The sequence below is a fragment of the Micromonospora sp. NPDC047740 genome (assembly GCF_043204735.1).
GTDB lineage: Bacteria > Actinomycetota > Actinomycetes > Mycobacteriales > Micromonosporaceae > Micromonospora.
The window spans coordinates 112,648-169,763 of record NZ_JBIDCT010000012.1; the positions used below are offsets into that span (position 1 = coordinate 112,648).

At 72.2% G+C, this 57,116-nt stretch carries 49 protein-coding genes (2 of these 49 only partly in view); 18 read left to right on the forward strand and 31 right to left on the reverse strand.

The window, feature by feature from the left end:
• Positions 1-376: the start of a D-alanine--D-alanine ligase gene (locus ACGF4F_RS22750; protein ID WP_357434420.1), read on the reverse strand. 623 nt of this gene lie to the left of the window's left edge; 376 of the gene's 999 nt are visible here — the first part of the coding sequence; it begins with the start codon at positions 374-376; its stop codon lies beyond the left edge, outside the window.
• Between the two features lie 7 nt (positions 377-383).
• Positions 384-1,697 carry a PLP-dependent aminotransferase family protein gene (locus tag ACGF4F_RS22755; RefSeq protein ID WP_357434419.1) on the reverse strand — a complete coding sequence of 438 codons (1,314 nt, stop codon included), beginning with the start codon at positions 1,695-1,697 and terminating at the stop codon, positions 384-386.
• Positions 1,698-2,104: 407 nt separating this feature from the next.
• On the opposite strand from ACGF4F_RS22755, the gene ACGF4F_RS22760 reads away from it, so the two are divergent.
• Positions 2,105-2,770 carry a GNAT family N-acetyltransferase gene (locus tag ACGF4F_RS22760; protein ID WP_073837123.1) on the forward strand — a complete coding sequence of 222 codons (666 nt, stop codon included), beginning with the start codon at positions 2,105-2,107 and terminating at the stop codon, positions 2,768-2,770.
• Positions 2,771-2,805: 35 nt separating this feature from the next.
• Here ACGF4F_RS22760 and ACGF4F_RS22765 read toward each other — a convergent pair whose 3' ends face one another.
• The 7 genes from ACGF4F_RS22765 to murJ form a co-directional block, all read right to left on the reverse strand.
• Entirely contained in the window at positions 2,806-3,966 is a 1,161-nt protein-coding gene (locus ACGF4F_RS22765; protein WP_393080021.1) for an N-acetylmuramoyl-L-alanine amidase, read from the reverse strand.
• A gap of 195 nt (positions 3,967-4,161) precedes the next feature.
• Positions 4,162-4,485, reverse strand: a complete 324-nt coding sequence (gene trxA / locus ACGF4F_RS22770; protein WP_073836974.1) for a thioredoxin — start codon at positions 4,483-4,485, stop codon at positions 4,162-4,164.
• Between the two features lie 38 nt (positions 4,486-4,523).
• Entirely contained in the window at positions 4,524-5,477 is a 954-nt protein-coding gene (trxB, locus tag ACGF4F_RS22775) for a thioredoxin-disulfide reductase (RefSeq protein WP_073836975.1), read from the reverse strand.
• Positions 5,478-5,655: 178 nt separating this feature from the next.
• Entirely contained in the window at positions 5,656-6,702 is a 1,047-nt protein-coding gene (locus ACGF4F_RS22780) for a hypothetical protein (RefSeq protein WP_393080025.1), read from the reverse strand.
• The gene (gene sigM / locus ACGF4F_RS22785) at positions 6,699-7,430 is read right to left on the reverse strand and encodes an RNA polymerase sigma factor SigM (protein WP_393080028.1); all 732 of its coding nucleotides are present in this window, start codon (positions 7,428-7,430) and stop codon (positions 6,699-6,701) included. The genes ACGF4F_RS22780 and sigM overlap by 4 nt, the downstream gene beginning before the upstream one ends.
• Before the next feature lie 43 nt (positions 7,431-7,473).
• Positions 7,474-9,084 (reverse strand): protein kinase family protein, encoded by a 1,611-nt coding sequence (locus tag ACGF4F_RS22790; protein WP_393080031.1) that lies wholly within the window; start codon positions 9,082-9,084, stop codon positions 7,474-7,476.
• A 530-nt stretch (positions 9,085-9,614) separates the two neighbouring features.
• Positions 9,615-11,354 carry a murein biosynthesis integral membrane protein MurJ gene (murJ, locus tag ACGF4F_RS22795; RefSeq protein WP_357434413.1) on the reverse strand — a complete coding sequence of 580 codons (1,740 nt, stop codon included), beginning with the start codon at positions 11,352-11,354 and terminating at the stop codon, positions 9,615-9,617.
• A gap of 132 nt (positions 11,355-11,486) precedes the next feature.
• Between murJ and ACGF4F_RS22800 the strand changes: the two genes are divergently transcribed.
• Complete coding sequence (locus ACGF4F_RS22800) at positions 11,487-12,947, forward strand: CCA tRNA nucleotidyltransferase (protein WP_393080035.1); 1,461 nt, start codon at positions 11,487-11,489, stop codon at positions 12,945-12,947.
• Positions 12,948-13,055: 108 nt separating this feature from the next.
• Here ACGF4F_RS22800 and ACGF4F_RS22805 read toward each other — a convergent pair whose 3' ends face one another.
• Genes ACGF4F_RS22805 through ACGF4F_RS22820 form a run of 4 tightly spaced genes read right to left on the reverse strand, consistent with a single transcriptional unit; the run spans position 13,056 to position 16,777 of the window.
• Positions 13,056-14,561 carry an SPFH domain-containing protein gene (locus ACGF4F_RS22805; RefSeq protein ID WP_357434411.1) on the reverse strand — a complete coding sequence of 502 codons (1,506 nt, stop codon included), beginning with the start codon at positions 14,559-14,561 and terminating at the stop codon, positions 13,056-13,058.
• A 27-nt stretch (positions 14,562-14,588) separates the two neighbouring features.
• A complete protein-coding gene (locus tag ACGF4F_RS22810) occupies positions 14,589-15,110 on the reverse strand; it encodes a hypothetical protein (RefSeq protein WP_393080244.1) in 522 nt (173 codons plus the stop codon).
• Positions 15,111-15,149: 39 nt separating this feature from the next.
• The gene (locus tag ACGF4F_RS22815; RefSeq protein WP_393080039.1) at positions 15,150-16,259 is read right to left on the reverse strand and encodes a TolB family protein; all 1,110 of its coding nucleotides are present in this window, start codon (positions 16,257-16,259) and stop codon (positions 15,150-15,152) included.
• Positions 16,256-16,777 (reverse strand): SigE family RNA polymerase sigma factor, encoded by a 522-nt coding sequence (locus ACGF4F_RS22820; RefSeq protein WP_073836983.1) that lies wholly within the window; start codon positions 16,775-16,777, stop codon positions 16,256-16,258. The genes ACGF4F_RS22815 and ACGF4F_RS22820 overlap by 4 nt, the downstream gene beginning before the upstream one ends.
• 161 nt (positions 16,778-16,938) lie before the next feature.
• Here ACGF4F_RS22820 and ACGF4F_RS22825 point away from each other — a divergent pair, with 161 nt between their 5' ends.
• Positions 16,939-17,418: a methylated-DNA--[protein]-cysteine S-methyltransferase gene (locus ACGF4F_RS22825; RefSeq protein ID WP_393080042.1), complete on the forward strand. Its 480-nt coding sequence runs from the start codon at positions 16,939-16,941 to the stop codon at positions 17,416-17,418.
• A gap of 81 nt (positions 17,419-17,499) precedes the next feature.
• On the opposite strand, the gene ACGF4F_RS22830 is transcribed toward ACGF4F_RS22825, so the two are convergent.
• The gene (locus ACGF4F_RS22830; protein ID WP_357434408.1) at positions 17,500-18,579 is read right to left on the reverse strand and encodes an inositol-3-phosphate synthase; all 1,080 of its coding nucleotides are present in this window, start codon (positions 18,577-18,579) and stop codon (positions 17,500-17,502) included.
• 24 nt (positions 18,580-18,603) lie between these two features.
• A complete protein-coding gene (locus ACGF4F_RS22835; RefSeq protein WP_393080045.1) occupies positions 18,604-19,242 on the reverse strand; it encodes a PadR family transcriptional regulator in 639 nt (212 codons plus the stop codon).
• A gap of 174 nt (positions 19,243-19,416) precedes the next feature.
• Between ACGF4F_RS22835 and ACGF4F_RS22840 the strand changes: the two genes are divergently transcribed.
• The 3 genes from ACGF4F_RS22840 (at position 19,417) to ACGF4F_RS22850 (ending at position 24,577) form a co-directional block, all read left to right on the forward strand.
• Positions 19,417-19,881, forward strand: coding sequence for a DUF5318 domain-containing protein (locus ACGF4F_RS22840; RefSeq protein ID WP_393080048.1), 465 nt, complete (start codon positions 19,417-19,419; stop codon positions 19,879-19,881).
• 194 nt (positions 19,882-20,075) lie between these two features.
• Positions 20,076-22,925 (forward strand): transglycosylase domain-containing protein, encoded by a 2,850-nt coding sequence (locus ACGF4F_RS22845; protein WP_393080051.1) that lies wholly within the window; start codon positions 20,076-20,078, stop codon positions 22,923-22,925.
• A 119-nt stretch (positions 22,926-23,044) separates the two neighbouring features.
• Positions 23,045-24,577 carry a glycosyltransferase family 87 protein gene (locus tag ACGF4F_RS22850; RefSeq protein ID WP_393080054.1) on the forward strand — a complete coding sequence of 511 codons (1,533 nt, stop codon included), beginning with the start codon at positions 23,045-23,047 and terminating at the stop codon, positions 24,575-24,577.
• A gap of 166 nt (positions 24,578-24,743) precedes the next feature.
• Here ACGF4F_RS22850 and ACGF4F_RS22855 read toward each other — a convergent pair whose 3' ends face one another.
• Together ACGF4F_RS22855 and ACGF4F_RS22860 are read right to left on the reverse strand one after the other, a co-directional pair.
• Positions 24,744-26,927 (reverse strand): hypothetical protein, encoded by a 2,184-nt coding sequence (locus tag ACGF4F_RS22855; protein WP_393080057.1) that lies wholly within the window; start codon positions 26,925-26,927, stop codon positions 24,744-24,746.
• Complete coding sequence (locus ACGF4F_RS22860) at positions 26,924-27,706, reverse strand: deoxyribonuclease IV (protein ID WP_393080060.1); 783 nt, start codon at positions 27,704-27,706, stop codon at positions 26,924-26,926. Before ACGF4F_RS22860 ends, ACGF4F_RS22855 begins: the two co-directional genes overlap by 4 nt.
• Before the next feature lie 671 nt (positions 27,707-28,377).
• On the opposite strand from ACGF4F_RS22860, the gene rpsF reads away from it, so the two are divergent.
• The 4 genes from rpsF to rplI all read left to right on the forward strand — a co-directional run bounded on the left by rpsF (position 28,378) and on the right by rplI (position 30,016).
• Positions 28,378-28,668: a 30S ribosomal protein S6 gene (gene rpsF, locus ACGF4F_RS22865; RefSeq protein ID WP_073836992.1), complete on the forward strand. Its 291-nt coding sequence runs from the start codon at positions 28,378-28,380 to the stop codon at positions 28,666-28,668.
• A gap of 78 nt (positions 28,669-28,746) precedes the next feature.
• Positions 28,747-29,274, forward strand: a complete 528-nt coding sequence (locus ACGF4F_RS22870) for a single-stranded DNA-binding protein (protein ID WP_198940427.1) — start codon at positions 28,747-28,749, stop codon at positions 29,272-29,274.
• A 41-nt stretch (positions 29,275-29,315) separates the two neighbouring features.
• The gene (rpsR, locus tag ACGF4F_RS22875; protein ID WP_013289355.1) at positions 29,316-29,555 is read left to right on the forward strand and encodes a 30S ribosomal protein S18; all 240 of its coding nucleotides are present in this window, start codon (positions 29,316-29,318) and stop codon (positions 29,553-29,555) included.
• 14 nt (positions 29,556-29,569) lie between these two features.
• Entirely contained in the window at positions 29,570-30,016 is a 447-nt protein-coding gene (gene rplI, locus ACGF4F_RS22880; RefSeq protein ID WP_357434401.1) for a 50S ribosomal protein L9, read from the forward strand.
• A gap of 141 nt (positions 30,017-30,157) precedes the next feature.
• On the opposite strand, the gene ACGF4F_RS22885 is transcribed toward rplI, so the two are convergent.
• A complete protein-coding gene (locus tag ACGF4F_RS22885) occupies positions 30,158-31,453 on the reverse strand; it encodes a hypothetical protein (RefSeq protein ID WP_393080067.1) in 1,296 nt (431 codons plus the stop codon).
• A gap of 393 nt (positions 31,454-31,846) precedes the next feature.
• On the opposite strand from ACGF4F_RS22885, the gene dnaB reads away from it, so the two are divergent.
• Positions 31,847-33,250 carry a replicative DNA helicase gene (dnaB, locus tag ACGF4F_RS22890; protein ID WP_073836995.1) on the forward strand — a complete coding sequence of 468 codons (1,404 nt, stop codon included), beginning with the start codon at positions 31,847-31,849 and terminating at the stop codon, positions 33,248-33,250.
• A gap of 15 nt (positions 33,251-33,265) precedes the next feature.
• On the opposite strand, the gene ACGF4F_RS22895 is transcribed toward dnaB, so the two are convergent.
• The 5 genes from ACGF4F_RS22895 to ACGF4F_RS22915 form a co-directional block, all read right to left on the reverse strand.
• Positions 33,266-33,961: a maleylpyruvate isomerase N-terminal domain-containing protein gene (locus ACGF4F_RS22895; RefSeq protein WP_393080071.1), complete on the reverse strand. Its 696-nt coding sequence runs from the start codon at positions 33,959-33,961 to the stop codon at positions 33,266-33,268.
• 93 nt (positions 33,962-34,054) lie between these two features.
• Complete coding sequence (locus ACGF4F_RS22900; protein ID WP_357434398.1) at positions 34,055-34,435, reverse strand: zf-TFIIB domain-containing protein; 381 nt, start codon at positions 34,433-34,435, stop codon at positions 34,055-34,057.
• A 23-nt stretch (positions 34,436-34,458) separates the two neighbouring features.
• Complete coding sequence (locus tag ACGF4F_RS22905; protein WP_357434397.1) at positions 34,459-35,091, reverse strand: phosphoribosyltransferase family protein; 633 nt, start codon at positions 35,089-35,091, stop codon at positions 34,459-34,461.
• Between the two features lie 10 nt (positions 35,092-35,101).
• Complete coding sequence (locus ACGF4F_RS22910; protein WP_393080075.1) at positions 35,102-36,439, reverse strand: glycosyltransferase 87 family protein; 1,338 nt, start codon at positions 36,437-36,439, stop codon at positions 35,102-35,104.
• Between the two features lie 116 nt (positions 36,440-36,555).
• Entirely contained in the window at positions 36,556-39,108 is a 2,553-nt protein-coding gene (locus tag ACGF4F_RS22915; RefSeq protein ID WP_393080078.1) for a putative bifunctional diguanylate cyclase/phosphodiesterase, read from the reverse strand.
• Between the two features lie 681 nt (positions 39,109-39,789).
• On the opposite strand from ACGF4F_RS22915, the gene ACGF4F_RS22920 reads away from it, so the two are divergent.
• The 5 genes from ACGF4F_RS22920 to ACGF4F_RS22940 all read left to right on the forward strand — a co-directional run bounded on the left by ACGF4F_RS22920 (position 39,790) and on the right by ACGF4F_RS22940 (position 45,731).
• On the forward strand, positions 39,790-42,690 hold the full coding sequence (locus tag ACGF4F_RS22920; protein ID WP_393080247.1) for a BTAD domain-containing putative transcriptional regulator: 2,901 nt from the start codon (positions 39,790-39,792) through the stop codon (positions 42,688-42,690).
• Between the two features lie 253 nt (positions 42,691-42,943).
• Positions 42,944-43,435: a cyclic pyranopterin monophosphate synthase MoaC gene (gene moaC / locus ACGF4F_RS22925; protein ID WP_393080081.1), complete on the forward strand. Its 492-nt coding sequence runs from the start codon at positions 42,944-42,946 to the stop codon at positions 43,433-43,435.
• Positions 43,432-43,902 carry a molybdenum cofactor biosynthesis protein B gene (locus ACGF4F_RS22930; RefSeq protein WP_393080084.1) on the forward strand — a complete coding sequence of 157 codons (471 nt, stop codon included), beginning with the start codon at positions 43,432-43,434 and terminating at the stop codon, positions 43,900-43,902. Before moaC ends, ACGF4F_RS22930 begins: the two co-directional genes overlap by 4 nt.
• Before the next feature lie 31 nt (positions 43,903-43,933).
• Entirely contained in the window at positions 43,934-45,193 is a 1,260-nt protein-coding gene (locus ACGF4F_RS22935) for a molybdopterin molybdotransferase MoeA (RefSeq protein ID WP_393080088.1), read from the forward strand.
• Between the two features lie 106 nt (positions 45,194-45,299).
• On the forward strand, positions 45,300-45,731 hold the full coding sequence (locus ACGF4F_RS22940; RefSeq protein WP_393080091.1) for a molybdenum cofactor biosynthesis protein MoaE: 432 nt from the start codon (positions 45,300-45,302) through the stop codon (positions 45,729-45,731).
• Between the two features lie 39 nt (positions 45,732-45,770).
• Here ACGF4F_RS22940 and ACGF4F_RS22945 read toward each other — a convergent pair whose 3' ends face one another.
• Positions 45,771-47,207: a glycosyltransferase 87 family protein gene (locus tag ACGF4F_RS22945; protein WP_357434390.1), complete on the reverse strand. Its 1,437-nt coding sequence runs from the start codon at positions 47,205-47,207 to the stop codon at positions 45,771-45,773.
• A gap of 204 nt (positions 47,208-47,411) precedes the next feature.
• Positions 47,412-47,957, reverse strand: a complete 546-nt coding sequence (locus ACGF4F_RS22950; protein ID WP_357434389.1) for a DoxX family protein — start codon at positions 47,955-47,957, stop codon at positions 47,412-47,414.
• Positions 47,958-48,102: 145 nt separating this feature from the next.
• On the opposite strand from ACGF4F_RS22950, the gene ACGF4F_RS22955 reads away from it, so the two are divergent.
• Positions 48,103-48,648, forward strand: a complete 546-nt coding sequence (locus tag ACGF4F_RS22955) for an N-acetyltransferase (RefSeq protein ID WP_357434388.1) — start codon at positions 48,103-48,105, stop codon at positions 48,646-48,648.
• A gap of 9 nt (positions 48,649-48,657) precedes the next feature.
• Here ACGF4F_RS22955 and ACGF4F_RS22960 read toward each other — a convergent pair whose 3' ends face one another.
• Together ACGF4F_RS22960 and ACGF4F_RS22965 are read right to left on the reverse strand one after the other, a co-directional pair.
• Positions 48,658-49,893 (reverse strand): ATP-binding protein, encoded by a 1,236-nt coding sequence (locus tag ACGF4F_RS22960; protein WP_357434387.1) that lies wholly within the window; start codon positions 49,891-49,893, stop codon positions 48,658-48,660.
• A gap of 183 nt (positions 49,894-50,076) precedes the next feature.
• Entirely contained in the window at positions 50,077-50,859 is a 783-nt protein-coding gene (locus ACGF4F_RS22965) for a flagellar basal body protein FliL (RefSeq protein WP_393080097.1), read from the reverse strand.
• Positions 50,860-50,946: 87 nt separating this feature from the next.
• Between ACGF4F_RS22965 and ACGF4F_RS22970 the strand changes: the two genes are divergently transcribed.
• Positions 50,947-51,942 carry an EamA family transporter gene (locus tag ACGF4F_RS22970; protein WP_393080100.1) on the forward strand — a complete coding sequence of 332 codons (996 nt, stop codon included), beginning with the start codon at positions 50,947-50,949 and terminating at the stop codon, positions 51,940-51,942.
• Positions 51,943-51,959: 17 nt separating this feature from the next.
• Here ACGF4F_RS22970 and ACGF4F_RS22975 read toward each other — a convergent pair whose 3' ends face one another.
• From ACGF4F_RS22975 to moaA, 4 genes are all read right to left on the reverse strand, one after another.
• Positions 51,960-55,151: a UvrD-helicase domain-containing protein gene (locus ACGF4F_RS22975; RefSeq protein WP_393080103.1), complete on the reverse strand. Its 3,192-nt coding sequence runs from the start codon at positions 55,149-55,151 to the stop codon at positions 51,960-51,962.
• Between the two features lie 94 nt (positions 55,152-55,245).
• The gene (locus ACGF4F_RS22980; protein ID WP_357434761.1) at positions 55,246-56,634 is read right to left on the reverse strand and encodes a metallophosphoesterase; all 1,389 of its coding nucleotides are present in this window, start codon (positions 56,632-56,634) and stop codon (positions 55,246-55,248) included.
• Positions 56,635-56,653: 19 nt separating this feature from the next.
• Positions 56,654-56,899: a MoaD/ThiS family protein gene (locus ACGF4F_RS22985; RefSeq protein WP_357434383.1), complete on the reverse strand. Its 246-nt coding sequence runs from the start codon at positions 56,897-56,899 to the stop codon at positions 56,654-56,656.
• 3 nt (positions 56,900-56,902) lie between these two features.
• Positions 56,903-57,116, reverse strand: the end of a protein-coding gene (moaA, locus tag ACGF4F_RS22990) for a GTP 3',8-cyclase MoaA (RefSeq protein WP_357434382.1). The gene runs 800 nt beyond the window's last position; 214 of the gene's 1,014 nt are visible here — the last part of the coding sequence; the start codon falls outside the window, past its right edge — the gene reads right to left on this strand; it ends in the stop codon at positions 56,903-56,905.

Below are 57,116 nucleotides of genomic sequence, written 5' to 3' on the forward strand. Positions count from 1 at the left end.
TGCCGGCCTCGCGCAGCACGGCCTTGGCCGACGGCTTGTCCCAGGCGAGCCGGGAGGCCCGGGCGTCGCAGCCGACGTAGGGCACGCCGCACAGGTCGAGCACCCCGCGCAGCGAGCCGTCCTCGCCGGTGGCGCCGTGCAGTGCGATCACCACGGCATCCGGTGGGTCGGCGGCCAGGGCGGGCAACAGGGCCACGTCCGCGTCCCGCAGTTCGGCCTCCACACCGACCGCCCGCAGCGCGTCGAGCACGCGCCGGCCGGATCGCAGGGAGACGTCCCGCTCGTACGAGAGTCCACCGGCGAGCACCAGCACGTGCAGCTCGTCGGTGACGGCGGATTCGGTCACGGAAGTGTGCTCGGCAGGGCTGAGGGCCATGCGGGAATCATGCCAAGTCGGGACCGGGCGCGTCCGAGCCGCCCTGCCGACGCCGCGGCCCCGAGCCGCCGACCGCGCCGAAGACCCGGCGCATCGCGATCTCCTGCTCCATCACGCCGGCCAGCCGGCGGACGCCCTCCCGGATCCGCTCCGGCGACGGGAAGGAGAAGTTGAGCCGCATGTTGCCGCTGCCGGCGCCGTCGGCGTAGAAGCCGGTGCCCGGCACGTACGCGACCCGGGCCGAGATCGCCCGCGGCATCATCGCCTTCGAGTCGAGCCCGTCGGGCAGGGTCGCCCACACGAACAGGCCGCCGCCCGGGTTGGTCCAGGTAGTGTCGGCCGGCATCAGATCCTCCAGCGCGGCGAGCATGGCGTCCCGGCGCTCGCGGTAGACCTCCCGGTAGACCTTGAGCTGTTCCCGCCAGGGCATGGTGCCGAGGTACGTCGAGACGGCGGCCTGTGCGTAACCGCTGGGGCAGAGGATCTGCGCCTCGCTGGCGATGACCAGTTTGTCGCGGACCGCGTGCGGCGCGAGGATCCAACCCACCCGCAGGCCGGGGGCGAAGGTCTTGGAGAAGGTGCTCAGGTAGAAGACCCCGTCCCGCCGGCGGGCCCGCAGCGGCGCGGGCGCGTCCCCCTCGAAACCGAGTTGGCCGTACGGGTCGTCCTCGACCACCAGCAGGCCGGCCCGCTCGCAGATGTCGAGCACCCGCTCGCGCCGCTCCTCGCTCAGCGTCACGCCGGTCGGGTTCTGGTAGGTCGGGATGGTGTAGAGGAACTTCACCCGCCGGCCGGCGCGGGCCAGGTCGGCGATGGCGCTCTCCAGCGCCTCCGGAATCAGCCCCTGCTCGTCCATCGGCACGTGGGCCACCTGGGCCTGGGCAGCCTGGAACACCCCGAGCGCGCCGACGTACGTCGGTCCCTCGGCGAGCACCACGTCGCCCGGGTCCAGAAAGAGCCGGGCCACCAGGTCGAGCGCCTGCTGGCCGCCGACGGTGACCACCACGTCCTCGGGCGAGGCACCGCACGAGGCGTCGATCCCGGAGAGGGACATCACCTCGCAGATGCGCTCGCGCAGCTCCAGGGTGCCCTGACCGATGCCGTACTGCAGGGTGGTGACGCCGTGCTCGGAGCCGAGCCGGCCGAGCATCTCGCCGACCGCGTCCAGCGGCAGCGCCGCGATGTACGGGGCCCCACCGGCGAGTGAGACCACCTCCGGCCGGCTGGCCACCGCGAAGAGTGCCCGGATCTCGGAGGCCGTCATCCCCCGGACCCGGCGGGCGTACCGGTCGGTGTAGTCGTCGAGCGTCGTGCCGGTCATGACATCACCTCGATCGGGTGTCGGCGGGGCTGCCGCCCGGATGTGGTACCCGCGATACCGGCAACCATGGCGGCCCGGGACACCGGTTGGTCGATCGTAGTCCGTGACCCCCACCACCTGCGCCGCCATGTGAAGAAAGTCCACATCCCGGACCGGCCCTCCCCGTCCCGGGTGGGCCTACGCGCGTCCTCTCCCGTACCGGCGGACAACGGCGTACGATCGCTCGTCGGGGGCAGGGACGCGGCGGAGTGGTCAGCTCCGGCAACTCCAGCTCGGCTGGTGGCCATAGTTCGGCCTCCGCGCCGCCGGGCAGCGGTCCGGACCGAATGACGGCCGGTCTGACGCCGCGCCGCGACCTGGAGCCGTCGCTGGTTCCCGCTCCGAGCCTACTGGTGGGGATGGCGCTCATGTCGCGACGTCTGGTCAGTCTGACCCTCGACACTCTCGAGGACCTGCCCCGCCCGTGCCGGCAGTGCGTCTACTGGGAGCTGGACCCCGTCTCCGCCGATCGGGCGTGCGCCGCCGGCGACCCCGGGCTGGAGAAGGAGGCCTGGATCTCCCAGACGCTGCTGGAATGGGGCTCCTGCGGCAAACTCGCGTACGTCGACGGCATGCCGGCCGGTTTCGTCATGTACGCCCCGCCGGCCTACGTTCCACGCTCGATGGCCTTCCCCACCTCGCCGGTCTCGGCGGACGCCGCGCTGCTGATGACCGCCAACGTGGTGCCCGCCTTCGCCGGCGGCGGCCTGGGCCGGATGCTGGTTCAGGGCGTGGCCCGGGACCTCACCAAACGCGGCATCAAGGCGATCGAGGCGTTCGGCGACGCGAAGTTCGGGGACGACGGGGACGACCCCACCCGGGCCTGCCTCGCGCCGGCCGACTTCTTCCTCTCGGTGGGGTTCAAGACGGTCCGCCCGCACCCCCGTTACCCTCGCCTGCGGCTGGAGTTGCGCACCGCGCTCAGCTGGAAGTCCGACGTCGAGTACGCGCTGGAGAAGCTGCTCGGCTCGATGAGCCCGGAGACGTTGCTCCGGCCGGTGCGTCCCGCCCCGGCCACCCGGTCGATGCGCTGACCCGGCCCAGCCCGCACTGTGGCGGCTCCGCGCCGTCAGTCCACCACCGTGCCGGCGGCGACGATCGCCCGCAGCTCACTCACGTCGATGGAGCCGGTGGGCACGTCCCGCTCGATCGGGAAGTACATCCGCTGCACGGCGGCGACGATGGCCTCGACGACCTTGTCCCGGAACCGCGGGTCGACCAGCCGGCCCCGATCCTCCGGTGAGGTCAGGTAGCCCACCTCGACCCGGACCGCCGGCATCCGCGTCAGCCGCAGCAGATCCCACGCCTTGGCGTGGGTACGGCAGTTCTGCAGCCCGGTCCGGGCCACGATCTCCCGCTGCACCAGCCCGGCCAGCCGCTCCCCGGTCGCCGAGGTGACGCCGTTGTCGGTGCCGTAGTGGTAGGTGGCCACCCCGTTGGCCGCCGGGTTGGCGTGCCCGTCGGTGTGCAGCGAGATGAAGACGTCCGCGCCGAGCGAGTTGGCGAGCTGGGCACGATCGGCGTCCGGCAGGCAGGTCTCCGGCGACGGGCCGCGGGTGAGCTGCACCCGTACGCCGGCTGCGGCGAGCCGCCCCTCCAGCCGGCTGGCCAGGTCGTGCACGATGTCCGCCTCGGTCCAGCGGAGCAGGCCGTCCGGCACCACCACCCCCGGGTCGGTGCCGCCGTGTCCCGGGTCGATCACCACGGTTCGCCCGACCAGCGTCGGCCCGGCCTGGCGGATGGCGTCGGACTCGCGCAGCCACTGCGGCCGCCCGCCCACCACCTTCCGGCCGAGGCGGCGCAGCGCGTTCATGGTGTGCGGGCCGCACGCGCCGTCCGGCTTCAGCCCCATTTCCCGTTGGAACTGGGCGACCGCCCGGGAGGTGCGGATGCCGTAGATGGCGTCGGCCCGGCCGACGTCGTACCCCATCTCCAGGAGGCGTTCCTGGAGCGACCGGACGTCCTCGCCGATCAGCGGCTCGGGCACCGCGTGGTACAGGGTCCGGGCGCCGAACCGCCAGCGGGCCGCGTCCAGCGCCCGCCAGGTCTCCGCCCCGACCCGGCCGTCCACGCTCAGCCCGCGGGACTGCTGGAACGCCCGGACGGCGCGCTCGGTCTCGGCGTCGAAGTCGTCGCCCTTGCCATCGGCCGAAAGCAGGTCGAGGCCGGTGAGGACGGTACGGATCTCGGTCACCGCGGGTCCCCGGTCACCGGGTCGGATGGGACGCACGACGACCCCCTCTGCACGGACACTGGCTGGCCGGAGACTCCGACGGAGGTGGCCCCCATGGCTGGGGACGCTTACGGAGCGTACCGTGGCCGGTCACTATCGGCTTCCCGTTCGGGCAGGTCGGGATACTCGAGCAGGGAAGCAGGAACCCCCGCCGCCGGGTGGCGACGGGGGTTCCGGTGGTCGTCGATCGGCTCAGAGCGCCGACTCGATGAGCTTGACCAGCTCGCCCTTGGGCTTGGCGCCGGCGATGGACTGCACCGGCTCGCCGTTCTTGAAGATGGTAAGGGTCGGCACGGACATCACCCGGTACGTCCGCGCGGTCTCGGGGTTCTCGTCGATGTTGAGCTTGACGATGGTGACCTGGTCACCCATCTCGCCCGCGATCTCCTCGAGCAGCGGCGAGACCTTGCGGCACGGGCCGCACCACTCCGCCCAGAAGTCGACCAGGACCGGCTTGTCGGACTTCAGCACGTCGCTCGCGAAGCTCGCGTCGGTGACCGCCTTGGTTGCTCCCACTATGAACCCCTCCTCCGGGACTTTTCTGAAGATGTTTCTCAGCCTTGCAGGGTGGCGATGAAGCGCTCGGCGTCCAGGGCGGCGGCGCAACCCGTACCGGCCGCCGTGATCGCCTGCCGGTAGGTGTGGTCGACCACGTCACCGGCGGCGAAGACGCCCGGCACGTTCGTCCGCGTGCTCGGCGCCTGCACCTTCACGTACCCCTCGTCGTCGAGTTCGATCTGCCCGCGGAAGAGCTCACTGCGCGGGTCGTGGCCGATCGCCACGAAGACCCCGGTGACGTCGAGCACCTTGGCCTCGCCGGTGTGCACGTTCCGCACCCGGACGCCGCTGACCTTGCCGTCGTCGCCGAGGATCTCCTCGACCACGGTGTTCCACTCGACCTTGATCTTGTCGTTGGCGAGCGCGCGGTCGGCCATGATCTTGCTGGCGCGGAACGAGTCCCGGCGGTGGATGATCGTCACCGACTCGGCGAACCGGGTGAGGAAGCTGGCCTCCTCCATCGCCGAGTCGCCGCCGCCGACCACCACGATGTGCTGGTTGCGGAAGAAGAAGCCATCGCAGGTGGCGCAGGACGACACGCCGTGGCCGAGGTACTCCTGCTCACCCGGCACGCCCAGCGGGCGCCAGGCGGAGCCGGTGGAGAGGATGACGGCCTTCGCCCGGTAGGCCGTCCCGCCCACCCAGACGGTGCTCACCGCGTCCGAGCCGGTCTCGCCGGTGTCCTTGAGCTCGACCCGGGTCACGTCGTCGGTCAGGAACTCGGCACCGAACCGCTCGGCCTGCTTACGCATGTTGTCCATCAGCTCGGGGCCGAGGATGCCGTCCGCGAAACCGGGGAAATTCTCCACCTCGGTGGTCGTCATCAGCGCGCCACCGGACTGCACGCCCTCGATGACGAGCGGCTTGAGGTTGGCGCGCGCGGCATAGACCGCCGCCGTGTAACCGGCCGGCCCGGAGCCGATGATGATCAGGTTGCGGACCTCGTCCACTGCCGTCTCCCGATGTGTGTGTTCGTCACCGGCGCGCACCGATGTCGATCCCGAGTGCCGACGGCTCAGCGGCGTCGGCGCCTGACTTGCAGAACGTCATCGTACGAAGTGGGGATTCCCGAGCCGGTCATCCGGTGGGTCACGTCACGTGGCGGGACACGCCCGGGTGACCGTGGCCTCACCCTACCCGGGTGCGGAAGCGGGTGTCCGCGCCGGACCCGGGCACCCCGCACTCGGCTCCGCTCACCCACGCCCAGCGCTCGCCACTCCCGTCGACGAAGGTGACGACGAGTGCCGGCCGGCCCTGGAACGACGCGTAGTCGACCAGATCGAGGGTGATCAACCCGGCTCGGTGCTCGGCGCTGATCGCCCCGAGGCAGGACTCCAGCGCCTCCGGGCGGGTGAGCCGCTCCAGCCCGGCCGCGTCGGACTGGCGCCGGTCGTCGGGCGCCAACCCCGGCCCGTGAACCGCCGAGGGCGAGGCGAGCGTCATGATGCTCCCGAGCAACTGGTCCGGGCTGTAGTCGGTGCCGCTGTGCTGGGGCGGTGCGGCGGTCCGGAAGGGCGCGCCGGCCGCCGTGGCCAGCTCCGGCTGCGCCCGGCCGGCGGCCGGCCCGGCGTTGTCCGCCATCGACGTCACGCCGCGGTTGGCGCCGACCAGGTGGCTGATCCCGAACCCGACCGCGGTGACCGAGGCGGCCGCCAGGGCGACCGGCCCGGCGATCCGGGCCCAGCGCCGGGAGCGCCGGCCCGGTCCCGTGTTGCGGGCCGGGCGTTCGGCCGGCCGCGTCGCCCCGTCCGCCCGCCGGGGCTGCGTCGGCACGACGGCCGGCGGCGACGTCCGAGCGGCGCGGACCTCGGCCGGACGGGAGGAGTCCGGATCCGAACCGACGATCTCGTGGTCGCCCGGCGCGGGCGCGCCGGCCGGTTCCTCGGCGTCGGACCCGGCGGCGTCGGTCGGGGCCGGCCCGGCGCCGGAGAGCGCCGCCGTGATCCGCTCCGCCACGGCCAGCGGCAGCTCCGGCGCGGGGGCGGCGGCCCAGTCGGCCAGGTCGGCGTGGACCAGGTCGACCGCCCGCGCCAGCGAGGCGTACGCGTCGCCCCAGGCCGGGTCCGACTCGATCAGCCGGGCCACCGTGGCCTGCTCCGGGGTGCCGTCCAGCGCGCCGCCGACGTAGTCGGCGAGCAGGTCGGGGTCGACCCCGCTGAACTCCCGGGAAGTCACGTCTCCTCCTGGCTGGCGTCCCGCCGGGACCACCCCGACGTCGATCCGACGCCCTCGGGCGGTCGGGGGTTCCCCCCGGTGACGCGCGGCACGTCCCTCTTCTCGTCGGAACCGGTACGCAGGTGCCCGAGGAGCACGGCCAGCCGGGCCCGCCCGCGGGCGCAGCGGCTCTTCACCGTCCCCTCGGCGACACCGAGGATCCGGGCCACCTCGGCCACCGGATAGCCCTGCACGTCCACCAGGACCAGCGCGGCCCGCTGCTCGACCGGCAGTTCGGCCAGGGCCTGGCGAACCACCAGGGCGGTGTCGTGGTCGGGGGCCGGGGCGGCCGGCTCCACCCCGCCGGTGTGCCGGCCGGGCTCCCCGTCGGTGTGCACGCCGTCCGGCAGCGGGATGGTGGCGTGCGTCTGGCGTCGCCGCATCCGGTCCAGGCAGGCGTTCACCACGATCCGGTGCAGCCAGGTGGTCACCGCCGAGTCGCCGCGGAACCGGGCCGCCGCGCGGTGCGCCGACAGCAGGGCGTCCTGGAGCGCGTCGGCGGCCTCCTCGCGGTCGCCGAGGGTACGCAGGGCCACCGCCCAGAGCCGGTCCCGGTGCCGGTGGAACAGCTCGGTGAAGGCGTCCCGGTCGCCGGCGACGTGCGCGCGCAGCAGATCGAGGTCGGAAGCCCCGGCCAGCGGTCCGTCCCCGGTCGACGGCTCGGGCGTCCGCCCCCCGCGACCCGCCATCACCACGTCCACGCGAGGCGGCGCGGAAGCCGCGGCCGACGGTTCACGACCCCTGGACCGTGATCTCCTGGACCCCCAGCTTCCAGCCGTCCCCGCTGTCCTTCTCCGGCAGCTCGGTGATCCAGAAGAGCAGGTAGCGGTACTTCTGCTCCGGGTCGAATCCGGTGAACGTCATTGTGGTGCCGTACTTCTCGAACGGCTGGCCGATCTGGGTCGTGTAGCTGGCGACGAGTTGCGTGTCGCCGAGCTTGCTGGACGGGAAGTCTTTGGTCCCCGCGAGCAGTTGGGCCGAGGCGCCGGGGGACGACAGCACGGCCTCCAGCGACTTGACCGTGTGCGGGGCACCCAGGTCGATCCAGACCCCCATGCCCTTCTTCAGCCCGCCGAACTTGCCGTTGTTCCGGTAGCTGGCGGTCGCCCAGCCCTCGTTCTCGTCGCCGTCGATCACCTTTTCGGCGTTTTTCACCTCGGCGCGGTCCCGGCTCTCCGGGTCGATGATCCGGACGTCCTGGATGGTGAGCTTGCGGACCTGGGCGGCCGGCGTGCTCCCGGCCCCGGCGGGCGCGCTGCTGGACGGACGGGCCACCGGCTCGGTCGGCTGCTTCTTGTCGTCGCCGCCGAGCATGCTGATCCCGATGAGCAGCCCGACCAGGGCCACCGCCAGCAGCCCGGCGACGCCCACGGCCACCTTGCGGCCACCGGCGACGGCCAGCGGCGACGGCTCCTCGCCCGGTTCGGCGGTGAAGCGCAGCGGGCCGGTCGGCTCCAGGAAGTGGTCGTCGGTGGGGACGTCCAGCCGGCTCAGCTCGGCGGCCAGCACGTCCGACGACGGCGGGGCGATCTCCGGGTCGAGCAGGTCCATGGTGAGGTCGTCGAGGTACGCCGGCACGCCGGCGCGTACCTGCCGGGGTGCGGCGATGGCGCCGCTGGCGTCGCGGACCGCGTCCGGGATCGCGGCGCGGCCGTGCCCGGCGGTGGCGCCGTGCAGCGGGGCCTCGCCGTGCGGCCAGTGCCCGGTCAGGGCGAAGTAGAGCACCCCGCCGACCGCCCGGAGGTCGTTCTCCTGGCTGTCCGCGCCGTCGGTACGCGCGTCCGCGAGCACCACCCGGCCGTCGTCGCTGATCATGACCGTGCCGGGATGCAGGTTGCCGTGCACCATGCCGGTGGCGTGCACCGCGGCGAGGGCGCTGGCCACGGCGTTGCCGATGGCGGTCGCCCGGGCCGGGTCCAGCGGACCGTCGGCGGCGACCATCTCGCGCAGGGACTGGCCGTCCACCCACTCGCGCACGACGTACGCCCGGTCGGCCTCGTCGATGGCGTCGTAGACGCCGACCAGATTGGGGTGGATCACCCGGCTGGCCGCGACGGCGGCCTGGAGCATCTCGGTGGCGGAGTCGCCACCCGGGTAGCGGAGGACCACCGCGACGGGACGGCGCAGCACGACGTCGACACCGCGCCACACCAGCCGACCCGCACTGTCGTTGTTGATGTGCTCGACCAGCTCATACCGCTCGGCAAGCAGCTCACCGACCGTGGGAGCACCGAAGGTCATGACCGGAGGGGCAGTCTCCTCCGCCTCCTGACCCTCGCCGACCTGGGTCACCCGTCCTCCCTCGGTGATCGTGTCGATCGATGGACCCGTGCTGCTGGGCATGTGGCTTCCTGCTCTGCCATCGAAGGAACCGGCACACCGGCGTCGACGTCCCCGTCGGCACCTGCCGTACCCGTCGAGACCGACCTTACCCGGGATGCCCGGTTCCTCGACATGTCATCTTCCCGCCGTAGCCGGTGGGACGCCAGTGACCGGGGCGGTCGACCGGGTCACGGTCGCGTCCCATTTCGGCCTTGGCACACGCACCAGCCAATCTAGAGGTTGGCGACAACTGGTCGGCGCAGGGGCTTCGACGACTCCGGCTCGGCTGCCGGCCACAACTCGGCCGCCGCGGTGCTCTGGACCGAATGAAGGCCGGTCTGGCGCCGCACCGCGACCTGGCGCCGTCGCCCGGTGGGGCAGGCCCCCGCGACGCCTTGGCGGATTCCCCCGGTCAGGAGGGTCATCCTCATCCTTACGGTTGGTTGTCCACAGGCCGAGTGGCCCACTGGGCCGGGAAACTTCGAGTTATCCACAGCCGTATCCCCAGGCTGGTGATCCTCGTTCACTGTCCGTCGCCGAGGTTGGTCGGGTCAGCGGCCGAGGCGGCGGCGGACCATCCCGACCACCTCGGTGATCTCACCGATCCGCAGCGCCATGGCCAGCCCGAGGTACGTCCCGCCGATCACCACGCCGCCGATCACCAACTGAACCGCGGCGGCGAGCCAGCTCAGGTTCGCCGGGTCGCCGGGGAGCAGCCGGACCACCAGCAGCCCGACCAGGGCCGCGCCCAGCGCGGCGACGACTACCCGGCCCAGCGTCCGCATGATCGCACCCAGCCCGATCCGGCCCACCCGGGGGCGCAGCAGCATCGCCGAGACCACCGCCGCCGCCAGGTAGGAGATGGCGTTGCCGAGCATCATGCCGGCGGCCGCGAAGGTGGCCGAGAAGGCGAGGAAGAGGCCGATCTGGAGGAGCACCCGCAGCGCCACCACCGGGATGTTGATCATGGCGGGGGTCTTGGTGTCCGGCAGCGCGTAGAAGGCGAAGGTGAAGAGCTGGCTGATCGCGAACGGCACCAGGCCGACCGCCGCCACCAGCAGCACGGTCGAGGTGGCCACCGCGTTCTCGCCGGTGAAGGCGCCATACCGGAAGATCACGACCGAGATCGGGCCGGCCAGCACCGCGTAGCAGACCGCGACCGGGGCGAGGACCGCGCTGACCATCCGGGTGCCCCGGGACAGGTCGGCGGTGACGTCGCGGAACCGGCCCTCGGCGGCGGCGGCGCTCATCCGGGGCATCAGCGCGGTGATGATCGAGACGGCGATGATGCCGTGCGCCATCATCAGCAGCAGGAAGACGTTGTTGTAGATCAGCAGGCCGGCGTTCTCCTTGCCGGCGGCCCGGGTGAGCAGGTTGACCACCACGAAGAGGCCGAGCTGGTTGATCGCGACGTAGCAGAACATCCACGCCCCGAGCCGGCCCAGCTCGCGCAGGCCCAGCTCGCGGAAGTCGAACCGCCACTTCCACCGGAAACCGACCTTGCGCAGCGCCGGCAGCAGGCCGGCGGCCTGCACCGCCACGCCGAGCAGGGTGCCGCCGCCGACCAGCAGGATCCGACCAGGGGTCATCTGCCCCGGCTGCAGCGCCTTGGCGCCGTAGACGCCGATGTACAGGCCGAAGACGCCGATCACCACGAGGTTGTTCAGAATCGGCGCCCACATGGGTGCGGCGAAGTGCCCCCGGGTGTTCAGCACGGCGGCGATCAGCGCGCTCACCCCGGTGAAGAACAGCATCGGCAGCATCAGGTAGGACAGGTCGTTGACCAATCCCTTGTATGTGGCGTCCTTGCCGCTGGCGTAGATCGCGGTGAGCACCGGTGCGGAGACCACCGCCAGCAGCGCGGCGCCGGCCAGCGCGAGCACCGCGAGGGTGAGCAGCCGCTGCGCGTACGCCTCGCCCCGGTCCGGATCGATCTTGCGGCGCCGGACCAGCACCGGGATCAGCACGCTGGTGAGCACGCCGCCGAGCAGGAACTCGTACACCTGGTTCGGCAGGAACTGGGCGGTGGTGTAGACGTTGCCGACCGCGTTGCCGAGGGCGGCGCCGATCATCAGGTTGCGGACGAAGCCCGTACCCCGGCTGACCAGGCTGCCGATCGCCATCACCGCGCTGTTCGCCGCGGCGCTGGTCTCCGCGACCACCTCCTGCGGGGGCGCGGTGGCCGCCACGCCCGGCTGGTTCAGTGGCTCCGCGGAGATGAAGGTGGCCCCGTCGTCCGGCGGCTGGCCGCCACCGTGCGCGTTCGCGCTGCGGTACAGCCCGCCGCTCATCTCCAGCCTCCAAGGGGTACTACGTCGGAGCCGGACCACCGGGCCCGCACGCCCATGACCTTAGTCAACCTCGACCGCTTACCCACGCCCGGCGCAGTACCCTCCGGCCCGGACCGATAGGCTGGCGATCCCATGTCCGAAGCCTCCGCCTCCCACGCCGCCGACCGCCGCGAGCTGACCGCCGCGCAGCGTAACGCCGTCGCCGAACTGCTCCGCGTCTCGCCGGTCGCCGACGAACTCGGCCGGCGGTTCGCCAGGGCCGGTCACGAACTGCACCTGGTGGGCGGATCGGTCCGGGACGCGCTGCTCGGTCGCCTCGGCGAGGATCTCGACTTCTGCACCGACGCCCACCCGGATCAGACGCTCGACATCGTCCGGGGCTGGGCGGAGTCGATCTGGGAGACCGGGCGGGAGTTCGGCACCATCGGCTGCCAGCGCGCCGGGCTCCGTCTGGAGATCACCACCTTCCGGGCGGAGGCGTACGACCAGGTCAGCCGCAACCCCATCGTCGAGTACGGCACCAGCCTGGTCGACGACCTCAAGCGCCGGGACTTCACCATCAACGCGATGGCGGTCAGCGTCCCCGACCACCGGTTCACCGACCCGTACGGCGGCCTGGCCGACCTGGCCGCCAAGATCATCCGTACCCCGGGCACGCCCCGGGAGTCGTTCGGCGACGATCCGCTGCGGATGCTGCGCGCGGCCCGGTTCGCCGCCCAGCTCCGCTTCGCGGTCCACCCAGACGTCCGCGAGGCGATGACCCGGATGGCCGCCGACCTGGACCGGATCACCGCCGAGCGGATCCGGGACGAGTTCACCAAGCTGCTCTGCGGCGCGGACCCGATCACCGGGCTGCGGCTGCTGGTCGACACCGGGCTGGCCGACCGGTTCATCCCCGAGCTCTCCAGCCTGAAGCTGGAGATCGACGAGCACGCCCAGCACAAGGACGTCTACGAGCACACCCTCACCGTGGTCAGCAACGCGATGGCGCTGGAGTCGGACGGCTGCGACTTCGTGCTCCGGATGGCCGCGTTGATGCACGACGCCGGTAAGCCGGCCACCAAGGCGGTCGGCCCGGACGGCCGGGTCAGCTTCCACCACCACGAGGTGGTCGGCGCCCGGCTGACCAAGGCCCGGATGAAGGCCCTGCGCTACCCCAAGGACGTCACCGCCCAGGTGGTCAAGCTGGTCGCACTGCACCTGCGGTTCTACGGGTACGGCCGGGGCGAGTGGACCGACTCGGCGGTGCGCCGGTACGTCACCGACGCCGGCGACCTGCTGCCCCGGTTGCACAAGCTGACCCGCTCGGACGTCACCACCCGCAACCGGCGCAAGGCGGCCCAGCTCGCGGCCGACTACGACGCGCTGGAGGAGCGGATCGCCCGGATCGCCGCCGAGGAGGACCTGGCCCGGGTCCGGCCCGACCTGGACGGCAACGCGATCATGGAACTGCTCGGCGTGCCGCCGGGACCGCTGGTCGGCAAGGCGTGGCAACACCTCAAGGAGCTGCGCCTGGAGCACGGCCCGCTGGACCGCGAGGAGGCCGAGGCGGCGCTGCTGCTGTGGGCCCGGGAGCAGGGCGTTCTCGACTGACGATCACGACGGCGCCCGCCGGAGTCCCCTGAGCAGGGGTGGTTCCGGCGGGCGCCGTCGTTGCTCCGGTGCGACGGCCGGGCCCGCCGCGGGCCCGGCCGCCACCGGTCAGTGCTCGACCGCGCTGCTGTCCACCGCGGTCCGGCCGTTGGCCTGCGTACCGCCCAGCTTGGCGAGCAGCCCGGCGAGGTCGATGCCGGTGAGGTCGCTGCCGAGCTGGAGGCCCTGGGCCACGTTGCCGGCGACCGACTTGGTCAGCGAGGAGGCGCCGTCGGTGGAGATCACGGTCATCTTGTCGATCGCGCCGATCGGCGCGCTGGCCGCCTCGACCACCTGCGGCAGCACCTTGACCAGCAGGTCGAGCACGGCGGCCTCGCCGTACGCGGCGAACGCCTCGGCCTTGCGGCCCATTGCCTCCGCCTCCGCCTGCCCCTTCGCCAGGATGGCCGCGGCCTCGGCCTGGCCCTCGCGCTCGATCGCCTCGGCGATCGCGGTACGCCGCCGCTGCTCGGCCTCACCCTCCTTGGCGCCCTCGATCGCGTTCGCCTCGGCCAGCGCGGCCCGGCGGGCCCGCTCGCCCTCACCGGTGAGCCGGGCCTGCTCGGCGGCGGCCTGTGCGGCGGCGATGGTGGCCTGCCGTTCGGCGTCCGCCCGCAGCACCGCCGCGTTGCGGGCCGCCTCGGCCTCCTGCTCGACCTTGTAACGGGCCGCGTCGGCCGGCTTGCGCACCTCGGTGTCGAGCTGGCGCTGCTTCAGCTCGGCGTTCCGCTCGGCGACCTTCTGCTGCTCGGAGAGGATCGCCTGGTCCCGCTCGGCCTGGGCGAGCGGCCCGGCCGCCGCCGACTTCGCCTTGGCGGCATCGATCTCGGCCTGGATGGCGGCCTGCTTGAGCGACAGGTTCCGGTTCGCCTCGGCGATCGCCTCCTCGGCGAGCAGCCGCTCCTGCTCGGCCTGCTGCCGCGCCCGGGCCTCGGCGATGGCGGCGTCCTTGAGCACCCGGGCCGCCTCCGGCCGACCCAGATCCTGCAGGTACGACCCCTCGGCCAGGATGTCCTGGAGCTGGAAGGTGTCCAGCACCAGGCCCTGGTTGGTCATCGAGTGCTCCGCCTCCTCGGCCACCGCGCTGGCGAACGCCGCCCGGTCCCGGATGACCTCCTCGACGGTGAGCCGGCCGACGATCGAGCGCAGCGCACCGGCCAGCACCTCGCGGGTGAAGTTGTCGATCTCGTCCTGCTGGTGCAGGAACCGCTGGGCGGCGGCCCGGATCGCGTCCTCGGTGCCGCCGACCTTGACGATGGCGACGCCATGCAGGTCGGCCCGGATGCCCTGCTTGCTCACCGCGCCCCGGATGCCGACGTCGATCCGGCGGCTGGACAGATCGAGGGACTGGAGCTTCTGCACCACGGGCAGGACGAAGACCGACGCGCCGAGCACGACCTTCTGCCCGGACATGTCGGTGGAGCGTCCGCCGTCGGCGGTCTGGGTGGTCCGGCCCTTGCGGCCGGTGACGATGAACGCCTCGTTCGGTCCGGCCACTTTGATCCGGGAGAGCACGAAGAGGATGAGGAGGACGGCGAGGAGGACCGCGCCGCCGATGGCGACGAGCAGGAGCATGGGACTTCCCGTCTCTGGATGGGGGAATCAGTAGGTCTCGACGTGCACGCTGGTCTCGCTCAGCGCCTCGACCACGAAGATCCGGGCGCCGACCGGTATCGGCTGGTCGGCGCGGGCGTTGAGCTTGACCGGTTGGCCGGCGAGGCGTACCCGGACCTCGCCGTAGCCCCCGGCGGGGACCGGGGTCACCACCAGGCCGATCGCGCCGACCAGATGGTCCCGGGTTGGCGTGGGATCCGTGCGCATGTTGCGGGCCGCTCGGCTGAGCCGGGTCGCCAGCCATCCGGTGGGCACCGCGGCGAACACGCCGCCGGCCACCGCCGCCGCGATCATCCCGGGGGTACGTCCGCCGAGCAGTTCGTTGACGATGGCGGCGCCGAAGCCGAACGCGCCGGTGAACCCGGCGACCGCCTCCAGCGACACCGGACCGTCGACGTCCGGATGGCCGAAGGTGAACAGCTCGGTACCGAGCAGGGCGAGCGCCAGCACGCCGACCCCGACCCCACCGATGATCAGGAAGATGAGCGTCCCCGTGGCCACGACCTGCACGGTATCGATGTCGCGCAAGGTCGACGGCTGTCCGAACGCTCAGCGCGGAGCAACGGTCAGCTCAAGATCGACCAGCTGTTTCGGCAGTGGCTGACGGACCAGCTCCCGACCGGTGGGGTCGGCGAGCACGAAATCCCCCGACCCGTTCGGCCTGCGATAGAGCAGCCGGTCGGCGGAGACCCAGCCCACGTTGGCAGCGGGCAGCGGGTTCACCACCCGCCCGGTCGCCGTCTCGACCAGCAGCGGCTCCTGCTGCCCCTGCACCACGACGAACCTCCCGTCCGGCGACCAGGCCCACGGGCCGGCAGGGTCCCCAGGCATCGGCTCGAACCGGGTCGGCCGGCCGTCGTCGGCGGAGAAGAGCTGCACGCCCCGGCGGGGGTGGCGGGCCGCTTCGGACCGGGACTTGTTCGGGTCGGTCTGTTGCAGCGCCACCTCCCGGCCGTCGCGCGTCCAGATGAAGAAGCAGTAGTCGGTGCAGAGGAAGCGCAACTCACTCTTGTTCACCGGGTATGTGTGCCTGGTGCCGTCCGTGCCGAGCACGATGAAGCCGAAGCGGTCGACCTGCTGGGTGGTAAAGAGCAGCCGACGGCCGTCTGGCGACCACTGCGGGTTGGAGAGCGCCCGGCCCACCTCGTACCAGCGGGTGTTTCCGTCGGTGAGGTCGATCAGGCCGACGTCGCGGGGGCGGGTTTCGTCGGTGACCGCGACGAGCGAGCCGGTGGGCGCCGGGAAGATGCCGTCGTAGCGGTCGGTCGGGTAGTAGCGGCCCCGCCCCCGGTCCAGCAGGAAGCCCGTGCCGGAACCGCCCCTGGCCTGCGCCCTGGTCACCACCCAGTCGCCGGGCAGCAGCAACGGCTTCTTCGTCCAGTCCGGCCCCGACATGGGCAGCATGGTCGGTGAGGGGGTGGCGGTGGCCGTCACGGGCGGCGTGGCAGGGTGCGCGGCCGGCCTCGGCCGGAGCAGCACGAAGGGCAGTGTCACGGCGACGACCGCCAGCAGGGCGGCACCGGCTGCGGTGACCCGCCGGCGGCGACGCAGCCGGCGACCCCGGCCGAGCGCGCCGGCGGCCAGGTCGGGGGCTGGCCGGACCCCGTCGGCGAGGTCGTGCACGGCCGCCCGCAGGGTCGCGTCGAGGGCCCGGCTCATCGCGTCACCTCCGCGCGGCTCGTCAGTTCGTCCAGCCCCGGCACCAACTTGCGCAGCCGGGCCAGCGCCTTGGCGGACTGGCTGGCCACCGTGCCGGCCCTGCAGCCGAGGAGCGCCGCGGTCTGCTCGACGCTGAGGTCCTCCAGGTAGCGCAGGGTCAGCACGGCCCGCTGCCGGGGCGGCAGCGACCGAAGCGCCGCCCGCAGCAGCAGCCGCAGGTCGCTGTCGTCGCCGCTGTCCCCCACCGCGGCCCGCTCCGGCAGCTCCGCGACCGGGACCTCCAGGCGCCGCGAGCGGCGCCGCCAGCCGGAGATCTGGTCGTGGTAGAGGATCCGTTTCACGTACGGCTCGGCGTCGCCCCGGATCCGCGGCCAGCGTGCGTACGCCTTGGCCAGGGCGTTCTGCAGCAGGTCCTCCGCCGCGTGCTGGTTCCCGGCGAGCGCGTACGCGACGCGCAGCAGGGCGGGCCCCCGTTCGTTGACGAACGCGGTGAACTCCCCGTCGGTCACCTCTGCCACCGCCCACCTCCGTATGGAAGACGCGCGTCGCCCGCGGAATATTGCCCCATCGATCGGAGAAGTGGTGAAACCTCAGCGTCAGCGGGGCGCTGCTCGGTGTCGCGCTGCTCGGACGGTGAGGCTGGTGGTGGCGGCCGGGCTCCGGGCGGGACAATCGGGTCATGCATTGGACCGTGCTCGACTCGCCGATCGGGGAGTTCTCCGTCGCCACCGACGACGAGGCTGTCCGCGGGGCGCACTTCGGCCGGGTGGAGTCGGCGACCGACCGTCCTGGCGACGAGGTGGCCGCCCGCGCGCTGGCCGAGCTGCGCGCGTACTTCGCCGGTGAGCTGACCGAGTTCACCGTGCCGGTGGTGGCGCCCCGGGGGTCGGAGTTCGAGCGCGCGGTGTGGCGGGAGATGACCCTCATCCCCTACGGGGAGACGCGGACCTACGGCGAGGTGGCGAAGGCGGTCGGGGACCCGGGCGGGGCCCGGGCGGTCGGGGTGGCCTGCAACCGGAACCCGGTGCCGGTGATCGTGCCCTGCCACCGGATCGTCGGTGCCGGCGGCAAGCTGGTCGGCTTCGGCGGCGGCCTGCCGCGCAAGGTGACGCTGCTGGAGTTGGAAGCGGGCGTGGCCCTGCAACGCGCCTGGTCCTGACGTACCCGGCAGACCGGCCGGGACGCGCGAAGGGCCGGGTCCGCGGCGGACCCGGCCCTCGACGGTGCGACGGTCAGCGCGTCAGCGCTCGACCTCGCCCTTGATGAACGCCTCGACGGCGGCGTGCGCGTCGTGGTCGGCGTACTGCTTCGGCGGGGACTTCATGAAGTACGAGGAGGCGGAGAGGATCGGGCCACCGATCTTCCGGTCCAGCGCGATCTTCGCGGCCCGGACGGCGTCGATGATGACGCCGGCCGAGTTCGGCGAGTCCCACACCTCGAGCTTGAGCTCCGCGTTGAGCGGGGTGTCGCCGAAGGAGCGGCCCTCCAGGCGGATGTACGCCCACTTGCGGTCGTCGAGCCACGGCACGTGGTCCGACGGGCCGATGTGCACGTCGCTCTTGGCCATCTCGTGCGGGATCTGGGAGGTCACCGACTGGGTCTTCGAGATCTTCTTCGAGACCAGGCGGTTGCGCTCCAGCATGTTCATGAAGTCCATGTTGCCGCCGAAGTTGAGCTGGTACGTGCGCAGCAACTCGACCCCGCGGTCCTCGAAGAGCTTCGCCAGGGCGCGGTGCACGATGGTGGCGCCCACCTGGCTCTTGATGTCGTCACCGACGATCGGCAGGCCGGCGTCGGAGAACTTCTTCGCCCACTCCGGGTCGGAGGCGATGAAGACCGGCAGGGCGTTCACGAACGCGCAGCCCGCGTCGATCGCCGCCTGGGCGTAGAACTTGTCGGCCTGCTCGGAGCCCACCGGCAGGTAGGAGACGACCACGTCGACCTGCGCGTCGCGCAGCGCCTGGGCCACGTCGACCGGCTCGGCGTCCGACTCCTCGATGATCTCCCGGTAGTACTGGCCGAGACCGTCGAAGGTCGGGCCGCGCTGCACGGTCACCCCGGTCGGCGGCACGTCGCACAGCTTGATGGTGTTGTTCTCGCTGGCGACGATCGCCTCGGCGAGGTCCATGCCCACCTTCTTGGCGTCCACGTCGAACGCCGCGACGAACTTCACGTCGGAGACGTGGTAGTCGCCGAAGGTGACGTGCATGAGACCCGGGACGCGGTCGGTCGGGTCGGCGTTGCGGTAGTACTCCACGCCCTGCACGAGGGACGAGGCGCAGTTACCTACGCCGACGATGGCGACGCGGACGGAGCCCATAGCGTCTGCCTCCTTCTTCTTTCATCACGGCCGCTCTTTCCTGGACTCGCCAGGCGGGGGCGGGCTGTCGTTTTCTCGTCGGCCGCCGGCCGTCCCGGCTTTCGGGACCGTCGGGGCTCGGCCGGAGCGCTCGTTGGCGATGAGCTCCTCCAGCCAGCGGACCTCGCGCTCACAGGCCTCCAGGCCGTGACGCTGCAGCTCCAGGGTGTACGCGTCGAGCCGCTCGGCTGCCCGGCCGAGCACGTCACGAAGGCCTTCGCGACGCTCCTCGATCTTGCGACGGCGACCTTCCAGGATCCGGAGCCGGGTGGCCTGGTCGGTCCGGGCGAAGAACGCGAAGTGCACGCCGAAGCCCGTGTCGTCATACGTCTCGGGTCCAGCCTGCGCTATGAGCTGGGCGAACCGTTCCTTGCCCTCCGCGGTAATGGTGTAGACCACCCGACCACGTCGGCTGGTCAGCGCGGGAACCTCCTCGGCGGTCGCGGGTGTCTCGGCGGCCTCGGTGATCCAGCCCGCCGCCTGCAACCGGCGCAGGGTCGGGTAGAGCGAGCCGTAGCTGATCGCCGCCCGGATGGCGCCGAGCTTGGCGGCCAACTCCTTGCGCAGCTCATAGCCGTGCATCGGAGCCTCCTGCAGGAGGCCGAGGATGGCGAACTCGAGCATGGGCCACCCCTTCTTACCCCCGGCGCGGAGTCGTAACCGCCGCGATGTATCGGACCGATACATCGCACGTTAGCGGAGACGAATGATCAGGGCAAACCCTCGTTTACGCGGTCCTGTCGTCACGGATCGTGACGGCGGTCGCCTCGCCCGGCGGGGTCGCGTACCCTTTGCCGCATGCGTACGCAGCGCCAGGTCGTCGACTACTCGCTCCGGAAGCGAGCGGTGCTGCGTGACCTCCTCGCCAACCGGATCGGCACGTACGACGTCTGCGACGCCTCGCCGTACCTGAAAAACGCTGCCCGGTTCCACGGCGAGCCCACCGAGGAGCGCTGCCCGATCTGTCGCAGCGAGAACCTCATCCACGTCCACTACATTTACGGCGACGAACTCAAGCAGTCCGCCGGCCAGGCGCGCAGCCGAGCCGAGTTGTCGCTGCTGGCGATGACGCTGCGTGAGTTCCAGGTTTTTGTGGTGGAGGTGTGCCCCGGCTGCGACTGGAACCATCTCGTCGAGCAGTTCCTGCTCGGCCGGGACGGGCTGGCCGGCGGCGCGGAGGACGGGTCGGAGCAGGGAGCGGTGAGCGGCTCGGCCGCGCCGACCGGCTCCACCCCTCGTCGAAGGCGAGAGGCGCAACGGTGAACTTGGCTGGTCCGGTCGTATCCGGCCCGATCCCCGGGCGGGACGACCGACAGCTTTTAGGTCTGATTGGTCCGATTAGGTCGGATTCGACGGCTGCGCCCCGGCAAGCCCGGGGTGTAGCGTCTCGTGTTCCAGCTCACGGCAACCGGGTGGCGGCGCCTTCGCGCCCCACCGCGAGCGGCAGGGTGTGAGGAATGAACTACGGCGATTCCAGTTCTTCGCGTGGGCGGGCCCAGATCCCGGGCCCGGGCGGTGACCCCGACTACGGCGGTGGCCCACACGGGAACGGCTGGTCATCCGGGTCCGAAGGCAATGCCTCGGCCCGTGCCTCGGTGACGCCCCGGGGCGCTGCGTCCGGCGGGCGCGCCTCCGTCGGCGGCGTCGCCCCGGCGCCGCGCGGCGCCTCGGCCTCGATGGGCCAGGCCGGCGCGGGCCGCGCCTCGGTGCCCGTCTCGCCGGCTCCCGGCGGCGCCTCCGGGCGGGCCGGCTCCGGCCGCGCCTCGGTGCCGGTGTCCCCCGCCGGTCCGGCGGGGCGCGCCTCGGTCGGTGCGGCCAGCGTGGGTACGGCCGGCCGGGCGAGCGTCGGCTCGGCATCCGTCGGTGGCCGGGCCACCGTGGCCCGGGCCGGTGTGCCCGGCATGGCGGGCGGCGGTCCGGGTGGGCCGGGCGGCCCGACCGGCCCTGGCCGGGGCGGTCGCGGGGGTCGCGGTGACGACCCGGGCGCGGTGGCCCGGGCGAAGAAGCGCCGGCGGATCAACCTGCTGATCGCCAGCTTCGCCGTCTTCATCATGCTCGCCGGCATCGGCGTCGTCGGCTTCACCTACTACTCGCAGAACGTGATCCTGCCCCAGGACACGCCCCCGCCGTTGTCCACCACGATCCTTTACAGCAACGGGTCGCAGATGGCCCGAGTGGGGGCGGAGAACCGCACCTTCGTCAACATCAAGGACGTCCCGGAATACGTGCAGAACGCGGTGGCCGCGGCGGAGGACCGGAACTTCTACCGGCACTCCGGGGTGGACTACAAGGGCATCGCGCGGGCCGCCTGGAACAACCTCACCGGCGGTGACAAGCAGGGTGCCTCGACCATCACCCAGCAGTACGCCCGCAACGCGTTCGACAACCTCAACCAGGACACGTACGCGCGCAAGGTGAAGGAGGCGATCCTCGCCTCGAAGCTGAACGACCGGTACTCCAAGCCGGAGATCATGCAGCACTACCTGAACGTGATCTACTTCGGCCGGGGCGCGTACGGTATCCAGGCGGCGGCGCAGACCTACTTCGGCAAGGACGTGTCGAAGCTGACCGTGGCGGAGGGCGCGGTGCTCGCCGCGCTGATCAAGCAGCCCGAGCCGACTGCCACCCACCGGGGCTATGACCCGGCAGACAACCTGCAGGCCGCGAAGGACCGGTGGGACTACGTCATCCAGGGCATGATCGCCGAGAAGTGGCTCGACGCGCCCACCAAGCAGCCGCACCCCACCGAGTACCCGCTCAAGGCGATAAAGCCGAAGCCGAAGAACGCCAGCGGGCTGACCAACGTGGGCAAGACCCCGAACGGCAACATCGTCAACTACGTCAAGAGCGAGCTGCGTGACCTCAAGCTCTGCACCGACGACGAGGCCGCCGCCACTCTGGACAAGCCGCTCTGCAGCCAGGCGTTGTCGAAGGGCGGCTTCCGGATCACGACGACCATCGACCCGAAGATGCAGGAGGCCGCCCTCGATGCGGCCCAGCGGGCCAAGAAGGGGTCGGAGCTCGATGGCCAGCCGGACAACCTGATGGCCGCCCTGGTGTCGATCGACCCCCAGAGCGGCGAGGTGCGCGCCTACTACGGCGGTGACGACGGCACCGGCACCGACTACGCCGGCAAGAACGAAGACGGCGGCGTGATCAGCGGTGGCCATTCGCCGGGATCGAGCTTCAAGATCTACACCCTCGCGGCGGCGCTCGATGCGGGCATCTCCCTCAAGTCGCGATGGAAGGGCACGGCGTTCACCCCGAAGGACATGGAGTTCAAGGTCAGCAACGCCGGTGCCGACAAGGTCCAGTGCGGCGACTCCTGCACCCTCGAGGAGTCGACGTTGAAGTCGCTGAACGTGCCGTTCTACTACATCACCGAGCAGATCGGCCCGGACAAGGTCGTCGACATGGCCAAGAAGGCCGGCGTCACGATGATGTGGCAGACCGACACCAACCCGGCGAAGGCGCACGACCTCACCAAGGCGGACCCGAAGGACCTGGCCCCGGATCCGTTCTTCCACGTCGTCGGCTACGGCCAGTACCCGATCACGGTGCTGGACCACGCCAACGGCGTCGCCACCTTCGCCAACCAGGGCGTCTATCACAAGGCGCACTTCATTAAGAAGGTGGAGAAGCAGGACCAGACCGGCAAGTGGCGCATCCTCCCAGGCCCAAGCAAGAAGGGCGTGCAGCGGATTCCTCAGAACATCGTCGCCGACGTGACCTCGGTGCTGGAGCAGTACCCCGGCAAGGTGAACCGCCGGCTCGCCGACGGCCGGAAGGCCGCCGAGAAGACCGGTACCTGGGAATTGAACTCCAAGACGACCGCGAACGGCGACGCATGGATGATCGGGTACACGCCCCAGCTCGCCACCGCCGTCTGGGTAGGCAACGTTAAGGATCGGAAGGCGATCAAGACCAAGGGCGGGGCCAACATCAGCGGTAAGGGCATGCCCGGTGCCATCTTCCAGCGGTTCATGAACGACGCGCTCAAGGGCAAGGAGAAGAAGGACTTCCCGCCCGCCGCGCACGTCGGCAAGGACGACACCGGCAACGGCGAGGCACCGCCCCCGCCCCCGCCCCCGGCGGGCTGTGACAACCCGCTCGGCCTGTTCTGCCCGGACAACGGTGGTGGCAACAACGGTGGTGGCAACAACGGCGGCGGGAACAACGGCGGCGGCAACAACGGCGGTGGCTTCCCGAGCTTCCCGCCCGGACCCGGACCCGGACCCGGCAACGGCGGTGGTGGTGGAGGAGGCGGCGGCATCCTGCCGAGCACACCTCCACGGCAGACCTACTGACCGCAGCACCCACGGCGGCGGCCGGACCACTGGTCCGGCCGCCGTCGGCGTATCCGGGCACCGGAAATCTGTGGTCGCGGCGGGACGCGAAGGCCCGACGTACGGCAGGATGCCTCTCCATGAGCACCCAGTCGACGGCAGGCATCGACGACACCGGGACTGCCGACCATCCGTCCCGCTCGGATGGCTTCGTGCGGGGCACCTCGGAACTGATCGGCGGCCCGCTGGGCGACCATGCCGCCGCCCTGGACCGGCCGGCGGGCGGCGAGCGACGGTTCTGGACCGCCGCCCGGATCGTGCTGGCCCTGGTCTGCCTGACGCTGGCGCTGCACTGGGTGCAGAAGTCGCCCTGCCAGGACGGCGCCTGGCAGAACAACACGCAGTACACCCGGATGTGCTACACGGATGTGCTCGCCCTGTACTACGCCGAAGGGCTCAACGAGGGCAAGGTGCCCTACGCCGACCACCCGGTGGAATACCCGGTGCTGACCGGCTACTTCATGGGCGCGCTCGGGCTGCCGGTGCACGCCCTCGGTGTGGACAACCCGAGCATCAACCAGGGGCGGTGGTTCTACAACCTCAACGCGCTGGTGCTCAGCGTCCTCGCGGTCGCCACCGTGGCGGTCATCCTCCGGCTGCGCCGACGACGGCCGTGGGACGCGGCGATGTTCGCGCTCGCCCCCGCGCTGCTGCTCACCGCCACCGTCAACTGGGACCTGCTCGCCATCGGGCTGGCCGCGTTCGGGCTGCTGGCCTGGGCGCGTACCAGACCCGGATTGGGCGGTGCCCTGCTGGCCGTCCTGGCCGGGGCGCTGATCGGCCTCGGCGGCGCGGCGAAGCTGTGGCCGCTGTTCCTCCTCGGGCCGATCCTGGCGCTCGCGATCCGCGCCGGCCGGGCCCGAGCCGCCCTCCTGTCCGTCATCACCGCTGCGGTGACGGTGGTGTTGGTGAACCTGCCGGTGGCGATTCCCTACCGGGAGAACTGGGGGCGCTTCTTCGAGCTGAACACCACCCGGCCGATCGACTGGGGCACCCTCTGGTACATCGGCCGGTACCTGGACGGCAAGGTGAGCCCGGCCGCGCCCGGTGACCTCGGACCATTCGAGTGGCTGAACGCCCACATCGCCACCCTCAACTGGGTGTCGTACCTGCTGTTCGGTCTGGCGTGCCTCGGCGTGGCCGCGCTGGCGTTGTTCGCCCCGCGCCGGCCCCGGCTCGCCCAGCTCGCCTTCCTGGTGGTCGCCGCCTTCCTGATCTTCAGCAAGGTGTGGTCACAGCAGTTCGTGCTCTGGTTGCTCCCGCTCGCGGTGCTCGCCCGGCCGCGCTGGGGCGCGTTCCTGGCCTGGCAGGTCGCCGAGGTCTGCTACTTCGCCGCCTTCTACGGCGAGCTGCTCGGCGCGGCGACCAGTCGACCGGTCTTCCCCGAGGGGGTCTTCGTGCTGGCCGCCAGCCTGCGCCTGATCACCGTCTCGGTGCTCTGCGGCCTGGTGATCCGCGACATCCTGCGCCCGGAGCGGGACGCGGTCCGGGCCACCTACGCCGACGACCCGGACGGCGGCGTCATCAACGGTGCCGAAGACGCCCCCTGGTTCGTCCGGTGGCGCCACCGCCCCGCCGCCACAGACCGTCCCGCCGAGCCCGTCACCGCCTGACCCGCAGACAGGACGACCGAACCAAGCCGAGTCGTCCCCATGCCCACACAAGTACCGGACGGCCTGCCGTTGCCAGGTTTGCGGGGAGCCCAGCCGGCGGAGGGATCAAGCCTGACTGCCCGGAGCCGGCTGGGCTCCCCGCAACCCACCGCGAGCAACAAGCACCTCAGAGGCGGAAGACGACAGCGTCACCGACCTCTGTGCGAGTCACCCCCAGCCCGTCGGAAGGTCGGTCGAGAAGCCCCTCCCACGGCGTACCGGCGAGCTTCCCAGGCAACACGACCACGTTCTTCACCCCGAGCTCGCGCAGGTAGGCGATGCTGGGCTGGTCGGGGAAGCTGACGACGGCGTCGCGGACCCGGGCCTGGCTGTCCGGGGTGAAGCCACTGCCGCCGTTGACCATCTCCTGGAACCGGCTGGTCGACCAGAGCATCACCGGCTGGTCCAGGTTCTGGCTGCTGGGTAGGACCAGCAGCGGGCCGTCGACCGTACGCATCGCCGCCGGCTGCGCCGGCACGACCGGGTGCGGGGTGACGTTCAGCCCTTCCACGATCACCAGCAGCAGGGGCAGCAGGGTGGCCAGGCGCAGCCACGGGCCGGGCCACGGCGGCACCCGCTCGGCGGCCACCTCGCGTACCCGGGCGCAGAACGCGGTGACCGCACCCGCCGCGAGCAGGCCGAGCAGGAGGGTGGTCCAGAGCATCATCCGGCCCGGGGTCCGCAGCCCGTTCCAGCCGGGCAGGTAGTCGAACAGCGGCACGTAGCTGAACCGGCCGTCGAAGAACCGCGTGCCCATGGCCAGGACCATCGTCAGCAGCACCCCGGCGAGCAGGAAGAGCCGGTGCCGGACCCGCCAGACGGAGAAGAAGAGCCCGCCGGCAGCCAGGGCGTACAGCGCGAAGCCGGGCAGCAGCGTCATCTCGGGGTGCCAGGGCAGCACCGCCCGCGCCCCCTCGTGCAGCGGACCCCAGATCCGTGACTCGGCCGGGGCGGTGAAGAAGCCGCTCACCGGCGGCGAGTAGATTTCGATGTCGGCGAGGGTCCGGGCCGCGTTCGGGTGTTGCTGCGCAACCGTGAAGTACGGCAGCGCCAACAGCGCGCCCACGGCGGCGAAGAGCAGCCCGCCGAGCGCGTCGGCGAGGAGCAGCCGCCAACCGAACGGGCGCTTCACCCGCCCGACCACCCAGCGCCGGGCGAACCAGATCACGGCCGAGACCAGCACGACGCCGGCCAGCAGGTACGCGAACGGCAGCCCGATGCCGAAGCCCAGGCTGAGCTGCCATGCCGCCACCAGCCAGCCGGTGAACGCCCAACCGGCGTGGCGGCGGTGCGGACGGTAGCCGTAGCGCAGGGACCAGCCGTGGCCCCGGGCGAGCATGGCCAGCGCCAGCGGGATGCCGCCGTTCGAGAGGATGTGCAGGTGCCCGGCCTGGGCGAGCAGCCACGGGGCGTACGCGTAGCCGGCACCGGCCACCGCGGCCCCGATCCGGCCCGCGCCCAACTGCCGGGCCAGTGCGTACGCCCCGAGCGTGGCGAGCGCGTGCGCCAGCACGAACATGATGTTGTAGCGCAGCACGGCGGCCTCGGGACCGTGACCGAGCATGCCGGCCGGGGCGTACCCGAGCAGTGTGTCGGAGAAGGCGAAGCTCCAGGTCTCGGGGAAGAAGCTGTTCGAGTGCCAGAGCTGAGCCGGGTTGGTCAGCAGGATGTGCCCGGACCAGGCCATCTGCCAGGCCTGAAGGCTCGGGTCCCAGTAGTCCTGCGGCAGCGTGTAGTTCGGGTAGCGCAGCGTGGGCCAGGTCATCAGGACGGCCACCGCCAGCGAGGCGACGGTGGCCAGGGTCCACTCGTGGATCAGGAAGCGGCCCACCGCGCGGACCGCCCGGCGGGGCCGGGTGAGCACCGGGTCCGGAGCGGGGCCGAAGGCGGACCACGGATCGGCCGCCGTATCCGACTTGCCGTCGGCCTTCTTTCCGGACGCGTCGGCTTTCCCGGACGCGTCGGCTCTTCCGGACGCGTCGGCGGCGGTGTCGTCGCGGCCAGCCTTTCCGGCCGGCTCCGCGGCGGACTTTCCGGTGCCGTTCCCGTCGGTCGGCTGAGCCGTCCCGTTCGCCTTGCCGCCGGCGGATTTCGAGGTGGCGGGCTCGGTGGTCAACTCCTTCGTCGACGTGGCGGCTTGACCCGTGGCCGGCTCTTTCGCCGGGGTGGCGGTGTCCGCGCCCGGCTGCCGGATGACCGGCTCGGGCGTCGCCGCGACGGGGCCGTCCGGGTCGCTGCCGCCGGCGGTCGGCTGACCGTCGCTCCCGGCCGGGCGGCCGCCGTCGGTGGTGTCGGACTGCTCGGTGGTCATGCCGCCTTGCCCAACTGCTCCCGCAGGAAGGCGATGTCCGCCGCCTGGCCCGCGACGCCGCCCGGGGTCTCCACGATGACCGGCGCGCCGGCCGCCCGGATCACCGCCACCACCAGCTCAGGGTCGATGGTCCCGCCGGTCAGGTTGTCGTGCCGGTCCTGCCCCGAGTTGAAGGCGCCCTTGGAGTTGTTCGCGTGGATCAGGTCGATCCGGCCGGTGATCGCCTTCACCCGGTCCACCAGCCCGAGCAGTTCCTCACCCCCGGCGTACGCGTGGCAGGTGTCCAGGCAGAAGCCCACCTCGTAGTCGGCGAGGGCGTCCCAGAGCCGGGCCAGGGCGTCGAGGTGACGGGCGCAGGCGTTCTCACCGCCGGCGGTGTTCTCGATCAGGACCGGGAGCGGGAAGCCGCCCGAGTCCGCGGCGTACGCGAAGGTCTTGCGCCAGTTGTCGAATCCGGCGGCGAGGTCGTCGCCGGCGTTGACGTGGCCGCCGTGCACGATCAGGCCCTTGGCGCCGACGGCCGCCGCGGCGGTGGCGTGGCCGAGGAGCAGCTTGCGGCTGGGGATGCGGATCCGGTTGTTCAGGGTGGCCACGTTGATGACGTACGGCGCGTGGACGTAGAGGTCGACGCCCGCGTCACGTAGCCGGTCGGCGTCCTCCCGTGGCTTCGGGGCCTTCCAACCCTGTGGGTCGGCGAGGAAGAACTGCACGGCCTCGGCGTCCCGGGCGGCGGCCTCGGCCAACGGGTCGGACGGATCGACGTGGGCTCCGATTCGCATGCAGGGCAGCCTACGTCGCGCCCCTGACGAGCGGGGTGACCGCAGCCGGCCGGCGTACCGACGGCGGCGTGTGACGGGCACGTCGCGCCGGGCGTCACCCGCCGGCCGGGCGCTCGTTTTCCAGGTGGGATCGACGGTCAACCCTGCACCCGGGCCCGGGTCCACAGCGGGTACTGGTGCAGGGGAGACCCCCGGAAACGGGACGCCCCGCCGTGCGGCCCGGCACGACGGGGCGGGATCCTCCGACTCGTCAGACCCGACGGCCAAGCATCCGGTCGGTGGGGCAAATTCCTCCATTTCCCCCAAGAGGTGACGAGAGCCGTTGTATGGTCAGACCAGATGACAACACGATAAAGCTCCGCGGGGCGTCCTCGATCCAACCTCATCGGTGTGGTCGTTCCTCCCCAGGTCCCACCCAAGGAATGCGGACGGGACGCCCCGCGGCCCTGTGGACAGGGGCCCACCACCGGTACGCGACGCCGGCGGTGGGCCCCTGTCGCCGCGCCCGGGCGCCGCGCACGACCGGCCCGGGCATGATCGTCCGGACCGGGTATCCTGGTCCGGTTGTCCGCGCCCGGCCGGGTCCCCCCGCTGCCGGTCATGGGCCACGACGCACGACCTCCTGCCACGGAAGGACCGTGGCCGCTTAGCCCACAGGAGGTGAGCACGTCTTGCGTCATTACGAGATCATGGTGATCCTCGACCCCAGCCTCGAGGAGCGCACCGTCGCCCCGTCGCTCGACACGTACCTGAACGTGATCCGGACCGCGGGTGGCTCGGTGGAGAAGACCGACGTGTGGGGCCGCCGGCGCCTCGCGTACGAGATCAGCAAGAAGGCCGAGGGCATCTACGCCGTCATCGACCTCCAGGCGACGCCTGAGGCGGTGGCCGAGCTGGACCGTCAGCTGCGGCTCAACGAGTCCGTGCTGCGCACCAAGGTCATCCGGCCGGAGATGCGCTGACATTCGACCCGGCACGTCCGGATCAAGCCTCGTCGATGGTGTCGGAGGGCTCTGAGAGCCTGTAGGGCAACACGATGAGTGCGCGAGGAGATGGTCATGGCAGGAGACACCACCATCACGGTCATCGGCAACCTGACCGATGACCCCGAGTTGCGGTTCACCCCCTCCGGGGCGGCCGTCGCCAAGTTCCGGGTCGCCTCGACGCCCCGCTTCATGGACAAGGCGTCCGGCGAGTGGAAGGACGGCGAGCCGCTGTTCCTCTCGTGCACGGTCTGGCGGCAGGCCGCCGAGAACGTCGCCGAGTCGCTGCAGCGCGGCGCCCGGGTGATCGTGTCCGGCCGGCTGCGTCAGCGGTCGTACGAGACCCGCGAGGGTGAGAAGCGCACCGTCATCGAGCTGGAGGTCGACGAGATCGGCCCGTCGCTGCGCTACGCCACGGCGAAGGTGCAGAAGATGTCCCGCTCGGGTGGCGGTGGCGGCTTCGGTGGTGGTGGCGGCCAGGGCGGCGGCGGAGGCAACTTCGACGACCCCTGGGCCTCGGCTGCCCCGGCTCCCTCGCGCGGTGGTTCGGGCGGCGGAAACTTCGACGAGGAGCCCCCGTTCTAATGGCGCCGAGCGCCCGCGATCGCAAACCAGGAGCAAGAGCAATGGCCAAGGCTGCGGCACTGCGCAAGCCGAAGAAGAAGGTGAACCCGCTCGACAAGGACGGGATCACCTACATCGATTACAAGGACACCGCGCTGCTGCGCAAGTTCATCTCCGACCGCGGCAAGATCCGTGCTCGGCGGGTGACCGGCGTTACCTCGCAGCAGCAGCGGCAGATCGCCCGTGCGGTCAAGAACGCCCGCGAGATGGCGCTCCTGCCGTACACGGCCACGACCCGCTGAGAGGAGGCACGGACATGAAGATCATCCTGACTCAGGAGGTGTCCGGCCTCGGCACTCCGGGCGACATCGTCGAGGTGAAGAACGGCTACGGCCGTAACTACCTGCTGCCGCAGGGCTTCGCGATCGCCTGGACCAAGGGTGCGGAGAAGCAGGTCACGGTCATCAAGCGGGCCCGCGCGGCCCGGGAGATCCGCGACCTCGGCCACGCCAACGAGGTCAAGGCCCAGATCGAGGGCCTGAAGGTCAACCTGAAGGCCCGCGCCGGCGACGGCGGCCGGCTCTTCGGCTCGGTCACCCCGGCCGAGGTCGTCGAGGCCGTCAAGGCCGCCGGTGGTCCGAGCCTGGACCGCCGCCGGCTGGAACTGCCCGGTCACATCAAGTCGACCGGCTCCTACCCGGTGAGCATCAAGCTGCACCCCGAGGTGACCGCCAAGTTCAACCTGAACGTCACCCCGAGCTGACAGCGGACAGCACGACGGAAGGGCCCGCACCGGTCTCCCGGTGCGGGCCCTTCCGCATGCTCCTTGCGACAACGCAAGAGCGGCGCGTCTTACGCCGCGCCGCGACCTGGAGCCGTCGTCCGGCGACTTCGCCGTTGCCGATCAGCCGATCGGCTGCCCGGTCACCACGCTGATCATCACCGTCGACAGGCCGCCACCGACCACCGCCGCCGCCAGCGCCACCGCCCCCGACCGCCACGTCGCCCCGAAACCGCGCAGCACCACCGCGACGACCAGGCTGCTCAGCAGCGCCAGCCCGAACCGCGGCGCACCCGCGACCAGCGAGGCGAACGCGTGCGCCCGCGGCGAATCACAACCCCCGCCGGTGATGTCCGTGACGCACCCCGTTGGGGCCTGCCCGTCGAGGAACAGCAGCCCCACGAAGACCAGCAGCGCGGGCACCAGATAACAGGCGGCGGTGTAGACCAGCGACCGGACCGGACCGCCCGGATCCGGATCCAGCAGGTCACCGGCCAGCCGGGTCCCCGACCAGAATCCCTCCGCCTGCTCCGGCGACGCCCAACCTTCCCGGACCGGCTTCGGCGGCATCGTCCGGTGGTCGACCTCGGCGTACCGGCCCCACTCGCCGGTGTCGGTGAGCCGGTCCTGCTCGCCAGTGTGCTCCGTCCGGTCCCAGCGGTCGGCGCCCTCCGCCTGGTCCCACCGGCCCGTGGCCGAACGGGCCCAGGCGTGCACACCCGAGGCGTCCCACGGGTCGACCATCGGCGGCGCCACCGGATCAGGCTCGGCCGACCGGCCCCGCTCCCACGGGTCCACCGCCGGCCGGGACCAGGACTCCGAGGCCCCCCGCCGGCTCCGCCCGGCATCCGACCGGTCCTCCTGCCCGCCCGAGGCGGTGCTGTCCTCCAGGCCCGACCGGGTCACCGGCGGCCGGCGCGACTGCGCGCGGCGCGGCCGGCTCCGCACGGCCGGCCCGGACCCCGGCTCGTCCTCGGTGGACTCGGCCCGTCGGCTCCCGACGTACCCCTGCTCCTGCGGGGTGTCCAGGGTCCACTCGGCGGTGTGCTCGCCGGCTGGGCCGGCGTCGCCGGCCGGCAGCCCGCGCCGGGCAGCCTCCCGGCGCCATCCGACGTCCGGCCGCCAGCCACCATCCGGGTACGGCGGCTCGACGTCTTCATCGTCGTCGGGCGCGGCGTGCCGACCCCTGCCGTCCGCCCGGCGGACGCCCGACTCCACCGCCCATTGCGGAAGGTACGTGTCCACCGGCTCCTGCTGGCCGCGCTCGATGGCGCGGCGGCTCGGGGTGCGGTAGCGCTCGGGCGCGTACGACGCCGAGCTGGAGGCGACCGGGAACGACTCGGCGGGCTCGTCCCACGGGGAGATCGGCTGGCGCTCGCGCGGGCTGCCCTCCCCGCCTCCCCAGTCCCGGTGTCTCACGGCCGGAGCGTGACCCCTTCTCAACCAAAATGCAATCAGCTGCCCAGGTGTAGCCGTTCGCGGTGATGGTACGGGACGAACGGTGCCCAGGCCCGACCGGAAATCTGTCGTCCACAGGCTGTGGATTGCAGAACCGCAGGTCAGAGGCGGTCGAGCCAGGATTCTCCAGCACTTGTCCACACCCTGTGCACACGCTGCGCACATGTCCGTCCCCGGGCGTCCACAGGTTGTCCCGAGGCTCGTCCACCGGCATTGTTGAGGGTCTGACCTCGGGTTCCGTATCGTGGTCCCCCGACCGTCCGGGCGGTGGCCCCCGATCGACCGGAGGGTCGTCGGAGATGTCATACCCCGGCGGTAGAGCTGGACTCGATCCGACGCAGCGAGGGGGGACCCGTGTCGGTCACCGACGACGCGCGGACGGAGCGGACCGGGGGGCCGCCGCCCGCACAGGCACAACGGGACGCGCAGTTCGAGAAGACCCCGCCCCAGGACGTGGCCGCTGAGCAGTGCGTCCTCGGCGGCATGCTGCTCTCCAAGGACGCCATCGCCGATGTCGTGGAGATCCTGAAGTCCAACGACTTCTACCGCCCGGTGCACGCCACCATCTTCGACGCGATCCTCGACATCTACGGCCGGGGCGAGCCGGCCGACCCGATCACCGTCGCCGCCGCCCTGGCCGACTCCGGCGACCTGGCCCGGATCGGCGGCGCGCCCTACCTGCACACGCTGATCGCCAGCGTGCCCACCGCCGCCAACGCCGCCTACTACGCGCGCATCGTCGGCGAGCGCGCGGTGCTGCGTCGGCTGGTCGAGGCCGGCACCAAGATCGTCCAGCTCGGGTACGGCACCGGCCAGGGCGGCAGCCGGGACGTCGACGACATCGTCGACCTCGCCCAGCAGGCGGTCTACGAGGTGACCGAGAAGCGGGTCAGCGAGGATTTCGCCATCCTGGCCGACATGCTCCAGCCGACGCTGGACGAGATCGAGGCCGTGGGTGCCCAGGGCGGCGTGATGACCGGGGTGCCGACCGGCTTCAGCGACCTCGACCGGCTGTTGAACGGCCTGCACCCGGGCCAACTCATCATCGTGGCCGGTAGGCCCGGTTTGGGCAAGTCGACGGCAAGTATGGATTTTGCCCGAAATGCCTCCATTCGCTCCAACCATGCGTCGGCGATCTTCTCGCTGGAAATGAGCAAGGTCGAGATCGTCATGCGACTCCTCTCGGCCGAGGCGCGCGTGCCGCTGCACGTGCTGCGCAGCGGCCAGCTCTCCGACGACGACTGGACCAAGCTGGCCCGCTGCATGGGCGAGATCAGTGAGGCGCCGCTCTTCGTAGACGACACGCCGAGCATGAACCTGATGGAGATCCGGGCCAAGGCGCGGCGGCTCAAGCAGAAGCACGACCTCAAGCTGATCGTGGTCGACTACCTCCAGCTGATGACCTCGCCCAAGCGCACCGAGAGCCGGCAGCAGGAGGTGGCCGACCTTTCCCGTGGCCTCAAGCTGCTGGCCAAGGAGGTCGAGTGCCCGGTGATCGCGGTGAGCCAGCTGAACCGTGGCCCCGAGCAGCGCACCGACAAGCGGCCCCAATTGTCCGATCTGCGTGAATCGGGATCAATTGAGCAAGATGCGGACGTGGTCATCCTGCTGCATCGCGACGACTACTACGACAAGGAGTCGCCGCGGGCCGGGGAAGCCGACTTCATCGTTGCCAAACACAGGAATGGCCCCACCGACACTGTGACGGTCGCGGCCCAGCTGCACCTGTCCCGCTTCGTCGACATGGCCATCGTCTGACCCGTCCCGCCGCGTTCAGCCGAGCAGCGGGAACCAGCCGGCGGACTCGCCCAGGTCCCGCCGGTCGCGGTCGGTGAGCGGGATCCGGCCGGTGGCCTTGAGCAGATACTCCCGGTCGTCCCAGCCGGTCGGCCGGACCGCGTCGTCGCTGAGCAGGCCGTCGACGGTGGTCACCGCGACGCTGACGGCGGCGGCGCCGGGTGGCGGTGCGTCCGGCAGATCGACCACCAGGTCGAGGTGGTGGACGACGGCCTCCGTGGTGAGGGTGGCCAGCAGATCGGGTACGGCGATCACCTGGCCCTGGGTGGTGACGCAGGCGTGCGGATCAGCGCCGTGCACGGCCGCGCCGGCCGCGCGGACGGCGGCGGGGGCGGTGTCGCACCAGAGCCGCACCACCCCGCTGGGCCGGTCGAAGGCGGCGGCCGAGCGGCGGACCCACCAGGCGTGCCGCACGCTGGCCTCGTCGCCGCCTCCCGGGGTGAACGCGCGCCAGTAGCTGACGTCGTCCACGTCGGCCGGGCGGTCGGCGGGGCTGGCGAGCGCGACCAGGGCCCGCTGGGCGTCGCACAGGATGTGGAAGAGCAGGTCGGCGACGAGCCATCCCCGGCAGCGGGTCGGTCGTTGCAGGTCGGCGTCGTCGAGATCGGCGACCACTCGGGTGATGCCGTCGTAGGCCTGCGCCAGGGCGATGTGCTGCCCGGTGGGCTTCATGGGGGTGAGCGTCGCACACGAAACGCCGCGCGGCACCTCGACGGAGGTGCCGCGCGGCGGGCCGGGATGCGCCCCGGCCCTGCCGGGCACCGGTCAGTCGAAGAGCTCGCCGAGGAAGCCGTGGCGCTTCTTGCGGCGGTAGTGGCCGTGGTAGCCGTGGTGCTGGCCGTGGCCGTACGCGGGCTGCGCGTAGCCGTGGCCGGGCGGCGGCGGAGGGGGCGGGACGGCGCCGTAGCCGGGCTGGTGCGGGGCTGCGGCGGGTGGCGGTGGGGGCGGCGGGGCGTAGCCGCCGGCGGCCGGGGCGGCCGGCTGGGGGCTGTGCTGCTGGTTCCAGTTCGCCTCGGCCTCGAACAGCTTCTCGAGCTCGCCGCGGTCGAGGAAGATGCCCCGGCACTCGCCGCACTGGTCGATGATCACTCCGCTGCGCTCGTACTGGCGCATTTCGCCATGACATTTGGGACAGGTGAGCTGCATGGCACCGACGGTACCCGGTGACCTCACGCGGTGGCCTTCAGCGTTTCCGTCACCTCGTTGTCGGAGACCTCGTGGAAGTCCTCGTAGTACGCGCCGACCGCCATGAAGTCGGGCGGCGTCTCCAGAATGACCACCTGGTCGGCCTCGCCGGCCAGCATCTCGTACGCCTCCCGGGAGCCCACCGGCACGGCCACGACGACCCGGGCCGCACCGATGTGGCGGGCGACCTGCACGGCGGCGCGGGCGGTGGCGCCGGTGGCCAGCCCGTCGTCGGCGATGACCGCCGTTCGCCCGGTGAGGTCGAGCGGCGGCCTGCCGGCCCGGTACAGGCCCTCGCGGCGCTCCAGTTCAGCCTGTTCCCGCTGCCGGACCTCGGCTTTGTCGACCTCGCTGAGCCGGTTCGCGACCATCTCGTTGAGGACCTGCACGCCGCCGGGGCCGAGCGCACCGTATGCCACCTCGGGTGCGAACGGCACGCCGAGCTTGCGGACCACCAGCACGTCGAGGGGCACGCCGAGCCGTTCGGCGATCACCCGGGCGACCTCCACGCCGCCGCGTACCAGCCCGAGCACGACGACCCCCGGCCGCCCGGCGAGGTCGGTGAGCTTGTCGGCGAGCATGCGGCCCGCCTCGGCTCGATCGCGATAGGTGGTCATGTCCTCAGGTTTACGCCCTGCCGACCGGCCGCGTCCGGGAGTTGGCGGAAGCGGCCCCGGCGGGCGCCTCCGGGCGTACCGCAGCTTCCGGGAGTGCCAGCGCGGGGGCCCAGACCAGCAGGGCGACCGGGTAGAGCAGGTAGCCGAAACGGGTCGAGGGCATCAGCAGGATCGCCGCGAGCAGTCCGTACCCGCAGATCAGCGCGATGGCGGCGGCGGTGTGCGGTGGCCGGCGGAGGAGCCGGACGGCGATCGCCGCCCCGGCCGCGACCAGCAGCGCGGCGGCGACGATCCGGCCGGCGGGCAGCGCGGTGGCGATCAGGTGGCCGGGGAACGGGGACTGCGCGGGACTGGTCACCAGCCCGTGCCCGAGCGGGAAGCGCAGCACGTTCTCCACCAGCGCGTCACGGTCGACCAGCAGGGCGGGGACCAGTGCGAGCGCCGGCAGCCCGAGGGCACCGAGGGCGGTGCGGAGGCCGGCCCGACGGGTGGCAGCCCAGCAGATAAGCACGAGCGCGACCGGCCAGGCAAAGAGTTTCAGGGCGCCCGCCGCGCCGACCGCCAGGCCGGCCCGACCGGGCCGCTCGGCGGCGGCGAAGGCCAGCCCGAGCAGGCAGAGCGCGAGTACGGGCAGGTCGTCGCCGCCGGTCGCCAGGGTGAGCGCGCAGACCGGCAGCACCGTGGCCGCCTGGACGGCCCGGAGCAGCGCGGCGTGGCGGCGCGGCGCGGCCGGGGCGGGCCGGCTGCGCAGCGTGGCCACCGCGAGGGCCAGCACACCGGCGGTGACCAGGGCGAACCAGACCCGCGCGTCGGTCCACCAGGCGTCGACGGCGGCCCGGGGCAGCCCGAACAGCGCCATGCCCGGCTGGTATGGGGTGTAGCCGAGCAGTTGCTCCGCCGGAGGTAGCGCGGCGATCGCGTCGTGCCCCAGGTAGGGGGTGCCGTGCTCGGCCAGCCGGGCGCCGGCGTGCTCGACCACGACCACCTCCTCCTGCGCCCGGTCGGTACGCCCGGCCGCCCGCTGGATGCTCTGCGCCACGACCGGCAGCAGCGCGGTGGTGGCCCAGGCGAACCCGGTGACCGCCCAGCGGGCGCCGAGTCCGGTGAGCGGTGCGTCGCAGCGGTGCCGCCGGGCGAGGAGTTGACCGGCCACGGCGAGCGCGGCCACCAGGTAGCCGACGGCGGCGAACGTGCCCCAGGCCCGGTGCGGGAGCAGGGTGGACGTGGCGGCGGTGACCCCGGCGAAGACCGCCGAGACGGCGTAGAGGCCCAGGTCGAGGGCGAGCCCGCCGGCGGCGGAGTCCACGGCCCGCCAGCGACGGAAGCTTCGATCGGGGTCGACGATCACGCGGCCCAGTCTGGCAGACGGGCGCCCCGGCGCCCGGGTCGTGCTCCTCGTCGCAGGGCCGGCCGGCGGCGGTGGGTTCCGCGTACCGCCAAGAGCTGGCGGATTACGCCGGGGGATCAGTGGTGGCTGGACTCGTCGGCGGTCTGGCCGGCAGCGGACGCCGACGTGGCGGCGCGCCCCCGGCCGGTACGGCGACCCGGCAGGCGGATCACCGCACCCGCGTCGTGCAGCGGCGCCACGAGGCTGCCCGGTCGGCCGCCCGCCCCCCGCTGGAGGGCGGCGAGCAGCGCTCCGGCCGGCAGCGGCCGGGCGAAAAGATGGCCCTGGCCGGCGGCGCACCCCAACTCCCAGAGCGCCCGCCGCTGCGGCTCGCTCTCCACGCCCTCGGCCACCACGGTCAGGTCGAGGCTGCGGCCCAGGTCGAGGGTGGAGCGGATCACGGCCGCGGCCTCGGCCGAACTCTCCATGGCGGTGACGAAGCTGCGGTCGATCTTCAACTCGTGCACCGGGATGCGGGACAGCAGCGACAGCGAGGAGTAGCCGGTGCCGAAGTCGTCGAGGGCCAGCCGTACGCCGGAGTCGCGCAGCCGGCTGAGCACCCGGTCCACCACGTCGAGCTGGCTGAGCGTCAGGGTCTCGGTCAGCTCCAGCACCAGCCGGTCCGGGGGCAGGTCGTGCGCCCGCAGCCGGGCCAGGACCGCCCCCGGGAAGCGGGCGTCGAGGAGGCTGCGGGGTGACACGTTCACCGAGACGGGCAGGTCGAAGCCGGCGGCCCGCCAGCTGCCGGCCGCGATCAGCGCTTGGTCGAGGATCGCCTCGGCGAACGCGGGCAGCAGCCCGGAGCGTTCCACCGCCTCGATGAAGCGCAGCGGGTCGATCATGCCGTGCGTCGGGTGGTGCCAGCGGGCCAGTGCCTCCGCACCGATCACCTCGCCGCTGCCCAGGTCCACGATCGGCTGGAAGTTGACGGTGAACTCGTGGTCGGCCACCGCGCGGGAGAGTTCGCCGCCAAGGGTGAGCCGGCCAAGGTCCGCGGTGTCCCGGGTCGGGGCGTACGTGGAGATCCGCTGGCCGGCCCGCTTCGCCTGGTACATCGCCACGTCGGCGCGACGCAGCAGCTCGGGCATCCCGCCATTTGCCGGGGCGACCGCGATGCCGCCGCTGGCCTCCACGCTGATCCGCATGCCGTCCAGGTCGAGCGGCTCGTGCAGGGCGGCCAGCAGCGCCTCGGCCCGGTGCGCGGCCACCGCCGGAGCGGGCAGCCCGCGCAGCAGCACGGCGAACTCGTCGCCGCCGAGCCGGGCCACCAGGTCGCCCGGGCGGGCCGCGCTGCGCAGCCGGTCGGCGACCTGCATCAGCACCCGGTCACCGGCGCCGTGCCCGAGGGTGTCGTTGACCTCCTTGAAGTGGTTGAGGTCGATCAGGACCAGCGCGGTGACGCCCTCCGCGTGCCGGGTGGTGAGCTGATCGGTGCCCTCATCGAGCAGGTGGCGCCGGTTGGAGAGCCCGGTCAGGGCATCGTGGGTGGCGGCGTACGCGTGCTCCTCGGCGATCCGGGCCAACTCGGCGTACGCCTGGGCGTTGCGGACCGCGGTGCAGAGCGCGGAGGCGAAGGTACGCAGGGTGTACTGCTCCCGCTCGGAGAGCTCGACGGGCCCGGCGAACCGGAGTCGCAGCACACCGAGGTCGGCCACATGGTCGTGCCCCTCCAGCGCGACCGGGATGACCCTGCCGTCCACCCCGCTGGGCTCGGGAATCTCCCCGTCGTACGCGATGCCGCCGGTCCCACCCCGGACCGTGCGTCGCCCCTCGTGCAGCTCGATCTCGACCTCGTCGGCGGAGAAGAGCTCAGCGGCCTGGGTTACCGCGGTGGTCAGCACCTGGTCGAGGTCCACCACGTTGAGCGCGTCGGTGGTCCGGGCGAGTCGCTGCCAGGCCTGCTGCTCGGTGCGCGCACGGATCCGGGTGGAGTACGCCAGGTGCAGGCTGAGCACCAGCGGCGGCACGGCGAGCAGCAGCCGTGGGTCGGCCTGGAGGATGAGCAGGGTGCAGACCGCCACCACGAACCGGACCGCGAATCCGGCGATCCGCAGATCGAGGTCGCTGCGGAACTGCTGCGAGATCCGGGTGCCGGAAGCCAGGGCGATGACCGGCATGGCGAGCAGGTCGTCGAGGAGCGCCGCGACCAGGTAGACGATACCGAGTGTGCCGATCAGGTCGCTGATCGACGGGGACGGCCAGGGCCAGTCGAGGAACCGGGCCACCGTCACGGCCGCCGCCGCGATGAGTACGTTCTTGCCGATGCCAAAGGCGGTCTTGATCGCCGGCAGGCGCAGTATGGCCGAGGACGCGGCCACACCCACGGCGGTGCCGAGAATGACCCAGGGAGCCGGCGCGATCGCGACCCCGATGACGATGGCCGTCTCGACCCAGGCGATGGCAAGCGTCGTCGACCGTATCCGGACCGAGGTCTTGACGATCCCCCCGACGGCGATCATGAAGATCAGCGTGACGAGCGTCGCGACATCCCTGACCGAGTGGGGAGGCTGCCGCACCAAGAAGATCAGAGCGGTGGCAGCCGCGGCTGAGGCGAAAGCGACGATGAGACCGACGAGCGCCACAAGGTGCCGATCGGTCTCAACAACACGTCGTCCGTCGGTGTGGCTCATCCAGCTCCGTTGGCTGAATGGCTGAAGCCCGTAGCGGCATCAACCAACACGTCTGATGCCCGGAGCCTACCGTGCGAGATTTCCTGCGTGAAGTCTCGAGTTTCAGTGCCACTCGCTGCCGCGCATCGCCCGACTCCTTCCGACTGTCTTTCACAACGTTCGATGGGTCTTAAACCCTGGGAAAGCAGCTTAGGAGTGAGATGCGCCGGTTCAGAAGGCATAAATGTCGGTATGCGCAATATTAGCCAACACTGTGGTGCTATATGACGTTCTGTCCATCGGTGCTGTGCGGAGCGAAGTGACCTCGATCCCGCACGTGCCCGGCCGGTCGCCCAGCGCAATCGCTTGCTGGAAGTCGCATCCTGACTGCAAGCGTCCTCAGTGTCTGCACACTTTTCAACCTCACTTCGGATGGCGTTTCCGGGACCACGATCGGTGAGGTCCCCGGTTGCCGTCGCCGTCTCACGAATGTGCGTCACGGGGTCATCGGCCTTCGACATTCGTCGCTAAAATCCCAGTGCGATCAGTTGAAGCGCAATCAAACCGGAGTCGGCCCTCGTGGAAATTCGAGTCCTGGGTGGTCTCGCAGTACGACTCGAGGGACAGCGCCTCCAACTCGGGACGCCGAAGCAGCGACTGGTCCTCGCGATGCTCGCCCTGCGTGCCGGCCGGCTGGTAACCATGGACGAGTTGGTGGACGAACTCTGGCCCGAGGAGCCGCCACGTTCTGCCGTTCCCAATGTGCGCACCTACGCAGCCAATCTTCGACGCGCCCTCGGATCCGCTCCGGGCGGGTACGCGACCGTCGTCCGCGAACAGGGCGGATACCGCCTCCGGACGGACGAGCGCAGGGTCGATCTGATTCGCCTGTCGGCGCAGTGGCTCCACGCCCGAGAGGTGGCCGACGCCGGTGATCTGGTGTCGGCGGCGGCTCTGCTCAGCGCTGTGCTCGAAGCGTGGCAGGGTCCGCTCTTCGCCGGGCTGCCACTCGGCCCCTCCCTGCTCGCGGCCCGAGAGGTCGTCGAGCGCGAACGGCAGTCCGCCGTCGAGCTCCTGGCCGACCTCCACCTGCGGACCGGTCGCGCCGACCTCGCGGTCCCCCTCCTCCGCTCCCATACGTCCCAGCAGCCCATACGCGAGCCTGCACAGGCCCTGCTCATGCGAGCCCTCATCCAGACCGACGATCTCAGCGGTGCCCTCTCCGTCTTTCAGGCCACCCGCGACGCTCTCGCCGACCAGTTGGGCGTCCGGCCCGGTGCCGAGCTGGAACAGCTTCGGCGACAGGTGGTCGACACCCGGCGAACGGTTCACAAGGCGGGCTGGTTTCCCGGATCGGAGGCGGCCGGGCGTTCCGACGACCAGGGCCGGCACACCAACTGGCTGCCCCGGGTCGTGCCGGACTTCGTCGGCCGCACGGAGATCGTCGAGCGGATGCTCGCCGAGATCGCCGCCGGGGACGAGGCAGCTCCGGTGATTCGGCTGGTCGACGGGATGGCTGGCTGCGGGAAGACGACCCTCGCCGTACACCTGGCCGCCCGCCTCGCCGACCGCTATCCGGACGGGCAGTTGTTCATCGACCTGCGGGGGCACTCAGAGGGTGCGTCGGTTCAACCCGCCGCGGCGCTGGTCGTCCTGCTCCGGCAGTTGGGCGTGCCGGCCGGCCGGATACCCGGCGAACTGTCGGACCGGATGGAGATGTGGCGGCGGGAACTGGCGCTCCGCAGAGTCGTGGTGATCCTGGACAACGCGGCTGACAGCGCTCAGGTCGAGGCGCTGCTACCCACCGCCGGCGGTTGTGTGGTCTTCGTGACCAGCCGACGCCGCCTGCTGGCTCTCACGGCACGGCCTCCGGTGTCCCTTCCGGTGCTCGCCGAGCCCGAAGCGCTGAGTCTGCTCAGAGCACTGGTCGGTGAGCATCGGGTGAAGGCCGACGTCGAGGGCGCGATGAACCTGGTACGCATCTGCGGTCGCCTGCCGCTGGCCATCAGGTTGGCCGGTACGCGACTCTCACACCGGCCGGCCTGGAGCATGTCCGACATGGTTCGCCGGCTCGTCGGCAAGCCGGCCTTTCTGCCGCAGTTGCAGGCCGAGGACCGGACCGTGGTCGAAGCCTTCGCCGAGTCGTACGAGCCGCTCAGCGACCCGGCGAAGAGAGTCTTCAGATCGTTTGGACTGGCTGCCGGGAGCCATCTCGACATCGCGATGATCGGCGCCCTCACGGACGTTCCGCTGGACGAGGCCGTCGAACTGGTGGACGAACTGGTCGACCGCCACCTGATGGAGGAGATCGCCGACGGACGCTACCGCCTCCATGACCTGATGCGGCAGTACGCCTTCGAGTTGAGCCTGCAGGCGGATTCGGAAACGACTCGAAGAACGGCGATGGAGAGTCTTCTGGACCACCTCGTGCATTCGGTGGTGAAGGTCTCCGCGCCGATTGACGAGCAGCGCCTGGTCAGTCAGCATCTTCGCCTGACCAGCCCCCTACGCCCCGACCTTCTCTCCGTCCGACTGCCCGGCGACCTGGAATGGTTGGAGGAGCAGCGACTCAACCTGGGCGCCCTGGTCCGGCAGGCCGGGCAGGAGGGCCACGACGGGCTGGCGTGGCGGCTGGCCCGGGCAGCCTGGAGGTTCTTCTACACGCGGGGCTATTACGACGACATCACCGCGACCCATCGGGAAGGGCTGATCGCAGCGCGTAGGTCCGGCGACCGGCCTGCGGTCGCTCTCATGCACAACTACCTCGCCTCGGCCTGTGTGCGCACCGGCGCGTACCAGGAGGCGTTGGCGCACTTGAACGAGGCCGTGTCGATCCGAGCCGAGCTCGGCGATATCGAGGGCACGAACCGGGCGCGGGTGAACCTGGGGGTCGTCCACTGGCTCACTGGCCGGCTTCAGGAGTCCCTGGAGATCACCAGGTCGACGCTGCGGGCAGGTGTCCTGGACAGTCTTCCGGTGCTGCCGAACCTTGGCCTGACGCTGAGATTCCTCGGCAGGTACGAGGAGTCCATGGCGCTGAACCGGCTGCACCTCTACCTCGCCGGGACCCGACGGGACTATTTCCACGTGGCGAACGCGCTCGGCCATCTGGGCGGGGTGCGCTACCGCCTGGGTGAGTGTGTGCAGGCGGAGCGCCTGCTCCGCGCCTCCCTGGCGCTCCGGGACCGCAAGGGGAACGGGTTCGGCAGGGCCGAGGTGCTCAGCGACCTCGCCGGCACGTACCGGCAGCTCGGTCGCTACGACGAAGCCATGCGGGGCCACCAGGCGGCTATCGAATCCGCCGCCAACTCGGGCGAACGCCACGTGCAAGCCGAGGCGCGCAACGAACTGGCCATGACGCTCCGGGCGATGGGGCGCCTCGAGGAATCGGCGGCGATGTACCGGGAGGCGCTGGGCATCGCCACCCGCATCGCGCATCCCTACGAGCAGGGTCGGGCGCTCAACGGACTTGCCGAGCACCTGGTCACCGTCGATCCGGCCGAGGCGCGTCGATTCTGGCGGCGCGCGCTGGCCATCTTCGAACGGATGGGTGTCCCCGAACGGCACGAGATCCGCCGGCGGCTGGCCGAAGGTGCTTCCTGACCAGGCGCGGTCCGACTTATCGATTTCTTATCGCGGCGCCCGCTACCGTCCTCCGCGTGTCGACCGAACGGGGGTGGTCCAGCCAGCGGCGGACCCGGTCGACGGGACGCCCGCCGTCAGGTTCCCCCCAGCGACTGGACGGTGGGTGGCTGAGGGAGGAGCGCGGTGCGGCGCGATCGGCACGCTCGGCACGGCGCTCCTCCCCACCGACGGTTCCGCCGGCTGGTCGTACCCGGAGGATAGGCTCGCGGCCGTGACCGATCCCGCGCAGCTCACCCACGTCGATCCGGCCGGCGCGGCCCGGATGGTCGACGTCTCCGCCAAGCCGGTCTCCGGCCGGCTCGCGGTCGCCGCCGGCCGGCTCCGCACCACGTCCGAGGTGGTGGAGCTGCTGCGCCGGGACGGCCTGCCCAAGGGCGACGCGCTGGCGGTGGGCCGGCTGGCCGGGATCATGGGGGCGAAGCGGACCCCCGACCTGATCCCGCTCTGTCATCCGATCGCCCTGCACGGCGTCACCGTCGACCTGCGGCTCACCACCGAGACCGTCGAGATCACCGCGACCGCGAAGACCGCCGACCGGACGGGCGTGGAGATGGAGGCGCTCACCGCGGTGGCGGTCGCCGGGCTCGCCCTGGTCGACATGGTCAAGGCCGTCGACCCGGCGGCCTCCGTGGAAGCGGTACGCGTCCTGCGCAAGGAGGGCGGCAAGACCGGCGAGTGGGTCCGACCGGAGGACCGGCCGTGATCCGGGCCCGGGTGATCGTCGCCTCCAACCGGGCCGCCGCCGGGGTGTATGCGGACACCAGCGGCCCGGTGCTCGTCGCCGGCCTGCGCGAGCTGGGCTGCGAGGTCGACGAGCCGGTGGTGGTGCCGGACGGCGAGCCGGTGGGGGCCGCGCTGCGGGCCGCCCGCGACGAGGGCATCGACGTGGTGTTGACCAGTGGCGGCACCGGCATCACCTCGACCGACCGGACTCCCGAGGTGACCCGGGCCCTGCTTGACTACGAGGTTCCCGGGATCGCCGAGGCCATCCGTGCCTACAGCCGCGACACCGTGCCCACCGCGGCCCTCTCCCGGGGGCTGGCCGGCGTGGCGGGCCGGATGCTGGTGATCAACCTGCCCGGCTCCCGGGGTGGGGCGAAGGACGGGCTGGCCGTGCTCGGCCCGATTCTCCGGCATGCTGTCGACCAACTGAGCAACGGCGACCACTGACGAGGCACCCGGCCGGCGATAGGCTCGCCGAATGAGCACGGAAACCGCAGCTACGGCGGCCCAGGTCGCTGCGCCGCCGCCAGCCGGGTGGGAGGAGGCCCGCTCCCGGGTGTACGAGATGGGCCTCGCCGCCGCGCTCCCCGCGGTCGACCGGCCACTCGCCGACGCCGACGGCCACACCCTCGCCGAGCCGCTGACCACCCGTACCGACCTGCCGGCGTTCCCCACCTCCAGCGTGGATGGCTGGGCGGTGCGGGGGGACGGGCCGTGGCAGGTGGTCGGCCGCGTGCTCGCCGGGCACACCCCGCCCCCGCTGGCCACCGACGGCACCACCGTCGAGATCGCCACCGGCGCGATGGTCCCGGCGGGGGCCGCCGCGATCCTGCGGATCGAGGAGTCGACCCGGACGGCGGACGGTCGGGTGGCCGGCACACCGCGTCCGGCCCCCGAGTGGCGGGAGCCGGGCGAGGAGGCGTACGCCGGGGAGGAGCTGCTGCCCGCCGGCACCCCGGTCGACCCGGCGCTGATCGGGCTGGCCGCCTCCTGCGGTCACGACACGCTGCGGGTCCGCCGCCCGCCGCGGGCGGCGCTGCTGGTGTTCGGCGACGAACTGCTGACCACCGGCCCGCCGGGCGCCGGCCGGGTCCGCGACGCCCTCGGCCCGGCGGTGCCCGCCTGGCTGCGCCGGTACGGCTGCCAGGTGCGGGCGGCCGACGTGGTCGGCCCGGTGGCCGACACCCTCCCCGCCCACGTGGCGGCGCTGCGCGGCGCGCTGGCCGACGCCGACCTGGTCTGCACCACCGGCGGGACCATGCACGGTCCGGTCGACCACCTGCACCCGGCGCTGGCGGAGCTCGGCGCGGACTACGTGGTCAACACGGTGGCGGTGCGCCCGGGGTTCCCGATGCTGCTGGCCCGGTTGGTGGGCGACGACGGGCGGGTCCGGTTCGTGGCGGGCTTGCCGGGCAACCCGCAGTCGGCCGTGGTCGCGCTGGTCTCGCTGGTCGCCCCGCTGCTCGCCGGCCTGCAGGGTCGGCCGATGCCGGTGTTGCCGCAGGTCACCCTCGCCGAGCCGATCCACGGCCGGGGCGACTACACCCACCTGGCCCTGGTCCGCTGGGACCGGGCGGCCGGCACCGCCCGCCCGCTGCGCCACGTCGGCTCGGCGATGCTGCGCGGGCTGGCCGGGGCGGACGGCTTCGCGGTGATCCGCCCGGGTACCAGCGGCGAGGCCGGCGACCGGGTGCCGCTCGTACCGCTGCCGTTGACCCCCGGGGAGCGGTCATGGTGAGCGCGAGGACGCGCGTTCCGGGGCGGCTCGCGTGGGACGCGGCCGAGCCGGAATGCGCGTTTGAGCCGGGGTTGCGAGCCCCGCAGTCGCGAACGAGGGAGGAACAGTGAGCCCGGTCGTGGGTCTCACCACCGGCGTGGTGACCGACCAGCCGCTCGACCTGGCCGCGCACGAGGCGGCGGTGGCCGACCGGCGGGCCGGCGCGGTGGTGTCGTTCCAGGGCGTGGTCCGCGACCACGACCACGGCCGGCCGGTCACCCTGCTCGAGTACGAGGGGCACCCCACCGCCGAGGCGGTGCTGCGCGAGGTGGCCGCCGAGATCGCCGCCGATCCGGACGTGTACGCGGTGGCCGTGTCGCACCGGATCGGCCGGCTGGAGATCGGCGACGCGGCCCTGGTCGCGGCGGTCAGCAGCGCCCACCGGGCGGCGGCCTTCGCGGCCTGTGCCCGGCTGGTGGACGAGGTGAAGGCGCGGCTGCCGATCTGGAAGCGGCAGGTGTTCGCCGACGGCACCGAGGAGTGGGTGAACTGCCCCTGACCGGCGCACGAGGGCGGGGAGCGCGGCCGGGTGGGACGGTCAGCGCCGGCCGGCGAGCTGGGCGGCGCGGGCCAGCCGGTCGTGGTAGAACGCGGGCTCCGCGCCGGGCCGCCAGGGCAGTGCCGCGACGAGCACGATCAGGGCGATCGCCAGCGAGTTCTCCATCAGCGCGCCGAACAGTCCGTCCTGGTAGTGGGACACCTCGGGGAGTTGGTGCTCGTACGGCCAGATGGGCGAGACCAGGAAGAGCAGGTAGAGGGCGAGCGCGCCGAGCCCGTGCCGCAGCCCGGTGAGCGCCGGATACCAGATCGGTGGGCGCAGCGCGGGCACCCCGCCGGTGGGTGGCATCCCGCTGATCCGTACCGACAGACCGCGGCTCGCCTCGTGGCGGCGTACCGCGGCGTCGGCCAGCACGATGATCGCCGGGATCACCCAGACCAGATGGTGCGACCAGGAGATCGGGCTGATGACGTTGGCGGTCAGCCCGACCAGGGTGAACGCGGTCAACTCGTCGCCGTCGGCGCGGGCGCTGGCCGCCCGGGACAGCCCCAGCGCCAGCATCAGCACCGAGAACGCCAGCCAGAGCAGTCCGGGTGTCTCGATCGAGTCGTAGAGCCGGGCCAGCAGCCCGGCCAGCGACTGGTTGGCGGTCATGTCCGCCGCGCCGACCCGCTCGGTCTGCCAGAGCACGGTGCCGAAGTAGGTCCGCGACTCCGGCCCGACCACGGCGAACGTCGCGAGGGTCACGCCGATGGCGGTGCCGATCGCGGTCATCGCCGCGCGCCACTGCCGCGTGATCATCAGGTACGCGATGAACAGCGCCGGGGTCAGCTTGACCGCGGTGGCCAGTCCGATGCCGACGCCGGCCCAGGCCCCGCTGTAGACGTACCGGGCCAGTGCCGAGTCGGCGGTGTCGTGGTGGGTGCCCCGCTTCGCCCGCCAGCGCAGGCCGACCAGGTCCGCCATGACCAGCGCGAACAGCAGCAGGTTGACCTGGCCGTATCCGAGGGTCTCCCGGGACGGCTCGATGGCGACGGCCAGCGGCGTGGCGATGCCGACGGTGAACCAGAGCGACCAGCCCAGTCGGTCGACGATCGGGCGTAGCAGCGCGGCCAGTACGACGGCGAGCGCGGCGATGCTGGCCAGCGCGTTGAGCGAGCCGGCCGCCGCGACCGGCAGCCAGGACATCGGCAGCATGACCAGGCCGGCGAAGGGCGGGTAGGTGAAGCCGAGGGTCGTCGAGGGGGCGATGAAGTCGTAGAGCCCGTTGCCGCTGGCCCACCACACCACGGCACCGTGGTAGATCCGCATGTCGAAGAAGTTGTACGGCCGCCCGAACGCGCCGATGGCGAGCCACGCCGCGTAGGCCACGGCGGCCACGACGCTGCTGCGTACGACTGTCCTGCGATCGATCCGACGGGTGCCGCGCTGGACTGGAGCGAGGCGGTCCATCCGTCTACCGACGGTCGTCGGCATGGCGGTGCCACCCCCGTACCAAAATCCTACTTCCCGTCCAGGTCCCGCACGGAGCCTAGAACGGCGCCTCACGTTGCTGCCTCCCGCGTTATGCGACCGTGTCCGATCCCACACGTGTTTTTGACATTTCCATCGCGTTAACGGGTCTCGGATGGTTCAGGTGATTAGTGGCCTTGCGGGGGGTGGAGGCCGTATCGATGCAGGTCAACCAGGTATTCGGCGGGCGGAGGCGGCCGAGCGTACGGCGATCTTCGCCTCTCGGCGGGCGGTCCGGACCGCGCGCTGCACCGAGCGGCGCGAGTGGTCGATCCGGTGACCGGCCCGCCAGCGCAGTCCGGGCTTGCCCCCGGTGTCAGCGGCGGCGAGGAGCAGGCCGCCGAAGAGACCGAGGTTCTTCAGGAAGTGGACCTGGTTGTTGTTCCGCGCCATCGGGTCGTCGTTGCTCCAGAAGGGATGGCCGGCGAAGGTGGTCGGCACCAGGGTCCCGGCGAGGACGAGCGCGGCCGGCCGGGTGAACTTGCCGGTCGCCAGCATCAGCCCGCCGACGAGCTGGGTGGCCGCGTTCGCGCGGACCAGTGTCTCGGTGTCGGTCGGGATCCGTGGGTGCAGGTTCTGGATCAGCGGGGCGACCCGGTCGGTGACCGGCTTGGCGGCCGTGACCAGCCGTCCCGGGTTCTGCAGGTTACGGGCGCCGCTGACCACGAAGATGCCGCTCAACATGACTCGGGCGAGGGAGCGCACGGGCTTCATAAACCAGTCATACCCCGTCGGGCCGGTCACCACCCCGGCAACACTCGAACGAGATCGGCCGACATGGACGTCCGGCCGGCCGGTCGCCGGGCTGATTTCAGCGACCGTCGCTGATGGACCGGGTTCGGACGGTAAGGTCGCGCGGGTGACGACCCTGCGACTCCGACCCGAGGATCCGGCGGACGAGGCACCGGTCGCCCGGGTGCTGGCGACCGCCTTCGCCCGCCCCGACGTGGCCACCCCGCCCGAGGTGGGGCTGGTCGACGACCTCCGGCACAGCGACGCCTGGATCCCGGAGCTGGCCATGGTCGCCGAGCACGGCGGTGAGGTCGTCGGTTACGCGCTGCTGACCCGGGTGCGGGTGTGCAGCGACGATGCGGCGTACCCGGCCCTGGCGCTCGGGCCGGTGGCGGTCGCGCCGTACCGGCAGCGGATCGGGCACGGCACGGCGGTGGTGCAGGCGGCCCTGGACGCCGCGACCGAGCTGGGTGAGCGGCTGGTGGTGGTGCTCGGTGACCCGGCGTTCTACCGTCGCTTCGGGTTCAGCCGGGCGGACCGGCAGGGACTGACCAGCCCCTGGTCGGGGCTCGGGGAGCCGTGGCAGGCGTTGGTGCTGCCCCCGTCCACCACTGACGAGGCCCCACCGCCGGGTGGTGAGGTGCTCTTCCCGCCGCCCTGGGCCAAGGTGTGAGCCGGGCGGTCAGGCCGGCTGGGTGCGCAGGTACCGGCCGAAGTGCGGGACGGTGAAGGCGACCGTGCCGCGCTCGCCGGAGTAGATCAGCCCCTTCTTGATCAGGGCGTCCCGGGCGGGTGAGAGGCTGGCCGGCTTGCGGCCCAGCGCCCGGGCGATCTCCGCGGTGGGTACCGCCGCGTCCATGTCGTCCCGGCCGTTCTCCTCCCCTGCCACCAGGGAGAGCGTCGCCATCGCCCGCATGTACTCGCGTTCGGCCGGGGTGGCCCGCTCGAACCGGGATCCGAAGAAGCCGACGGCCAGCTCGGCCTCCGCCTCGGGTGCGGCGACCCGGACGTCGGCGGCGGTGATCGGCGAGCGGGGCGCGTGGTCCCAGGTGGCCTTCCCGTACGCCTGGACGAAGTAGGGGTATCCGCCGGACTTCTCGTAGAGCAGGTCGAGGGCCTTCGGCTCGTACTCGACCTCCTCCCGCTCGGCCGGCGCGCAGAGCGCCTGATCGGCGGCGATCCGGTCCAACCGGTCGATCCGCTGGTAGCGGAAGAGCCGCTCGGAGTACGACTTCGCGGCGCTGAGCACGGCCGGTAGGTGCGGCAGCCCGGCGCCGACGACGATCAGCGGCGCGCCGAGCTGGGACAGCTCGTGGCAGGCGGCGCAGAGCGCGGAGACGTCCTCCGCGCCGAGGTCCTGCATCTCGTCGATGAAGATCGCGACGCCGGTGCCCACGTCGGTGGCGACCGCCGCGGCGTCGGTGAGCAGCTCGACCAGGTCGATCTCGATGTCCCCGGAGTCGGCCCGGCCGCTGCTGGCCGGCACGTCGATGCCCGGTTGCCAGCGGTCGCGCAGCTTCGGCGCGGCCCCGCCGCGTCCGGTGGGCGCGGTGCGCTGGGCGAACGCCTTGAGCACGCCGAGGAAGGCGTCGATCCGGTCCGGGGCGCGGTGCCGGGGTGCCAGCTCGCGGACCGCCATGTGCAGCGCGGCGGCGATCGGCCGGCGCAGCGACTGGTCGGGCCGGGCCTCGATCTTGCCAGTGCCCCAGAGGTGGCTGATCGCCTGCGAGCGGAGGGTGTTCAGCAGGACGGTCTTGCCCACCCCACGCAGTCCGGTGAGCATCAGGCTGCGTTCCGGACGGCCCCGGGCGATCCGTTCCAGCACCACGTCGAAGACGTCCAGCTCGCGTCCCCGGCCGGCGAGTTCGGGCGGGCGCTGGCCGGCACCGGGGGCGTACGGGTTGCGGACCGGATCCACGAATCGCAGAGTATCGGGCCGTCTAGCTGGGAGGCTAGATATCCGTAGATGGGGCTACCGGCGTGTCGGGCTCCTCGACAGAAAACTAGGGCTGTCTAGCATCCACGCTAGACAGCCCTAGTTTTGGTTACCGTCGGCCGTGCCGGCGCGTCGCAGGTCAGCGGCGCAGCTCAGCGGCGCAGCTCAGCGGCGCTTGAGGCAGAGCACGAAGTCGAGGGTGTCCAACTCGCTGTCGAAGAAGTACCAGTCGGTGTAGCCCTCGACCTTGGCGCACTTCGCCTCGGCGTCCTTCTGGCCGCTGGTCGGACCGTCGAAGCGGCGCAACACCTGGTAGGTCTTCGCGCCGCATTCGCTGATCGCCAGCTTCGGCTGCTGCCCGTCCGAGCCCTCGTTGCGGACGCACTGACCCGCCTTGACGAAGCGCGAGTCGGTCGAGGTCGCCGGAGCCGGGGTGGTGGTCGCCGGATCGGGGGGCGTGCTCGCCCCCGCGGTCGGGTCGGCCACCGCGGAGGCCGGCGCGCCGGAGCCGCTCACCCGGGCCGGCTCGTCCCGGACGAGGACCCAGTACGCCCCCGCGCCGCCGAGCAGCAGCACCGCCAGCCCGGCCAGCCCCGCGACCAGCCGGCCCCGGCCGCGCTTCGGCGGCGTCGACTCGGCGTACCGCGCCGGCTCGGCGTAGGGTGGCTGGCCGGCGTGGGGCGGCTGTCCGGCGTAGGGCGGTTGCTCGGCGTACGGCGGCTCGGCGTAGCCGGGCGCGGCCGGCGGGTACCCCTGGTGGGCCGGCTGCCCGGTGTCCCAGCCGACGGTCGGCTCGTGCCGCTGGGCGGGCGGCTCGCCCCACCCGCGCGGCTGCCGGGCGTACCCCGGGTCGTAGCGAGGGTCGGCCGGCGGGGCGTACTCGTCCTCGGGTCGCCGTCCGTCCCAGGGGCCAGGGGAGCCGTCGCCCGGTGGTCCGAAGTTCGACATGGGACGTCCTCCTGGGTACGCCAGTGGGTGAGAGGCCGGCCACCAACCGGGGACATCGTGCCCTGGTCACCGTAGCCTGGTCCACCGATGAGCTCACGCCCCACAGCTGCGACGTCGACCGTCGACCACGCCCCCACCACCGCCCGTCCCGCGTTCGTCTGGACCGCACTGGTCCTCGTCTACGTGCTCTGGGGCTCGACCTACCTGGGCATCCGGGTCGCGGTCGAGTCGCTGCCGCCGCTCGCCTCCGCGGCGATGCGGTTCGCCGCCGCCGCCGGAGTGCTCGCCCTGGTGCTCCGGCTCCGCCGCGGGCGGGGGGCGCTCCGCGTCGATCGTCGGCAGCTCGGGTCCGCCGCCCTGGTCGGCGTGCTCCTGCTCGCCGGCGGCAACGGGCTCGTGGTCCTCGCCGAGTCCGGCCCGGCCGGCGTGGCGCTGCCCTCCGGCATCGCCGCGCTGCTGGTGGCCACCGTCCCGCTGCTGGTCGTGCTGCTGCGTACGCTCGGCGGCGACCGGCCCCGGCTGTGGACCTTCGCCGGGGTGGCCCTCGGCTTCGTCGGGCTCGTCCTGCTCGTGCTTCCCACCGGTGGGCCGGGCAGCGTACCCGTGGTCGGCGCGCTCACCGTGGTCGTCGGGGCCACCTGCTGGTCCGTCGGCTCCTATCTCTCCGGACGCATCCGGATGCCCGCCGACCCGTTCGTGGCCACCGTCTACGAGATGGTCGCCGGCGCGGCGGCGCTCACCGTGCTCACCACCGTCCGGGGCGAGCTGCGCGATTTCTCCCCGGCCCAGGTGACCGGCCGCTCCTGGGCGGCGCTGTTGTACCTGATGGTGGCCGGCTCGTTGGTCGCCTTCACCGCGTACGTCTGGCTGCTGCACCACGCCCCGATCTCCCTCGTCGCCACCTACGCGTACGTGAACCCGGTGGTCGCGGTGGCGCTCGGCGCGCTGTTCGCCGCCGAACCGGTCACCACCCAGGTGCTGCTCGGTGGGGCGGTGATCGTCGCCGGGGTGGCCGTGGTGGTGAGCACCGAGCGTCCCAGCCGGTCGGTCGACCGGGCAGCCCGGGAGGCCGTCCGCCGTTGAGCAGGGCCCCGCTCCCTTCAGATCAGGCGGAGCTGGCGGTCCTTGGGGCGGCGGGGCTCGGCCTCGCCGAACCGTTCGAAGAGCCCCGGGTCGATCACGTCGAGGAACGGTGACGGGCGGCACTCGCGCTCCGACCCGTGCCGGATCCGCCGGGCGGCGTGACTCACGTACAGCCGGTCCTGCGCCCGGGTGAGCCCGACGAAGAAGAGCCGGCGCTCCTCGGCGATCGCGTCGTCGCCCGGCTCCGACCCCGGCCAGCGCAGCGGCAGCAGCCCGTCCTCCGCGCCGACCAGGAAGACCACCGGAAACTCCAGGCCCTTGGCCGCGTGCAGGGTGAGCAGGGTGACCGCCTCGGCGCGCGGGTCCAGGGCGTCCACCTCGGCCCCGGTGGCGAGCTGGGAGAGGAAGACCCCGAGGTCGTCGCCGCAGCGCCGGGCCAGCGGGGTGAGCAGGTCCACCGCGGTGCGGACGTCCTCGGGGCGTACCGAGCCGGCGCCGTCGAGCGTCGGCACGGCGAAGCGTTCCGCCAGGATCTGCCCGGCCAGCCGGACGCGGGCGGCCAACGAGCCGTCCAGCCCGGCGTGCCGCAGCTCGCGGGCGATCGCCGTCACCCCGGGCCGGTCGCGGAGCCGGTCGTGCGAGCGCTTCTGCACCGGGATGTTGGCCCGGGCCAGGGCGTCCACGATCGGTGCGGCCTGCGAGTCGGTGCGGTAGAGCACGGCGATGTCGGAAAACGACAGCGAGGTGGACCGGCCGTCGATCCGGCCCGAGTCGAGCGAGCGGTGGGACAGGCCGCCGACCAGCTCGTCGACGGTGCGTACCACGAAATCGGCCTCGTCCGCGACGGAGGCCGCGGCGTAGCGACCGACCAGCGGGGCTTCCGGGTCGAGCCGGGCCGGGTCGAGCCGGCGGCCACGGACCAGCGACGACGGCGCGATGGCCTGCACCGCGGCGGCCAGGATCGGCGCAGAGGAGCGGTAGTTGCGGTTCAGCCGGACCAGCCGGGCGTCGGTGAAGTCCTGGGAGAAGCGCAGGAAGTAGCCGACGTCCGCGCCCCGGAACGAGTAGATCGCCTGGTCGGGGTCGCCGATCGCGCAGAGGTTGCCGTCGGCGGGGCTGAGCAGCCGCAGCAGTTCGTACTGGACGGCGTCGACGTCCTGGTACTCGTCGACGAAGATCCACTTCCAGCGCTCGCGGTACTCGCGGACCAGCTTCCGGTCCGCCGTCAGCAGCGCCACCGGCAGGGTGAGCAGCTCGTCCAGGTCGACCAGGTCCCGCTTGCGCAGCAGCGAGGTGTACCGGTCGTCGTCGTCACCGGCCTCGGTCCGGACCGCCGCGCGGTCCGCGTCGTCGGCGATGCGGAAATCCGCCGGCAGCCCGGCGGCTGCGGCGTTCTCCCGCAGGATGGTCAGCCCCAGCGAGTGGAAGGTGCCGACCGTGATGTCCTCGGCGACCGGGCCGAGCAGCCCGTCCAGGCGGTGCCGCAGCTCCTCGGCCGCCCGGCGGGTGAAGGTGATCGCCAGGCACTGCTCCGGGAAGACGTTCAGCTCCGCGCAGAGGTACGCGATCCGGTGGGTCAGCGTCCGGGTCTTGCCGGTGCCCGGACCGGCCACGATGAGCAGCGGGCCACCCGGTGCGGAGGCCGCCACCCGCTGCATCGCGTCGAGCCGGTCCAGCAGGCCGGTGCCGACCTCCTCCATGCCGGCGAGCATCGGCTCGAACGGCTCGTGCGGAGAGGGCACCGGCGCGATCGGTGGCGGCGGTGGCGGGACGGGCTTCCGCTTCGGCTCCGGCTTGGCCGTCGCCGGGCGCTTCGCCTTCGGCTTCGGTGCCGGCTCCGCGGGCTTCCGCGGCGCGGGCACGGGTACGTCGAAGAGGGCGTCCTGCGCGTTCGGCGCGGCACCGACACCCAGCTCGGCCGGGTCGAACAAGGTGATCACCCCGTACTCGCCGTCGTAGCCCGGGACCCGGCGTACCTCGCCGCGGCGGAGCCGGGCGATGCCCTCGGCGAGCAGTTCGCCGCCGACCCGGCCGATCTCGTCCAGCGGGGTGCCGGTCAGGATCTCCAGCTCCGGGCCGAGCGCGGCGATCAGCTCGTTGAGCTTCCCCTCGACCTTCTTCGACCGGGCACCCACCTTGTTGATCTCGCCGAGGATCTCGCCCAGCGGCACCAGGTGGGTCACCTCGCGGGCGTGTGCCGGCCGGTGCCCCTCGGGCCGGTCGGCCAGCTCCTCGACCCGGCTGAGTACGCCCACCGTCAGCGGCTTGCCGCACTCCGGGCACCGGCCGTCGGCCTCCCGGGTCCGCTCGGGCGCCCAGTTCACCCCGCAGAGTCGGTGCCCGTCGGCGTGGTACTTGCCCTCCTCCGGGAAGAACTCGATGGTGCCGGCGAGCCCGTCCCCGGTGCGCAACGCCTCGCGGATCGCGAAGTAGTCGCGGGCCGAGCTGAAGACGGTGGCCTCGCGGGCCAGCGCGGGCGGCGAGTGCGCGTCCGAGTTGGACACGAGCTGGTAGCGGTCCAGGCTGCCGACCCGCCAGTTCATCTCCGGGTCGGAGGAGAGGCCGGTCTCCACGGCGAAGACGTGCTCGGCCAGGTCGGCGTAGCAGTCGGCGATCGCGTCGAAGCCGGACTTCGAGCCGAGCGCGGAGAACCACGGCGTCCAGATGTGCGCCGGCACCAGGTAGCCGTCCGGGCTGGCCTCCAGCGTGATCTCCAGCAGGTCCCGGGAGTCCAGGCCGAGGATCGGCCGGCCGTCCGACCCCAGGTTGCCGATCCGCCCCAGCGCGGCGTTGAACCGGGCCACCGCGTCCAGGTCCGGCAGGTAGATAAGGTGGTGCACCTTCCGGGTCCGGTCGTCCCGCTTGTAGATCGTGGAGATCTCCACGCTGAGCAGGAACCGGACCGGGTCCGCCTCCGCCGTGCTGGCCAGCCGGGGTGGCAGCCGCCGGGCGATGTCCCGCTCCGCATCCGGGCTGAGCCGGAACAGGCCGGGCTCGGCCGGGTGCAGCGTCTCGCGGAGGTGGTCGTACCAGGCGGGATGGGTGAAGTCACCGGTGCCGAGGACGCCGATGCCCTTGCGCCGGGCCCACCATCCGAGGTTCGGCAGGGTCAGGTCCCGGCTGCACGCGCGCGAGTACTTCGAGTGGATGTGCAGATCCGCGACGAACGGCGGGAGGCCACCGGGGGGTACGGCGCTGAACGGAGGCACGCCGCATCCTGCCACGAGCCGTCCCCGGCCCGCCCGCCGCCACGCGTACGCGTGACGTGAGCAATCCGGTGCTGGACCCGGCAGCCGATTCGGGCTATTGAGTGCGGAGTTCGACGAGGGTCACCTGTGGCGGTGCGCCGACCCGCACCGGCGGGCCCCAGAAACCGGCGCCATTGGTCACATAGACCTTGGTCCCGTCCACCTCGCCGAGGCCGGAGACCACCGGCTGCTGAAGCCCCACCAGCAGGTTGAACGGAACCATCTGCCCGCCGTGGGTGTGCCCGGAGAGCTGGAGGTCCACGCCGTACTTCGCCGCCTCGTACGCGGCCACCGGCTGGTGGGCCAGCAGCACCACCGGGCGGCTCGGGTCCCGGTCGCCGAGGGCGGCGGCGTAGTCGGCGGGGGCGGCCAGCCCGGTGCCGGCGGCGGTGACGTCGTTCACCCCGGCCAGGTCGAGTACGCCACCTCGGGCCCGGATCTCCTGGCGCGCGTTCTGGAGGACCCGCAGGCCGAGCCGGTCCACCTCCTGGATCCATTCCTCGACGCCGGAGTAGTACTCGTGGTTGCCGGTGACGAAGAAGCTGCCGTATCGGGACCGCAGGTCACGCAACGGTTCCGCCGCCGCGCCCAGCTCGGCGACCGAGCCGTCAACGAGGTCACCGACCACCGCCACCAGATCGGCGTCGAGCCGGTTGATCATCGCGACGATCCGCTCGGTGTGCGACCGTCCGCGCAGCGGCCCCAGGTGGATGTCGGAGACGGTGGCGATCCGCAGCCCGTCCATGCTGCGGGGGAGCTTGGCCAGCGGGATCCGCACCCGGTCCAGCTGCGGCGGTCCCATCGCCGTGCGGACGCCGTACCCGGTGAGACCGGCGGCGGTGAGCCCCGCGAAGATCGCGGCGCCCCGGGTGAGCAGCAACCGGCGGGACGGGTCATGGTCGGGGGCCGGCGCCGCGGCGGTGCCGGCCGGGGGCGGATTCGCGGAACCGGCCGCCGACTCGGCGGGCTGGTCGGCCGGCGGCTGGACGGTTGGCGGCTGGACGGTTGGCGGCTCGGCGAGGCCGACGGACGAGGCCCGGGCGAGGCTGGTCGAGGGCATGTCCGCCTGGGCGGCCGCGATGTCGAGCGGTCCGGCGCCCGGTCCACCGGCCCCGACCAGCGCGGGCTCGGACGCCGGCAGGCCGACCCGCGCCCGGTGCCGCAGCGCCAGCTTCGCCACCGCCAGCGGCACTTCCAGCACCAGCAGCAGGACCAGCAGGTAGAACATCAGGGCCAGCCAGAGGTAGCCCGGCCAGGCCAGCCAGTGCACCCCGCCGCGGGTCGCGATCATGGTGGCCGGCACCAGCAGCGCCAGCAGCAGCAGCGATATCCCGCCGACGCGCCGCCAGCGCCCGGGCCGAGTGGTGTCGCGGATCAGCCGCTTCCACAGGTAGAGGTGGATCAGGGCGGTGACGAGCACGGCGAAGCCGAGGAACGTTGCCATCGCCAACACGCGAGCCTCCTCAGCCGCCCGCGAACGGGGGCAGTACGTCGACCGTCGCCCCGGCCGGCAGCGGTGCCCGACGATCATGGCAGGCCAAGCCGTCGACCAGGAAGCTGGCCGCCTTCAGCACGGTGCTCAGCCCTTCGCCGTGTCGCTCGGCCAGCTCGTCCACCAGCTCGTCGAGGGACCGGCCGGCGGAGACGGTCTCCTCGGCGCGGCCGGCGGCGGCACGCGCGCCGGCGAAGTAGCGGACGGTCAGCTCCACCGGTCAGCCTCCGATCGCCGACATGGGACGGGCGGGTTGCAGGAAGGTCGGATCGTCGATGCCGTGCCCGGCCCGCTTGCCCCACATCGCGGTCCGCCAGCGGCGGGCCAGCTCGGCGTCGTCCACCCCGGCGCGCAGCGCGCCGCGCAGGTCGGACTCCTCGGTGGCGAAGAGGCAGGCGCGGACCTGGCCGTCGGCGGTGAGCCGGGTCCGGTCG

Excerpts from the sequence above, each read along its gene's own strand:
- ACGF4F_RS22755 (WP_357434419.1), bottom strand. The coding sequence starts at position 1,697 with ATGACCGGCACGACGCTCGACGACTACACCGACCGGTACGCCCGCCGG.
- ACGF4F_RS22760 (WP_073837123.1), top strand. The coding sequence starts at position 2,105 with ATGTCGCGACGTCTGGTCAGTCTGACCCTCGACACTCTCGAGGACCTG.
- sigM (WP_393080028.1), bottom strand. The coding sequence starts at position 7,430 with ATGGCGGGTCGCGGGGGGCGGACGCCCGAGCCGTCGACCGGGGACGGA.
- ACGF4F_RS22790 (WP_393080031.1), bottom strand. The coding sequence starts at position 9,084 with ATGCCCAGCAGCACGGGTCCATCGATCGACACGATCACCGAGGGAGGA.
- murJ (WP_357434413.1), bottom strand. The coding sequence starts at position 11,354 with ATGAGCGGCGGGCTGTACCGCAGCGCGAACGCGCACGGTGGCGGCCAG.
- ACGF4F_RS22800 (WP_393080035.1), top strand. The coding sequence starts at position 11,487 with ATGTCCGAAGCCTCCGCCTCCCACGCCGCCGACCGCCGCGAGCTGACC.
- ACGF4F_RS22805 (WP_357434411.1), bottom strand. The coding sequence starts at position 14,561 with ATGCTCCTGCTCGTCGCCATCGGCGGCGCGGTCCTCCTCGCCGTCCTC.
- ACGF4F_RS22815 (WP_393080039.1), bottom strand. The coding sequence starts at position 16,259 with ATGAGCCGGGCCCTCGACGCGACCCTGCGGGCGGCCGTGCACGACCTC.
- ACGF4F_RS22825 (WP_393080042.1), top strand. The coding sequence starts at position 16,939 with ATGCATTGGACCGTGCTCGACTCGCCGATCGGGGAGTTCTCCGTCGCC.
- ACGF4F_RS22830 (WP_357434408.1), bottom strand. The coding sequence starts at position 18,579 with ATGGGCTCCGTCCGCGTCGCCATCGTCGGCGTAGGTAACTGCGCCTCG.
- ACGF4F_RS22835 (WP_393080045.1), bottom strand. The coding sequence starts at position 19,242 with ATGCTCGAGTTCGCCATCCTCGGCCTCCTGCAGGAGGCTCCGATGCAC.
- ACGF4F_RS22840 (WP_393080048.1), top strand. The coding sequence starts at position 19,417 with ATGCGTACGCAGCGCCAGGTCGTCGACTACTCGCTCCGGAAGCGAGCG.
- ACGF4F_RS22845 (WP_393080051.1), top strand. The coding sequence starts at position 20,076 with ATGAACTACGGCGATTCCAGTTCTTCGCGTGGGCGGGCCCAGATCCCG.
- ACGF4F_RS22850 (WP_393080054.1), top strand. The coding sequence starts at position 23,045 with ATGAGCACCCAGTCGACGGCAGGCATCGACGACACCGGGACTGCCGAC.
- ACGF4F_RS22855 (WP_393080057.1), bottom strand. The coding sequence starts at position 26,927 with ATGACCACCGAGCAGTCCGACACCACCGACGGCGGCCGCCCGGCCGGG.
- ACGF4F_RS22860 (WP_393080060.1), bottom strand. The coding sequence starts at position 27,706 with ATGCGAATCGGAGCCCACGTCGATCCGTCCGACCCGTTGGCCGAGGCC.
- rpsR (WP_013289355.1), top strand. The coding sequence starts at position 29,316 with ATGGCCAAGGCTGCGGCACTGCGCAAGCCGAAGAAGAAGGTGAACCCG.
- rplI (WP_357434401.1), top strand. The coding sequence starts at position 29,570 with ATGAAGATCATCCTGACTCAGGAGGTGTCCGGCCTCGGCACTCCGGGC.
- ACGF4F_RS22895 (WP_393080071.1), bottom strand. The coding sequence starts at position 33,961 with ATGAAGCCCACCGGGCAGCACATCGCCCTGGCGCAGGCCTACGACGGC.
- ACGF4F_RS22900 (WP_357434398.1), bottom strand. The coding sequence starts at position 34,435 with ATGCAGCTCACCTGTCCCAAATGTCATGGCGAAATGCGCCAGTACGAG.
- ACGF4F_RS22905 (WP_357434397.1), bottom strand. The coding sequence starts at position 35,091 with ATGACCACCTATCGCGATCGAGCCGAGGCGGGCCGCATGCTCGCCGAC.
- ACGF4F_RS22915 (WP_393080078.1), bottom strand. The coding sequence starts at position 39,108 with ATGAGCCACACCGACGGACGACGTGTTGTTGAGACCGATCGGCACCTT.
- ACGF4F_RS22920 (WP_393080247.1), top strand. The coding sequence starts at position 39,790 with ATGGACGAGTTGGTGGACGAACTCTGGCCCGAGGAGCCGCCACGTTCT.
- ACGF4F_RS22935 (WP_393080088.1), top strand. The coding sequence starts at position 43,934 with ATGAGCACGGAAACCGCAGCTACGGCGGCCCAGGTCGCTGCGCCGCCG.
- ACGF4F_RS22945 (WP_357434390.1), bottom strand. The coding sequence starts at position 47,207 with ATGCCGACGACCGTCGGTAGACGGATGGACCGCCTCGCTCCAGTCCAG.
- ACGF4F_RS22950 (WP_357434389.1), bottom strand. The coding sequence starts at position 47,957 with ATGAAGCCCGTGCGCTCCCTCGCCCGAGTCATGTTGAGCGGCATCTTC.
- ACGF4F_RS22965 (WP_393080097.1), bottom strand. The coding sequence starts at position 50,859 with ATGTCGAACTTCGGACCACCGGGCGACGGCTCCCCTGGCCCCTGGGAC.
- ACGF4F_RS22970 (WP_393080100.1), top strand. The coding sequence starts at position 50,947 with ATGAGCTCACGCCCCACAGCTGCGACGTCGACCGTCGACCACGCCCCC.
- ACGF4F_RS22980 (WP_357434761.1), bottom strand. The coding sequence starts at position 56,634 with ATGGCAACGTTCCTCGGCTTCGCCGTGCTCGTCACCGCCCTGATCCAC.